We start from the raw sequence: 55,665 nt of genomic DNA, 5'->3' as shown, positions 1-55,665 counted from the left end.
CGCGATGTGCGCGCCCTGCCAGCTCCGGTCGCCGAGCCGGCGGCGCAGCAGCTCGGGGGCGTTCGCCGCCCTGGCCCTCAAGCGCACCTCGACGGGACCGCGATGACCCGCACGGAAGTTGGTCCTTGATGTTGACGACGCCGACCTCACGTCCCTCTCCCAAGAGCCCACGCCTGAGCTGCACTTATCGATATGAGATCTAGATAACGATCGCCCCGTACGGCTACGACGCGGCCACCCTGTACGTGTACGCACTGCTCGTCCCGGAGACGGCCACCCTCGTACGGGTGAAACTGGCCCCCGTCCTGGACAGGCGGGAAGCCCGCACCGGTCTGCTGACGGTGTGCGCCCAAGTCCTTCAGGCGCAGGACCGCACCGACTTCTACGCCGAACTAGCCGGACCCGTACGCGCGTACCTGGCCAGCCTGTAGCCAACACCCCGACGGTCACCCGTGCTGTCGGCGGCACGCGGCGACCGTGGCCGGATCCAGCCCGGCCCCGGAGCCCCACTCGCACACGAAACCCGCGTCGTACTCGTACCGCTTGCGCTTCGCGGGCTTCGGCGCGACGGGCGCCTTCCGAGGTGCGGTCCGGGCGGGTGCCCGCCGGGGAACATGGGCGCGCTCGTGCGGCGCGCGAGGTGCGGGAGCCGCTGTTCGGCGGCGCGGCGCCTGCGACCGGTCCCTGTGCGGGCCGGGTGCCACCCGCTCCGGCTCAACAGGCCTGGTTGCCGGGCGAGTAGAAGCGGGTGGGCGCGGAGGAGTGCCGGCGGGTTGCAGGGTGGTGAGGGCGGACGGCTCAGCCGGAGTCGGCCAGACCGGGACGGTGTAGGCGATCTGTGGGCGTTGGGCGGGAGGAGCGGGCCGTGCGGGGGAGGCAGGCACCGCCACGCATCCCACCGCGCAGACGCACAGGATCGGCAGGGTGACGGCCAGGAGCGCCGGAAGGTATCGCGGGTGCATGTGATCACCGTGCCGTGCACCGCACGGACACGTGGGGCGGACATGGCCGGTGTCGCACGGACGAGGAAGATGATTACTGGCGCCTCGTCCGGTTCTCCCTGCTGCCGGACGACTTCACAACGGTCTGGCATGAGCAATCTCTTCCTGTGAACAGCCTCTGACGGTCACGGCAAAGAGCAGACCCAGCACCCAGGTGAGCGACTGTTTTGGCTGCGGAGGCAACTGTCACGACAGCCCGAGTCGGAGATCGTGCAGGTCCAAAGATGTCTGGATCGCGTACTGGAGCCGACAGCGTTCGTGGCCTTTACCCAGGCCCACGAAGGCACGGCGGGACGCCACTTCACCACCCCGGAACGGCGGTCCCTGCCCGTGCTGGTCCACGCGGCCGTGATCCGGACCGCCGCCCGTACCGTCTTCGCCGAGGACCCCCTGACCGCAGCCGACACGGTGGCGGGCTTTTCCCGTGATCCCTATTCGGCCGCGCTCATCGCACTGGGCAAGGCGTGGAACATGCGTCCTATGCGCGGATCCACCCGTCACATCAGCTCCCGGATCCAGGCCGTCATGGATGTGGCCAACTACTCCGGCCCAGGCTTCGCCCCGCCCCGCCAACACCCCTCGCGGTCCGCGATCCTCACCACGGACCTGGGTGGGCGCGGCGGGCCCTCTGGTGCGTTCCCGTGATGCTCTAAAGATTCGCGGGCAATGAACTGGACGACTGCGCTGCGTTTGCTGTGTTCGGTGCGAGGGGATGTCCTGGAAAATCTGGGGCCAGCAGTAGGCCGGGGCGACTCGCTTGCTCCGGCCTACGCCGCCGTGGAGTGTCTGCTTAGCCCCGCAGTGCGGTCGGTGTGTACGCGGAGATCTGTTCTCGTAGATCGGCGATGTCGATGCCAAGGTGCTCGGCCACCTCGGGAAGCCGGACTCCGGGAACCGTGGCCGCCAGGCGGAGTACGTCCTTGTGCCGTGCGCAGTCCAGCCGAGTGGCGTCGCGCAGGTGTGCCCGTGCCTGGGTTGCAGCGTCATGGACGAGTGCCTGGATCTGCTCCGGTTCTGGTGCGGGCGCGGGAGGGGCCGCTTGCTTTTGGAGGTCTGGTTCGGGGCTGTCGGCCAACTCGACTGTGTACGTGGGCAGCAGAGGTGGTTTGGCGCATTCGCGATACCACGCCCATGCGTGGTGGGCCGGGGTGTGGACCTTTCCGCCTGGCGTCGTGCGGGTGGCGGTGACCGGCTGGTCCGTGCTGGCGTCGGAACTTTGCTGCGGCGGCTGTTCGGGCAGTCCGCGCAATACGGAGAAGTCGGCGGGGCGGGCGGCCAGGCGTGCAGAGACGGCGTGGGAGAGGGTCGCGATGTGGCGGCACGGTGAGGTTCCACAGTCGCAGCTGAACGTGATCTCTTCGGGTGCGGGCTGGGTGGGTACGCCGCCGGTGTGAACCGGGTTGCTCAGGCATTCGGGGAATTTGCCGGTACGGATGGCTTGGCGGTGGCCGCAGGTGGGGGCGGCGGACTGCCAGGTTGTTCTCTGGGCCTCGGTGAACACCGCCATGGCGACGTTCGGGTGTGCTGGTGTGGTGTGGTGGCGGTCGGTGGCGGTGGCGTATGCACGGCCGGGTTCGAGGGTGAGGTGGGTGAGGCCGCCTGCGGACAGGTCATTGTGACCGGCGAGCCAGAGAGCTTCGTCGTTGAGGGCGGCCCGCAGGAGCGTTTCCCAGGTGTGGGTGGCCCACGCGTTCGAGGTCATCTCTGTGCTCCTAGGGCGATCAGGTCGATGATCTGGTCGTCGGTCAGTTCGGTGAGGGCGGAGTAGCCGTCAGCGAGCACCGCGTCGGCGAGGGCTCGCTTGTGGTGGAGGAGTTCGTCGACGCGGTCTTCCAGGGTGTTCTCCGTGATGAGCGGGTGCACGGTGACGGTGCGCTGCTGGCCCAAGCGGTGGGCGCGGTCGATGGCCTGGTTCTCCTTGGCCGGGTTCCAGGGGCGGTCGAAGAGCACGACGTGGCTGGCCTGGGTGAGGGTGAGGCCGGTGCCTCCGGCCTTGACCGTCATCACCATGAGCTGACCGGAGCGGGCCTGGAAGGTGTCGATGATGCGCTGACGTTCACGGACGGAGGGGATGTCGCCGCTGTAGTAGAGCGGGGCGTGGCCGTGGCCGCGCAGGTGCTGTACGAGGAGCTTGGCCATGGCCCGGTACCGGGTGAAGATCAGCGTGGATTCGTCGGGGGCGGTCAGGGTGGGCAGCAGGTCGTCGAGCGCGCTGATCTTGCCGGAGCGGGATGCCGCCTGCTCGGGGTCGTAGCCGTCGTCTTCCAGGGAGTCATTGAGGTACTGGGCGGGTGAGTTGCAGATCTGCTGCAGCTTGTTGAACAACTCGAGCAACAGGCCCTTGCGGTGTACGCCTTGGGCGTCACGGAGCGCCTGGAGGGTGTCGTCGGCGGTCTGTTGGTAGAGCTGGATCTGCTCGTCGCTGAGGCCGACGATGCGTGGCCGGATGTCCTTGGGCGGCAACTCGGTCAGGATGCCCGCATCGCTCTTGCGGCGGCGCAGCATGAACGCGCTCATGAGGCCGCACAGCCGGGTGGTGCGCTCGGTGTCGGCGAGGTTGTCCTCGATGGGGCGGGCGAACTGGTCGCGGAAGATGCGTTCGGTGCCGAACAGGCCGGGGTTGAGCCAGTCCATGAGCGCCCAGGCCTCGGTGAGGTTGTTCTCGACCGGGGTGCCGGTCAGGGCTACCCGGGCGGCGGCCTTGATGCGGCGCAGGGCGCGGGCGGTGGCGGTGCGGTGGTTCTTGACCATCTGGGCTTCGTCGGCGATGACCAAGTCGAAGTGCAGCAGCGCCAGCAGGTCAGCGTCGCGGCGGAGCGTCTCGTAGCTCGTGATGACGATGGTGCGGGAGGTGGCGTCTTCGAGGGTGCGGTCGGCTCCCAGGTAGCGCAGGGTCGGCACGGTCGGGGCGAACCGGTGGACTTCCCGTTCCCAGTTGATGACGACGGAGGCCGGGCAGACGACCAGCGTCGGCCCGATGGCACCGGAGTCAGCTTCCCGGCGGTGCAGGTGCAGCGCCAGCGCCATCAGGGTCTTGCCCAGGCCCATGTCGTCGGCGAGCAGCGCGCCGAAGCCCGCGCCGGTGGTGTTCGCCAGCCAGGCCAGGCCCAGATGCTGGTAGTCGCGCATCGTCGCCTGCAAGGCGTCCGGCGCGGGGACGTGGGTCGTGCGGGAGCCGGTGCGCAGGAAGTCCACGAGGTCGGCGAGCGCGGCCGTCGGCTCGCAGGGCACAACATGTCCGTCGACGTCGAGGTGCCCGGTCAAGGACGCGCGCAGGGCCTGGTCCGAGGAGATCGGTCCGATGCGGCGGTCGGCGGCACGGCGGGCGGTGTCTTCATCGACCATCACCCACTGGCCCTTCACCAGGGCCAGCGGCCGTGGCGTCTGGGCGAGGCCGTCCATCTCCTGGTCCGAAAGGTCGTCGTCGCCGAGCGACATCTGCCACCGGCCGTCCAGGACCTCGTCGAGTGAGAACCGCGGACGGGGAACAGCCGCCGGCGCGTCGGGTCGTGGGCCGACCACAGCGCGAGTGCGCAGCCGGTTGTTCCACTGCTGGTGCCAGGACACGCTCAGGCCCGCCCGCTCCAGTCGGTCGCGGGCGGCGCCCAGCAGCAGGACGGCCTCGTTGGCAAGCAGCGTGAGCCGGTCGGGCACCGGACACTCGAGGAGCCGCCCGGCGGGCGCCCACACCTCGGCGACACGCCGCAGCCGTCGGCGGACGTGCCCCACCAGAGCGTCGTCCCCGGCGGACTGCGTGAGCGGGCGGAACAATTGCTGCTTACGGCTCTCCGCGGTGGGCTGGGCGACCAGGAGTTCGGCCCACAGCAGTTCCGTGTCGTGAGGGCTGCCCTTCGTCGGGGCCTGTACGGACAGCTTCAGGTCCACGGTTGGCGCCTCGGCGCGTTCGTCCTCGGCACGATCGGCCCACTGGTGCAGAGCGGAACTGTTCTGCTGCTGCGGGACGGGGGCAGTGAACGGGGCGTGTCCCAGGACCGCTGAGGTGCCAGGGCCGCGCAGCATCGCCTCGGCGATGGCGTCGAGTCCGGCGCGGATCGCGACACGCGGCGCCCACATGAGGTAGGGCCGGGTGTCGGTGGCGGTCCCGCAGTGCGCGGGAGGCACCAGGGCCTGCCGCAGCTGCCCGGCGCGCTGCCGCTCGCGTGCGTTGAGCGGGCCCAGGCGCCACACATCGGCGCCGTTGCTGTCCAGCGTCGGGTAGACCCGGCCGTCGGCTACCACGGTGAGTCCCAGTCGGATTGTCTGATGCCACAGCTGGACGGATGGGGCGGTTTTGGTGCCGTCGGAGGTACGGGCCAGGGCGTTGGCCAGCAGCCGCACGGGCACCTGCCAGCACTGCACCGGGCGGGGGCCGACCGCGAGGTCCTGGCCGGGCAGGACGAGGTCGGCAGTGCAGCGCCTGATCGGCTTGTGGCAGACGGCCGCCAACGGGAGCCCGTCTGCCCGGTAGAGCAGGAAGCGGCCTGCGCCGTCCTGCAGATCGATGGTGAGTTCTGTGTCCTGCTGCAGCAGCTCGACGAGCGTGTCCTCGGCGGCTGCCGCCTCCTCGCGGCCGGCGAGGGGTCCGGCCGGATTGCGGTGCCCGCCGATGGATCCCGTACTGACTGCCGCGGCCGCCGGGCCCAGCGTGGTGGGCGCACTCTGGGCGCGGTCCTGTCCCGCTTGGGGGGTGGCCAGTTTCTCGACCATTGCCTCAGCGGCTTGACGTTGCGCTTCGCGCTTGTTGGTCCCCTGACCAAGGGTCTCCAGCCATTCCGCGTGCACCATGCAGGAGATACGGGCAACGAATCCGGCGGAATCCTGCTCGGGATCCTCGATCTTCAACTTGCTGATCTTGCCGGTCTGTTTGAGCTCGTTCAGGAGCATCAGCGGGTTCTTGCCGCCGAGTTCAGGCACTGGGATGCGGCCCATACGCGGACCGCGGCCTGCCTTCATGGCGCGCTGGACAGCGACCAGCAGTTCGCGCGCGGCCGACAAGCGGGTACTGGAGCGGCCCAGCCCCCGCTCGGTGACGGAGAGCAGCTCACCTCGGTGCTCACAGGCGGCGACGGACACGAACAGCGGCTCCAGACCCGTGATGCCGGGCGCACCCTTGAAGACGAGCCCGCTGATCGCACCCGACGCGACCAGGACCTCCAGCTGTTCCTGCGGATCCGTCTCCTGCGCGGGGCTACTGTCTGCCGCCGGGCGTGTCCCCACACCGTGGATCGGCGGCGGTGCCTGCACCGGCAGGTCGGCCAGGCGAGCCAGCAGCCGGTGAGCGGCCGCTCCGCGCGCCTGCCGCTTGTTGTTGCGCAATGAACCGAGCTCGCTGATCTCCTCTCCGTCGATCATGCAGGTGGCCCGCGACCGAAAAAGCTGCTGCCCGGGCTCCCTCTTGCGCACCTCTTCCGTATAGGAGGGTGTCGCTGCATGGCGCAGGGACTGGTGCAGAGTCAGTACGGCCACCGCGATGCCGGGATCGCACGCCGCAGCCAGGGCCGCCTCGCGAGCTGGCAGCCATGCTGCAGCGCGGGCGGTGAACAGAACAGCGTGCAGGTCGCGCGGAATCAGTTCACCTGAGTTGATCCGCAACACGATCTCCGCCACTTCAGCGGGCGCGATCTGAGCGCGTTCCAGGGCATGTTGAAGGCGCGCCGGGAAGGACGTGTCCCGGGCCTGGGTGGGCGGCGACGCTGAGGAGAAGCGGCCGGCGGGCGCCCATCCGGTCAGGGTGCTGTCCTGCTCCACCGGTTCGGTTCCGCAGAGGTGACCGAGCAGGCTCACGGCCGCGCACTGGTGGGCAGCCTTGCGGCTGGGGCGCGTCACCACGGCACCGTGCGCACTCACACCCGGCTCCCGCCAGCCGGCCTGAGCGCTGAAAAGCGCTGGATTCGCACCAGGCACCTCGCGGATCACGAAGGCCGACGCGGCGTCAATGTCCTGACAGTGCGCATGGAGCACGGACGTGGCCAGCTCGGGGCGGGCCGAAACGATCGCCCACGCGCCACAGACGGCTGCTTGGGCAGAGGAGAGCGACGCGGCCCGCATCAACAGCAGCCGCAGATCCTTGATGCTCAGGCGGCCGGACCCTCCGCGTGCGGCGGCCTCCGCTGCGACCTCGGGCGGCAAGTGGCGATTCGCCCACGCTGCCTCCAACAGTCGGGAGAAGACATGCGGATCGACCGACTCCAGGGCAACACGGGAACCGGATGCGGGACGTGGCACGCGGACAGCGGAATCCGACGGAACAGTGGCCATCGCAACCTTCAGGGGAAAATAATCAGAAATAGGGTGATTGCCAGCAAACCAGCACTTCCATGCTCAAGGTCCCGTGCGCAAGGCCCGCCAGAGCCGTCGGCGAGAAGCCGCTGACCAGGATCCTTACGCGTGACGGACCGTCAGGAACACTCGGAGGCGGCTGCGGAGACCCACTCGTTCGGGGGAGGGAAGTTCAAGATGGCGCGATTCACCTGTCAGGAGGACGGGCGCACGTCGCGTCGCCATCCATGTCGTTGTTCCGGCAGAGGGGCCGATGCGTGCGGGAGGAGAACGGGCGTCATGGGCCCGCTCACAAGCTCAGCCACTCGATCGTGTCGGACAGCACCTCGAGCTTCGCCAAGTCCTTGCTGGCGCTGACGCGTGGAACGCGACCGCCCGGCCGCTCTTGCTGGTGCAGCTCTGGCCCGAGGTAGCACCGCATTGACCGCAGCCCAGGATCAAGGGCAGTTGTTCGAGCTGGCGCGTGGAGACCGTGAGTTGCGCATCCCGGTGGTCTGGGCACGCGAACACTCTCTGCGGGGTCGTGCAAATGGCGCCGCCCTCCACAGTGTGCCCACACCGTTCATTGTCGCGCGGATCGTGATGAGCGCACCGGTCGCTTCCCGCGCGGCGGTCGAACGGGCATCGCAGCCCGCCGGAGTAGCGCACCCAGCGCGAGTCCTCAAGTTCCGTGTCCAGCGTCACGCACCGGTCCGGGGAGGGACCTGCGGTCCCGGCAGGCAGCGGCCACTGGTGTTCGACGCAGCGCGCCCTCGGCGCGGAAACAAATACCCCGCAGGGCCCCAGGCTGGATAGCTGGAGTACGGCGCCGTGCGGGACGAAGCCCAGTTGCAAACTGGACGCAGAACGGCGGCGAACTTGTCCCGCAACTGGCGGGTCCCGGGGGTCGGCACGTGCTGCAGGAGTCGGAAGGCTTCCTCTACCTCTTGGGCGGAGATCCCGACGCGCAGGGCAGCGCCGTTACGCCTGCGCGCGATCACGCTTGCCGGCCTCGGTGGGGGTAGTCCTCGCCATGGGAGGGAAGTTGTACCGCAGCGCGGCGATGCCGATGTGACGCACACGCCGACACCGCCCACACTGCCAAGAATCAGCGCCAAAGCGCTGCACACGCACCGTAGCCGGAATTCGGCTGAAAGCGGTGTACGCCGGGCGGACGTTCGGTCCCTGACCCCGGCCAGTGCTTCTACCGGGTCCTCCGCGTCCGTCTCCGCACCGGTCCGGGCGGGCAGAGGCGACGGATAGCCAGATGGCGCAGGGAGCGTAACCAGGGCCCGTGCCGAGCGTTGAACGCGCCGTGCCGCAGACTGCATCCAGCCTCAACAAGATCAGCACCTCCCCGGCCAGTGAGCCAACGGCCCTGCCATTCCTCCTGACGCCCGCACAAGGGGAAGCAGCCCGCACGTTGTTGAGCTACGTGGCTTCATTGCCCCTGCCCGGCCCCGACGCTCAACTGATCGCTACGGTGGTAGCCATCCGGGCCGCGCGTAGTGGTGCCGCCAACCTCACCGGGCAGGATCTGTCCGGCCTGAAGCTCAGTGATCCGCGGGGAGCAATTAACGCCTTGCGCAGCCTGGGCTGGCAGTTGAACGACGCGCTCTTCGACGGTGATCCGTCGACGCCGGTCCCGGTCACCGTTCCCGCCCTGGCCCGGGAGAATGACCACCCTCTTCCCTTCGGGAAACAGGCCCGCTCACGGGTGTCCGGATGGACCACACGGTCCGTGTCCGCCAAACTGGTCAAGAAGCTGTCTCCCGCAGCACGGCTAGCCAGCCTGTTCCTCGCCGCCCACAGCACCTCCAAGCTCCTCGGACAGATCCCGCCGGACCTTCCTGCTCCCTGTCGCGCCTCTCTGCCGGAGCTTCTGCAGAAAGGCTTCCTGACCGAGTTCTCCGAGAACCGATACCTCCTGGCCCCTGCGGTTCAGCACCTGTCGGGGCGGCGCCGCCCCACTGCGGAGGAACGGTCCCTCAAGACCGCAACCGTCGAGCCCCAGTTCGATGCTGTCGCGTGGGAACAGTGGAAGAGCACGGCCGCCCCCGCCCTTCGACGCCACGTCGAGGCCGTAGAGCACTGCGCCGTGTGTGCCCGCCCGGTGGAATGCGTCGCAGATGCCTTCACCGGCGTCGTCCACTCCCACTTCTTCTCCCAGGCCGTCAAGAATGCCTACGGCGAGTGGAAGGACGCCCACCCAGATCGCGGTCCGCAGGCCGCCGGATTCACCGTCGCCTTCCGGAACGAACACGGCCACGGCCCCTCGTACGCCCAGTTGTGCGCGGGCCTGGGCTGGGGGCTGAAGGGGCCGCTGCGCGGCTTCGCCGTGAAACGGCTGTTGGCGAATGGGTGGCTGACGGACACCGGCACGGTGCCGTGGACCCTCCGCCCGGGACCGGCAGCTCAGGCCCAGGGGATCGTGCTGCCCAAGGCGCGCAGTGCGGCCTCCGCAGTACCCGCCGGGGCGTAGCCCGGCAATCGATCTGACACGTGCGGTTCCACGCGGGCGATCTATCGGCGCTTCTGCCGGTGCGGTGGCCGACGTGTCCGCCAGTGTCTGCGGCGTCGGCGTCGGGCGTCTCGGGCTTGCCGGGGTGTCCCGGCTCAACTCTGGTTCGAACGAAGGAGATCGAAATGGGACGTCGGAAGATCGGGAGGCCGCGCAGGGGACGGGGTGCTGCGGTGAAATATTCCCTCGATCAGCTGGAGCCGCCCGGCGCCCTGTACGAGGAGTGGTTCCACGTCGAAGAGGGGATGGACACCTCGTTGGCAGCCAGTGACCCTCGGATCGACGCCGATGCGCTCGACTTCATGGAGCGGCTTGCCCGGCTCGCGAAGCCGTACGCCGGCCGGGTGCCGAAGGCCGCAGTGCTGCTGGACATGGCCCTCGACTCCGGCTTCTTGCCGCTGCGGCGGGGTGACGGCGGGATCATGGTGCCGCTGGACGAGGCGGCCTCGATGTTCCCCGCGGCCCGGAGGCTCTCTGCAGGGCCGGTGGGTGCGGATCAGGTGCGCGAGAGCGTCCACTCCCTGCACGCGGTGGGTGCCCTGCTCGTGGAACTGGTCGAGGACACACCGATCGGCCGCCTGGTCGCCCGCAGACCCGAACACCCCGGCGAGCCATGGGTGTTCGTGGACGACGGACCCGAGGATGCGGGACCGAAAACCTGCATGCCGAACGGTGCCGTGACGGAACTGACGGCGGAGGAGTTCGCCGCGTTAGGCTATCTCCGCTCCTGCGAGGCCGCAGACGACGAGGCGACCGTTGAGCATTTCTGTGAACAGATGGGTGGGCATGTGGACGCGAAGCGGGCCCAGGAGCTCTTTGCTGCCGTCCTCGCATCCGGCTGGATGGACGTGAAGGGCTGCCCAGCCTGCCCGTCAGGACATCTGTGCACCAGGGACACGATGGAGGAGTCGCCCGAACCGATTCACCGGTGAAGCCTGCGGCTGTGACACGCCCTCACAAAGGGGGCTACTCCACCGCCGAAGACAGTTGCCTGAAATTCAGCCCCTTCAGCCCCTTTGGGCAGGCGACCTCAGGTTTTCGGGGTGGAACGTTCACCTCGGCTTACTCCCCTCACGCTCCTCACCAGAGCTGTGGTGGCTTCTGATCTTGTCCCAGAGGGCCTGGCCCAGGGCCCGGACCTCCTCGGTGTACTCGATGCCCAATTCCCGGGCCGCCGCCCGGGCCCGGGCCTCCCTCTCCTGGTCGGTAAGCACGTCAGGCTCCCCCAGTTCGTCGAGAAGGTCAGCCACTGTCGGCATGCCCAGCACGGCGCCGTCAGCGGCTTGCCGCATGAGTTCGCGTTTGGCCTGCCCGTCCCGCGACCGCCGTGTAGCGGCCTGGTGAATGTAGGCCGCGACGGGAACGTCGAGTTCGGCCGCATGTTCAACGATGACCGCATGCGCGGCGGCGGAGAACGTCACCACGACGTCGAAGTCCGGGACCTCTGTGTCAGTCATAGCGTCCATGATGACCGGAATGCTCAGCACTTTCCCTTCACCATGGCTGGCAGCCGTTGAAAGTTTCATGGAGCAGTGGCGCTTCGACGAGTGCGTGCGGCAGTTCCACCGGGCCACCACGCAGGAGGCCTTCGACGCGGCAGGCTGGGAGCTGCGCTCCGGCCCGATTCCGTGGGACGAGTAGGCAGTCCGCCGGGATGAGGCCCGCTCCGCCCGACCTTCCCCGTGACAGCGCGGCGGTGTGTGTTCCGGCTCATTAGATCTTGCAGGGGCGAGGCCGTGGACCTGCAGGGTGACAGGTTCAACCGCGACTTACTGGGGGCAGCGACGAGGCGTCGCGAAGACGGGTGGGCGGTGCGATTGGTGTGTCTCATGGATCACGGCGAGGGTGAGATGCCGCCTGAGCAGGACCTTGTCAGGTTGGCGAGGCGCTTGACGGTCGGTTTCGCGTTGAAGATGGCAGATTCCTGGTCGGAACCCGCAGTAGTGGATGTGCTCAGGAAGAGGGCGTCGCTGACGATCCTGAAGTTCACTGCGGGCAGTCGACCAAACGATCTCGAACTCATCGGCCGACAACGCCTGCGGGTCGTGCCCTTCCCACTCGGAGATGGGTGGTTCGGCGGTCAGACCGTAGACGCTCTCGTGTTCAGCTGACCAACCGTCTCTTTGGGCTTCTTGCCACTCGGCCAGCGAGGCAGCGGTCAGAGCCTTGCTTCCGGGCTCCTGCAACTCGACTTGCCGGATCACATAGCCATCGGCGTCCAGCTCGAAGTAGAACTGGACGGCTTCCTCGTCCCAGAAGCAGCGAACCCAGGCCGTCACGGGTTCACCGTGTCGAAGGACTCGTCGTGCCAGCGCCAGCCGGCCGTGCCGTCGTCGTGGATATGCAGCATGAACTCGGCGACCGGGCCGCCGTCGGGAAACGTCAGAGTGAGCGCACTGAAATGCTCACGAAACCGCGGAACCTAGACCTACGCCGGGGGCGCGGGGGCGGCCAGGAGTTCGGTGATGAGGTGTTCAGTCTCGGGGTCCATCGAGACGTCCAGGGTGCGGTTGACCGTCTGCAGGAGGGCGACGGCGGTGTGGAATCCGGCCCGGTTGCCCTGTGCGTGTTCCAGGCGGAGCAGGTCGCGGTAGAGGAGTTCGGCGCTCTCGTCGACTTCGAGGCCGACGTCGAGTGCGCGGCGGGCGTTGGTGGGAGAGCGGTGTTGCGTGTGGTGGTGGGCGCTGGCGTGGGCGACATCGACGATCTTGGTGATCATCTCTTGCTGGAGGGCGTAGGCCCAGGCCGGCGGATGAGTGCCGAGAGGGCGGCCGCGGACCAGGGAGAGTGCCTCGTCGAGCAGCGCCACGGCACCGTCGGTCAGTCCCCGCTCGGCGAGCGCCAGGAATCTGTGCCAGTCGCAGGGGAACTCGGGGTGCAGGGCGTAGGGGTCACCGGCCTTGCGGCGCGGGACGTACGGGGCGCCGTCGGGGGCGGAGCCCAGCTGGCTGCGCAGCCCGGTCAGACGGGTCATCAGAGTGCTGTTGCTCCACGGGGTGAGCGGGTCCATGGCCTCGCAGATGCTGGCGGCGTCGCGGCCGGGCCTGAAGTGCAGCAGGGCGGCGAGCTGGGCCAACTTGGGTCCGTGCCCGCTGGTGCTCAGGCCGGCCACCTCGATGGCCCCCAGCACCCGCAGGCGCACCGTCCCGACCTCGGCGCCGTCTTGGGCGCCGTCGCCCGTGGCCGCCCCGGGGCCTGCGGCGGAGGCTTTCGGGGTGCCCGTCTCGGCGGCGGCCGGCTCGGCCGGACGTGCGGCCGGTTCGGGCACGGCGATGGGGCCGGTGGTGTTGTCCGGCGCCGGTGCCGGGGTCATGGCAGTGGGGACAACGGCGGGATCGTGTACGGCGGCGAGCAGCGAGGGGAATACCCCCGGCCCCGGTGTCGTCTCGATGGCGCCGGAGCCGAGGGTCATCGGCGTGCCGTTCATCACCTCTGTCTTCGGGGCCGGTGTGGGGGCGGAGGAGGTTTCGCCGGGGACGTGCGCCCAGGCCCCGTTGGCGTCCTGTGCGGGCTGTTCGGCGGTGGCGAGCGCGCTCAGGATGTCCTGGTAGGCGGCGGGCTCCATCCGCTGGAGGAGCACCTCCAGCCCCAGGGACGGGAGTTGCTGGGGCTGGGTGTCATCGAGGTCGGCGTTCAGGACGTCGGCGTCGGGGAAGTGCGCGCGGGCACTGGCGGGCAGCACTACACAGGCTGGCACGTTGCGGGCCTTGTCTAGCGCGTCGGCCAGCGCCCATGCGTCGTCGCTGGTCAGCGACCCGGCGATGATCAGTATCCACGGGCGGGCTGGGGCGTCCTCGGCGTCCTGGTGTGTTTCGATCGCCCGCTCGGCGAGATCGCGCACTGCGTGCGCAGCCTGCTCGACGTACCGGATGCGGGTGGTCGGCAGCAGCCTGGGCAGCTCCGCGCCGAACCCGACCACCAGCACTTCAGAGTTGGCGGCCCACGGGCTGGAGCTCAGCTCCAGCGCCAGGGAGGTGCCCACTTCCTCGATGTGCGGGGTGCTGCCCTCCAGCAGCAGATGCCGGGTCGGCGGCAGGTTCAGCAGCAGGAGACTGCCCCCCGGGCGGGAGCCGAGCGTGACCAGCCCCGGGCACGGCGGCACCGTGCCGCGGGCCTCCTCGGGCAGGTCGGCGCGCACGGGCAGCTCCCACCAGCCGCCCGTCCCCGCCTCGAACGGCCAGGCGGGCTCGGCGGACAGGTCGTCGGGCAGCACGGCCACCGTGCGGGAGCCGACGCTTGCCGCCCGCAGCACCGGCACCGGGCTCTTGGTGCTGGCGGCCCGGTGGGCGAGGGCGCGCAGGGCGTGGTCGAGCCGGTCCGGGCTGGCCTGCGCGGCCGCTGCCGCGAGTGCCTGCTCCGAGGTGCTGGTCTCGGTCACGGTGACGCTCTGACCGGGCTTGCGGCGCCGCCGCTGGAGCAGCCGCTTGAGCGCGAGTGCGGTCACCGCCGACCCGGCCAGCAGCGCCCCGGTGCCCGCTACGGTCTGCAAGTCCAGCCCTGGTGAAGCGGGGGAGGCGGCCCCCGATGGAGCGGCCGGAGGCGGGGTCGTGGCGGTCGGGGCGGGAGTCTTCGCGGGCGGCACGGGCACCTCGGCTTCGCGGTCGGGCGTCGCGGACGGAGCAGGGGAGGACGGCGTGCTGGGTACCGCGGACGGTTTCGCGGGCACAGGCTTTGAGGGCTGAGGAACAGCAGCGGACGGCTTCGCGGGCGCGGGATTCGCAGGCGCGGGCGGGGCGGGCGCGGGTGTGCTGTCCTCGCTCGGGGCCGGCCGCGCCCGGTCCGGTCCGGGTCTCTCCGGCTTCGCCTGTTCCTTCTCCTTGGGCTGCTGCGGTGGTTTCGCGGTGCCGGGGCTGGCCGGTGCGGCGGGCAGGGTCAGGTGCTGGCCGACGTCGATCTGGTCGGGGTCGGTGAAGGTGCCCCCGCCGGGCAGGGGCGTGCCCTTGTTCGCGGCGAAGAGTGCGTCGTACTCGTCGGCGTCACCGAGCTGCTCCTCGGCGATACCGGTGAGGGTGTCCCCGGCCACCACCGTGTACGAGGTGCTCGTCCGGGCGGTACCGCCGTGCGGGTCCGGTGCGGGCGCCTGGGGGGATGGGGCCGGTGCGGGCATCCGCAGCTTCCAACCGGGCTGGATCGGCGCGTTCGCGTTGAAGGTCTGCCCGTCGCTCATCGTCCGGCCCTGGTTCAGGTCGGCGATCTCCGTGTACCGGGCGCCGTTACCCAACTGGGTTTCGGCAATCGACCACAAGCTTTCCGCGGGCCGGCTCTCGCGCACCGTGTACGTCGGCGCCTGCTCGGCCGTGGCCGCCGCCTTCGCCCCCTGGGCGGCATCGGCGGGTGCGGCCTGGGGCGACTGCGGTGCGGTGACCGTGAGGGGAGCAGCCTGTGCCGGGGCGGCGAACGCGGTCCCGGCGGGCAGCAGGAGCAAGATCCCGCCGACCAGGGTGGCCGCGGCCCGCTGCCCGGCACCGAGCCCCACAAGGCGCGGGGCGCGCAGCCCCCGCAGCTGTGCGGGCACCTCGACGGCCAGCGACAGAACGAACGCGGCCCACCCGGCCCAGCCGAACAGGGTCAGGGCCAGGAGGAAGACCGCGGTGGTGTCCTGACGGGTCAGCAGATGGGTCAGCGCCTCGATGCCGGGGGCCCAGACGGCGGTACTCGCGTGCCACAGCAGTACCGGCAGCCCGCCCACCAGGAGCAGCACGGCCAGCAGGCAGAGCAGGGCGCGCACCACGGCCAGGGGCCCCCGCCGGGTGCGAGGGCGGGCGGGAGCGGTGGAGGTCATGGCTGGTTGCCTTCCTGGGGAGTGAGCACGCCGTGGAGCAGGGTGGCCTGGCCGTGCCCGCTGACTGCCAGGGAAGCGACTCCGGCCATGCTCATGAACTTCGTCGCGTAGGTGTCGGCGACGGTCACCTCGATACGGGTCCCGCCGCCCCCGATGCTGACCGTCCCGGTGACTCCGGCCCGTGCGAGGTAGGCGTGCGCGGCCGCGGTGGCGGTCTGCGGGTCGGCGGCCACCCTCCCCTCGCCGAGGGCGGCGGCCCCGTCGATGGCCTGCGCTGCGGCGCGGGCGGCCTCGATCGCGACGGCGTCGGCCCGTTCGGCAGCGCGGAGCTTCCCGGCGGCGTCGACCACCAGCAGCCCGCCGAGCAGCAGCAGTGGCACGGTCACGATCGCCACGAAGATCGCGATGCTGCCCCGGTCGGCGCCCGCTCCCGCGTACCGGCACACCAGCCGGGCGCGCAGGCGCGATGCGGTGACCTTGAGAAGGTTGATCATTTCTGTCCCTCCCGCTGCCGGTAGGCGTCCACCACGGACGTGAATTTGCTGTTCAGGGTGCGTACTCCGGGGCCACCACCGAAGAAGAAGAGGTCACCGAGGGGGACGGTGCAGGACACGGTGACGGTGACGGTGGCGGCTTCACCGACGGCCGCCGCGAGGCCCTGGGTGTCGGCCTGCACGGTGGTGGCCGTGCACGGTTGGCCCTCGGCGGTCAGTGACTGGGCGGCCGCCCGCTGTGCCTCGCTCTGCGCTGTGCCGACGGTGCGGGCCAGCGAGGCGGCGCGGGCGGCGTGTTCGGACGCCGCGTCGACGGCCTGCCCGGCCATCGCCAGGCGGGCGGCGGCCACGAAAAGCAGCCCGAACGCGAGCAGTACGGGGACCACCACCACGGCCTCGACCGCCGCACTGCCGCGGTCGGCGCCCGCAGCGCCGGTGCGGGCGGCCCGCCAACGGCTCCACCAGCCCCTGTATGCCCGTGTGTTCATGCCCTGCCTTCTCGTCATGCTAGTTGGGGAGCGTCCAGCGCTCGGCTTCTCCGGAGGCTTCGGCGGTGACCGGCAAGTCGGGAATGCCGGGGATCAGTGACTGGGCGCGCCCGGTGACCGTGATGCGGATCAGATCGGGGCCGCTGCCCGCCGTGGACACCGCCCGGCCGGTGAGGTTGTTCCCGGCGTTGCGGTCCAGGTGGCTGCGGGCCTGTGCCGCCCCCGCCCCGGGTCCCGCCCCGTACAGCCGGCCCGCGCTGACGCCCTCGCGGGCGGCGGACTGCGCGAGGTTGCGGGCGTACCCCCACAGGGCGGCTTGCAGGGCGGCGACGAACACCGTCAGCACGATCGGCATGATGATCGCGGTCTGGATCGCGGAGATGCCTCGGTCATCTCGGGGCGGGCGCAGGCGTACGGTCACTCCGCTCCCACGCCCAGCTTGCCGCCCCACTTCGCGTACACGGCCGCGAGGACGCCACCGATGAGCAAGGCTCCGGCGATGGAGGCGAGGACGATGATGACGGTCGGGATCGGGGCTTCCCCGCGGTCACCGTCCTCGGTGGCGCGCTGGTGTACCTCTTCCAGGTGGGTGCGGAACTGCAGTGTGGCGGCCTGCGCGCGGACGGTGGTCTTCAGCAGGATCCTTCTCATGGTTTCTCTCCCTTGAACGTGGTGGTTCACAGCAGTGGTGAACGGGGTGATCGGGCCGGGACGCGCCTACAGGGCGAAGATGCTCATCACCCCGGGGAACGCGAGGGCGAACATCACGACCGTGGCGAGCAGAGCGCCGGGGGCGGACATCTTTTCGCTGTTGGCGTTGGCGTTGGCAGCCTCGTCGGTGAGGAGTTCGGTGCGCAGGCTGGCCGCACGGGCGCGGAGCGTGGCGTACACGGCGGCGCCGTCGTCGCTGGAGCGGCGCATGATGTCGGCGGTGTCCGCCAGCACCGGCAGCCGCAGTTGGGTGCCGAGGTCCTCGACGGCCTGCCAGGGGGAGACCTTCTCGGACTTGGCCCGTGCCAGGGCCTCCTGGATGCGCAGGTACGCCCAGCCGCGGCCGACGGCGGCGGCTTCGTCCAGGGCGGTGGCGGCGCCGACGTGCGAGCGCATTCTCAGCGCGACGAGTTCCAGGAACGCGGCGGTGGCGTGGGCGAATTCGGTCCGCGCCTTTTCGGCCTGGTCGTGGACGTGCCAGTCGGGCACGAACCACAGGGCTCCCGCGGCCACCAGGCCCAGCGCTCCGGGGATGAAGAACGGCACGCCCAGGCCCATCAGGGACCATGCCCCCACGATGACCAGTGGCAGCAGCAGCCCGGCGAGCGCGAATGCGATCTTCTGGACGAAGAACGTCTCCGTGGACTGCTGGAGCAGGTCCAGGTCCGCGCGCGGGAACGGCCCCGGGGCGCGCTCGGCGAACCGTTCCCACCGGCTTTCCGACACGGACTGCTGCGCGGACTGGCCCGGCCGGACGGGCGGCGGATTCAGCCGCCGCAGCGCAGGGCCCAACTTCGGGGGCGCGGGGACGAGTTCATGGGCCAGCAGGGCGGCCCCCAGCCCGGCGGTGCCCCCGCACAGCACCAGGATTCCGGTCACGCTCATCGCACCCTCACCGCTTCCGCCGTCGTCTCCTGCTGGGCCTGTTTGACCCGGCTGCGCGGGTCGGCGATCAAGAAGCGGGCGACGGGCCGGTGGGTGGCCAGCGACCGCATCCACAGCAGCACCCCGACGAACGCCATCCCCAGCAGCGCCATGACCAGCTGCCCGACGAACGTGGCGTAGGGAGCGGTGTAGTCGGGTACCAGGAATCCGCACGGCACGAGGGCGACCGTGATGAGGGTCATCCACCGCACCGCGGTACGGGCCTTCTCCCGGTCCGCCTCGATCTTCCGCCGGGAGGCGATCTCCTCGCGGACGGACGCAGCCAGGTCCTCCAGCGCCTGCGCCAGGCCTGGGCCCGAGTCCCTGGCCGACAGTGCCAGCGAGGCACAGACCTTGTCCGCAGTGATGTCGTCCAGCTCGTCCGCGAAGTCCCGCAGCGCTTCCTCGGCGGTCCATCCGGCCTGGAGCTTGTCCGCCAAGTCCGTGACCTCCCGCACCAGCGCCGGGGGAGGGTTCTTCCGCCCGGTAACCAGCGCCTGCTCCATCCCGAACCCGAGATGCAGGACATCGGCCAGTCGCTGCGCCCAGTCCGCCAGTCCCTCCAGCTTGGAGATCCGGGCCTTCGTGGATGCGGTCGGGGTGAGCAGCCATGGCACCCCGACCACGGCCCCGCCCAGCAGCAGGGCGGCCATGAACACCCCGGACAGCAGCCACACCGCGACGAATACCGTCCCGGCCGCCGGGAGCAGCACCCGGTAGCGCACCGCCCCCCGGCTGCCGGCGGAAGCACGTACCCGCACCCGCCACCGGGCCGCGATGCCGAGGTGCTTCGGCTGCGTCGTACCGACCGCCCCCAGCACCACGGCCAGCAGCCCACCGGCCAGCAGGGCGCCGCACAACGCCCACCACAGCATTCCGCTCATACGGCGGCCCCCTGGGGCCACGGGGCCACGGCGTGCTGGTGCAGCAGCTGGGTGTCGAATCCGGCGGCTTCGAGCTTGCGCAGGGTGGTGGGGGTGGGCGGGGTGCGCGGCACGGCACGCGCCTCGGGCATCTCCCAGCCCTCCCCGGTGACCGGGGGCCCGAAGACGGTGTTGAACGCGGGGCGCCCGCCTTCGCCGATGCCGGTGATCTCCAGTACGTGCGAGACGTACCGGCGCTTCCTGGTACGGGTGGTGTCGACTTCGACGAACACAATGAAGTGCAGGCCGTTGGCGATCTGCCGATAGGCCAGGGTCTCGGAGAAGTTGCCCTGGGCCAGCAGGTACAGCTCCGCGATGCGGTCGAACACCACGTACGGCGACGAGGCGTGCATGGTGCACAGGTTCCCGGGGCGCCCGTTGGTCAGAGCCTGCATCATCGCGGTGATCTCCGGGCCGCGGACCTCACCGACCACGATCCGCGTCAGGGACATCCGCATCGCCTTGTGCATGAGATCCATCAGCGTGATCTCACCGGCCGCCCGGCCGTCGACCCGCTCGCCGTTGGACTCCCGCGCCTCCATCGGCACCACCTGCGTGTGGTGCCCATTGCGGTGCGCCCACAGCTCGAACTCGGTCTCCAACGTCCCGAACCGCTCGTGAGCAGGGATTTCCCGCAGCAGCGCGCGCAGCAGGGACGTCTTGCCGGACCCCTGCTCCCCGACGATCATCATGTTGCGCTGCCCGCGCACACACGCGGCCAGGAAGGCGGCCAGGGTGTCATCGAGGGTGCCGTACCCGATCAGGTCCTTCAACACGGCGTTCTGCACCCGGTGACGGCGGATCGTCACGAAGGTCCGCTCGCCGGTGATCTCGTCGGACAGGGCCTGGAGCCGGGAGCCGTCGGCCAGCCGCAGCGCCAGCATCGGATTCGCCGTCGACAGGGTGCGCTCGCTCTGCCCGCTGGTACGGGCCAGGTCCCGCAGCAGCTCCTTGAGCTCGTCCTCGGAGTCGGCCACCGGCTCCACCGGCACCGGGCGGCCGTCGCCGTAGTCCAGGGTCACGTTGTCGTGTCCGTTGATGTAGATGTTGTCGACCCGCGCATCGTCCAGGTAGCGCTGGAGGCGCCCGGCCCGGAACAGCATGTCGAACACCATGCTGGCCAGGGCCTGTTCCTCGGCCGGCTGGATGCCGCCCGCCCGGTGCGCGGCGGCATCCGCCCACACCGTGACCTGCTCGTTGATCAGCGCCCGGCCGCGCTGCTCGCGCACCCCGCCGACCAGGGCAGGATTGTGCTTGTGCTCGGCGAGCAGCTGCTCGGACACCCGGCGCTTGAGTTCCAGGGCGGCCTGGTAGTCGATCCGCGCCTGCGGCACACCGCCTCCGACACCGCCGGGCGCGCCAGCACTGCCCGCAGCGGCAGGGCGGGCCTCGGGAATGCGGAACGGCTCGGGGTAGAGGGGTTCAGCGTCCACCGGTCACCTCGCGCAGCTTCTGGTGAAGCGGGGAGGTGATCCGCGGCCGCCGCGAGGCACCCTGACCCCGCACTGCGGCCGCCCCGGAGCGGGCCGCGCGCATCAACTCTCCGCGCCCGAACTTCGCCCCCTCCGGAGCCCCGTCGGACAGCACCGCCGCGTCCTTCGGTGCGTACGGCAGCGTCATCACCACCGGTGCCTCCAGCTCCTGTTCGACCTCGCGAGCCGAGTAGGCGCCTTCGGTGATCAGGAGGATGCCGAGCCCGGACGTCCCGCGCCCGCCCTCGCCCTCCATCCGCCGGCGCAGCGCGGCCACCCGTGAAGATGCGGAGTGCAGCCCGCGCAGCGTGCCGCGCACCACCACCAGCACCGTGTCCGCCTTCAAGGCCAGCATTCCGGACGGGCCGAACGCGCCCGAGCGGCCCAAGTCCACAAGCACATCGTGCTGGTGGGCCTCGATCGCCGCGAACAAGTCGGCGAGCTGCGCCCACACCGCGGTCAGGCTCGCGGCCTGCGCCGGGTCGGTCAGCCCCGGCAGCAGTAGGCGCCGCCGTGCCCCCGCCGGGTCGCCCGGCTCGGACAGGGCGATCAGCTGGGTCCAGAACGCGGCGACCAGATCCTGGCCCTGGAGCCGGGAAGACACCGCCAGGTGCCGCAGCCCCCGGTCGGCGGGCAGCCGTCCCTGGAGCGTGCCGGGCAGGATCGCCCCGCCGTCGGGGTCGCACTCCGCCAGCAGCACCCGCCAGTTCTCCTCCAGCGGCCAGGTCCGCAGCAGTGCGAGCGCACTGCTGGTGACCCCCGGGGCGCCCGGGGCGCCGACCAGTGCAGTGACCGCCATCAGGACGCACCCCCCGCGTCCAGCGTCAGCGCGACACGCCCGGTCGCGGCCTGCGCCGCCAGGGACGGGCCGTCCGCGGCGGGCACCGCCACATCGATCACCACGTCCCCGGTGTGCACCGCCCTGTCCCCGACCCGCACCACCCGCGCCTGCACCGTCTTCGGCGTCCGGGGAGCCGGTCCCTTCGCCCCCGGCGCCGCCGCCTGCTCCGCATCGGACGGGGTGGAGACCACGTAGACCGTGTCGCCGGGGGACAGCCGGCTCGCCGGGAGCTGCGCACTCTTCAGCCCGATCCCGACCAGCTGCTCGCCGGGCCGCACCAGGGCCCGGTCGGTGACCTGGCCCTGCGCGAGCAGCGCGCCGGGCAGCAGCGCGGCCGCCGCCCGCTTGCCCACGATCTTTGAGCGCTCGGAGGCCAGCACCGGCTTGAGCGCCGGGTCCAGGGCCACCGACGCGACCACCAGGTCGGATTCCTTGATGGTGTCCCCGGCCTGGACCTCGCGGGCGGCCGCCAGGACTGGGGTGCGGTGGCCGGTCTCCTGGTAGGCGAGGAACCCGCCGAGCCCGCCCGCCGCGATCAGCGCCACCCCCAGGGCGGCCATTGCCGGGCGGCGTCTGCGGGCCTTGAAGCCCACTGCCACCGCGGGCGGCGGGGTCTGCTGTGCGGGCACCGCCACCGGTGGCGTCGTTGCTGTCTTGCTCACGTCCGTACTGCCTCTCTGATCTGGCGGGACAGCGTCAGCTGCCGAGCGCCTGGGCTTCGCCGATGGCGACCTGCTGCGGTACCGCCGTGCGTGTCTCGGTCAGCTGGCCGCCCAGCGCGGTGCCCTGGACCTGCCAGTCGATGACCCATGTGGACGTCGCAACCAGCGTGTACGTGGCGCCGGGCTGCTTGCCCGAGGTGCGGGTGTAGGTGTGCCCGCACGTCGGCGACGGTTTCTTGCCGTATGCCGCGCTGTACGGGGTGCCGGGCCCGGCGCAGACGGCACTCCCGCCGTCGCCGGTGCTCCAGGTGATGGAGGTGACCTTCGCGGTCGCGGTCACTGTGACCGCCCCGGCGGTCGCCGATGCGGTGTTGGGGCCGGTCGTGGTGGGGGAGACCGTGGTCCACAGCCACACCGGCATGCCCACCAGACCGGTCGCGCCCTTCTTCGGCGCGGTCTGGATCTTGGGCCCTTCCAGCAGCATCTGGTCGACCGCCTGGTGTGCCAGGACGACCGGGTCGACCGCAGGGGCGGGAGCACCGCCGCCGTTTCCGCCGCCGACGAAGTTGATCGTGGTGGCGGCGTTGTCGATCGGGTCGGCGCACTCCAGTTGATAGACCGTTCCGGTCACCCCGCCCCGCTCGGCGCTTCCGGCGGGCGGCTGCGGGTCCATCGCCACCGAGGTGCACACCGGCGCCTTCGGGTCGGCCTTGCCCGCCTTCACCGGGGCCTTCTTCTGCGGGCGGGCGGGCTTGCCCGGCAGCGACGACGTGTCGTCCGAGCGGATGCAGACGTGCCCCGCGCGCCCGGCACACACGCCGCCGCCAAGCGGGAACGGGGCGGCCCAGGCCGCGGCGGGCGGCACGGCCAGCGTGAGGCAGACGGCGGCTGCCGCCCACCCGTGACGGCGGTTCACGCGTCGGGTGTGCATGCGCGCGCCTCCGCCTTCTCGCTGAGCACCATCCACCCGGTGGGCCACTTCTCGAACGTCGAGACGGTGACGTACCGCTTCAGCTGGCCGGGAATCGGGGGCAGGGCCTTCCCGGCCTTGTCGACCGTGTCCCAGTGCGAGACATCCAGGCACGAGGTCAGGGTGGCGGTGGGCAGCGCCCCGCCCATGCTGATCTTCGACACCTTGGAACTGCTGGTCGGCGCACCGGTCATGTGGTTGCCCGCACCCTTGAGGGACTGCACGTCGTGGTGGACCTGCTTGAGGGCGTTGCCGCTGGCGTACTTGCGGAGGTCGGTGGCCTTGTAGTCGACGCCCTCGTAGGACCGGGCGAGCTCCGTCAGGTACTTGCCGTACGTCGTGACGACGTGGGCCTTCTCGGCGGCGAGCGGGTCCGCACTGCTGGGCGCGGCCGAGGGAGCCGCCGGGGGGGACGGCTCCGTGCTGCCGGCCGCGGTGGGCTTGGCGTCCGGTGTGTGGGAGGTGGAGGCGCAGCCGGTGAGGGCGAGCGCGAGCGCAACGCCTGTCGCGCAAAGGGCCGTTCGGTTTCGCGTGCGAAGTGCAACGGTGTGCGTGGCTCGGCTCATGGGGACCCCCGGAACGGTGGCGGTGGAGGGCCGCAGTGCGTGCGGCGACCTGGGTCGGGCAGGTGAGGCAAGGGAATTGATCGTTCTGTGTAGTCGGCACGTTACGCATTCGGCGGACAACTGCCCACCTCCATCAACGACTTGAATGGCGCATACGGTACGAACGGGGACGCTGTGACCGTTGAATATCGATATGTAGTCGTGTGCAGACGCGACCGCACTGCATATGCCCTTCACAATTCGGCCCACCCGCACGGGCCCGGGCGCTCCCCGAGCCGGGTCCACACCGGCGCCCCGGGGCCCTGCTCCTCGATGTCCTCCAGTACCGCCGCACCGAGCGGCACCTGCCGGGCCATCGCCGCGACCAAGGGATGCTCGGCCGCCATCGCCTGAAGATCCGAGATCCGGTTCGCGAGCGCCCGCCGCCCGACCCCGGTGAGGATGAACAGCACCCTCGGGAACCGCGGATACCAGCGCTGCCAGGCCGGACCGGTCACCGCCTGCGCGGCCTGGGCGGTGCGCCTGCTGCCCGGCTGCACCGGCTCGTAGGCCCGGAACCGGGCGTACTCGATCAGCTTGCTCGCCAGGCGCTCCGCGCTCATCGTGCCCCGGTCGACCTCGACGAACGCCCGCAGCTTGGCACGGACATCGCCGGTGGTGACGGTGTAGCGCAGCAGGGCGTCGGCAATCAGCCGCTCGCCGTCGGGCAGCTGATGGGCGACCTCCGGCGTCCAGTCCAGGAAGCCGTGCTCGTCGCCGCGCACCCGGGCGTCCCGGGCAAACGCGAGGTGAGTGCGGACGACGGTCAGGGTGTGCGGGGTGCGCAGGGACGCCGCGGTGGCGCTGGTGACCGGGTAATGGGGGCGGCCGCGCAGCTCGGGCCAGTCCCGGGTGATCCGTACACCTTCGCTGTCCAGGAACCAGGCACGGGTGCGCGTGGAGGGGAGCTGGACGAACCCGATGAGGTCCGCCTTGCACAGCTGGTTCACGGCGTCCACGACGGACTGCCGGTGGGTGGCGCCCAGCAGTTCACGAAGCTGGTCGGTTGTGGCCATGCGGTGCTGCCCGAGGGCAGCCAGCACCTGGTGCGCGAGTGTTTCCCGGGTGTCGGGGACGTAGCTGGCCAGCGGACGGGGGACGGTGGCGGTCATGAGTACTCCTTGCGGGGGCCGGGGGCAGGCGTGGCGCCCGCCTTCTGCGGGGTGTGGTCGATGAGGAAGGCCTGCACGGCCCGGGTGTGGTCGAGCGCGGCCTGGGCGAGCTCGTCGAGGGGGCGGGCTCCGGCCAGGGCGTCGGCGGCCTGCGTGAGCGCCGCGACGTCGGCGGCGCTGGCGCCCTTGCCGAAGACGTCTTCGAGGCGGGGGCCCTCCAGCAGCAGCGGGCCCACCCGCTCGCCCTTGACGGTGAAGGTGGCGTAGTGCTGGTAGCGGCCGAGCCGGGCCACGGCCTCCGGGCTGACGCGCTCGCCCCACTCGCCGGTGATGTGCCGGATCGCGGCCATCGACCCGGCCGTGGTCGTCAGGGTCGAGGAGTTCTGGAGCAGGGAGGCGCGCACCGGGTCGGAGAGGCGTTGCAGGAGCTGGGTCATGCCGTGCAGCCGCACCCCGAACTTCCGCAGCTGCTCCAGCATCTGCGCGAGGGATTCCGACGCCGCCCCGTCCAGGGTGATCAGTTCGTCCAGGTAGCCCTTGAACGGCAGCCGGCGGTCCGCGGGGAGGTCACGGCGCGACAGCCCGGCGCGCAGGAGATCGCGCATGAGCAGGGAGACCAGCAGCCGGTCGGTGGGCCCATCCCCGGCCGGGCAGATCCACACCACCATGCGCCGGTCCATGGCCGCCCGAATGTTGTACGCCCCCACGGGGTTGCCGAGGAAAGCACGGGCGGTGGGGTCGGCGGCGAGCCGGTCCAGCGGGTTGAGGACCACCGGCAGTGCGTCGGCGGGCAGCGTCGGAAAGGTGGTCCGCCACCAGGCGGCGGCCTCCGACGTCTCGCCGAGTGCCCCGATGACCGACTCCCGGAAGCCGGGGTCCGAGAGCAGCGCCCGGATCTGGAACACCGTGACCTGCGCCTCGGGCTGCTGCCGGCGGCAGGCGAGCCGGTTGACCGCGACCAGGGCCTCGCTGGCCTTGGTGAAGATGGTCAGCGCGCGGGGTGCGCTGACCGCGTTCCAGCCCAGCGCGCTCGCGAACGCGTCGACAGTCTGGGCGACGACCTGGTGGTCCTGCTGCCCCTGGTCCATGCCCAGCGGGTTCCAGCAGCCCAGCTGGGCCCGGCCGTGGGTGGTGGCGAGGTCGATGCGGGCGATCCGCCCGTCGAGCGCGGCGTGGGCCAGGTAGGGGGCCGCCCGGTGCCACGAGTCGCCGTGCGGGTCGGCGAACAGCAGACCGCCGCCGGCGCGGGCGTGCCCCACCGCCTGGCATAGGGCCCGCTCGGTCTTGCCCCACCCGGCCTTCCCGACGGCGACCTCGAAGAGGGTTTCCGCCTCGTAGGTGGCGAGCATCCGCCGCTGCCCGTCCCCGGTGCGGTGCCAGCCCTGCAGCACCAGACGCGGGTCCCCCTCGCGCCAGGTGGGCACAGCGGTGGCCAGCAGCGGCAGACGGCAGTGCATCGTCGGCGGCTTCAACATCCCGGCCACCTCGTGCAGAGCGACCCAGTTGGTGCGCGGCGCGCGGATCTGCCCGGTCGCCCACCGGTGGTCGAAGGCCCGGCGGGCGGGTCGCCTGTCGCTGGAGTAGTGCCAGGGCCCCAAGTGCCAGCCCCGCATCTGCCACCTGGCCTCCCCGCCGAAGACGTCCAGGGCCGCTTCGAGCTGGCGCAGCCGGGCGCGGGCCCGGCCCTCGAAGTCGGAGGTACACCGCACCAGTACCTGGACCCGCACCAGATGAGTGCTGGTGAGCTTGCCGAGCGCCTTGTCCCGGTCCACCCTGCGCGGGGACGGCGGCATCACCCACCGCCGCCCCTCGCCCTGACGGCCGCTCAGCATCTGGCGCAGCACGTTCAGCAGGCTGTCCTCGGCGCGTTCGGCGTCCTGGCGCACCCACGAGGAGGCGCGGCGGGCCTCACGGTGCTCGCCCGCGCGGGCCTCCTCGACGGCCTGCCAGCGGCGGGCCCGCAGGTACCAGGCGGGGGCCCGCTGGAGGTCCAGGCAGATCTCCGCGACGTCCCCGAGCTCCGCGCGCAGATCGGAAACCGCGTCGGCGAGCGGCTGCAACGGGTCCGGCTCCATCGGCACGTCCCGCAGCGCCCCCACGGTGAGACCGCGAAGCACGAACTCGGCGCGCACTGTGTGCTTTGCCTTCGGCGCCTTGACGGGGGGTGCCTTGCGGCAGGTGACCGCGGGGGAGTAGGGGGTGGTGCGCAGCAGGAGGGCGGCACCGGCCGGGCCCTCGATGCGGTAGCCAAGCGGAGTGCGGCCGTCCGCCCGCATCCGGACCCGAACCCCCTTTGCCCGGCGCGGTATCCACCAGGGGCCGCTGCCGGAGGCCCGCACCAGCTGCACGCCGTAGCGGAAGACCTGTTCCGGGCTGGGGTCGAATCCGTCGTGCGGCACGAGCTCGACGGCCATCCGCGACTGGCTCGCCCGGTCCGCGAGGCGGCGGGCCACGCCCTCATGGCCGATCGCGGTCAGCAGCGCCAGGGGCAGCAGCCACCAGAGGTGGGCGGCCGTCCAGTCCAGCAGGCTGTATGCCGTGCGGCCCAGGGCGCCACCCCAGTCCAGCAGGGTGGCACTCTCGGCGAGGGTCACGGGGTGGGGGTCCATGAGGTCCACAGGTCTCCTTGGGCAGGGGCGGATGTCAGGTGGGCGGAGTGAATGTGCTGGAAGCGGAGGGTGGCGGGGCGGCCGTCGCGGTAGGTGCCCGCGGGATCCGCGCCCGCCCACACCAGGTGCACCGCCGCCCGGCCGGGGCCGTCGGCGCGGGCCGCCGCGGCCTGGATCCGTACACGGGTGAAGGCCTTGACTGGCTGTCCGGGCGGGAAGCGGGCGGGCCACAGGTGGCGTCCCCGGCCGGTGGTCTCGGCGACCAGCACGGCACGCCCGAGTCCGGCCAGCAGGCGGGCGGTGCGCGGCGGGAGGTCGTCGGCCACCGCGGCCCGCAAGACCCGCTGCACGGCCCAGTCCCCTTGCGGCCCCTCCCCAGGAGCGGGCAGTACCCCCGGGCCCGCGCCCGGGGCGGAGGGCTCCGTCGCCGCTGTCCGGCCGGTCGCACCCGCACCCGCAGGTGCTGGGATGCCGACGCCGCGCGGGGCGCCGGAGGGGGTGACGGCCTGCGGCCGGGGTGCGGGGGGCGCCTGCGGTGCGGGCTCGCGCAGCAGGATCACACCGAGCATGGCCAGCACCACACCGGCGGCCAGCAGCACCAGCGGGGAGCGTGGGACAGATCCAGCGGGCCGGCGGGGGGTCACAGGAGCCTCGCCCCGCCCGCGTAGTCCGGCATCGAGGACAGGGCGTCGATCCGTACGACCGTGCCCGGCCGGGCCGCGTTGACCATGCGGCCGCCGCCGAGATAGATCCCGACGTGATGGATCGTGGAGTCCTGGGTCGGGATGTAGCCGTAGAACACCAGGTCACCCGGGCGCAGTGCCTGCGTTCCGGCCGACGCCGGAATCCGCTTGCCCCTGCCCGCCTGCGCGGCGGCCGACCTCGGCAGGGTGATCCTGGCCTGCGCGAAGGCGTACGTGGTCAGCCCGGAGCAGTCGAATCCGCGTATGGTCACTCCAGACTTGCCGCTGGGTGAGCAACAAGTGCCGGTACTCGGCCCCTTGGCGTTGCCGCCGCCCCACGAGTAGGGGGTGTCGCGCATTGCCAGGGCCGCGTCGATGACCTTCTTGGCCCGCCCGGTGGCCGACCCGGACGCCGTCGAGGAGGAAGCCGCCGACGTGTAGGTGTCGATCCAGCCGAGGACGTCGTTCACGTACGTCTGGCTGTTGTTGTACTGGTACAGCGCCTTGCGCAACTGGTCGCGCTCGCCCAGGTTGCGGCCCTTCCCGCACAGGTACACGGCGGCGCCGAGGGCGGCGTCGTCGCCGTTGTGCGGGTTGCGCTGACCGTCGCCGTTGCCGTCACGGCCGCTGCCGTTCCAAGTGGCGGGCAGGAACTGGAAGGGGCCGACCGCCCGTTCGCCGGAGGCGGTGCCGTCCCACCGGCCGCCGTCGGTGTCGCCGAACTCGGTGGTGTTGTCGCCCACTCCGGAGCCGTTGAGGAGCGGGCCCAGGATGTGCGGGCTGATGTCCCCGCCGGCGGTCACGGTCTTGCCCTGGGCGTGGTGGGACTCGATGCGGGCAATTCCGGCCAGGATCGGCCAGCGCATCCCCCGGCACGCCGCCGCCTCCCTGCCGATGAGGCGCACCGCGTTCTTGTACGCGGCGAGCATCCGGGCGGGGATGTCCGCCGACGACCCTTCCCCGCCGCCCGCCCCGTCGTCGGTGACCGTGTCCTGCTGCGAGCTCAGGGCCGCGAGCGCGTTCACCGCGCTGGACAGCGGCACCGCACAGCACACCGCCCCCAGCAGCAGCACCACGGTCAGGCAGCCGAGTTTCCCCTTCAGCTTCATGCCCGGTCACCGCCGTCACCGGGGCCGGTGCCCTCTTCGCCCCACGTGTGCTGCTCTTCCCACCCGTCTTCCCAGGAGGTCGGCGGGGCCGGCCTGAGCGGTGCCTGCGCGGCTTGGCGGCCGCGGCCGGTGTCCTCGCCGCCCCAGCCGTTGCGCTCGTCGCCCCAGCCGTCGGCCCAGCTGGTGCGCGGCGGGTCGAGCGGAGCCTCCGTCGCCCGCTGCTCGCCCTCGCTCCAACTGCTTGCCGAGCCGGCCAGCGGACTGTCCGTGGCCCGGTGGCTGCCCTCGCTGTCGTCCGCGCCCCAGCTCGGGGGGTTCTCCCAGGTGGCGCGCTGTGCCTGGAGCAGGGAGTCCATCACCTGCTGGCGGGCGTAGGACGTTCCCCCGGCAGGCCGGGACACCGACGTAGGCGCACCTTCCGCTCCGGCGGAGGCACCACGGTCCGGGCCGCCGGACATCATGACTCCGGTCGCCGCAGCGTTGCGGGCAGCGGTGGCCGTACGCCGGGAGACATCGCCGGCCCGCTCTCCCGCCTCCCGGCCCGCAGCCTTCAGGGTCCGGCCGACCGGTTCCCACTGACGGCCGTCCTCACGGAGTTGGCCGCCGGTGACCCGCAGTTGCTGCCGGGCGTCCTCGGACAGCTCCGAGCGCCTCGTCCGCGCCCTGTTGACCGTGGCAGGCAGCCCGTACGTCGCCCCGTACGCGAGGATTCCGGTCCGGCGGGCGATGCGGTAGCCCCGGAACCGGACCAGCCGGTTGTGCGCCCGGGTCCCGAGCAGCGGCCGGTCGGTGGACGGGTCGTGGAGGATCTCCCCGGTCTGGGTGTCCACCCGCATCGGCGCACCCCCTCCACCCGGTCCCGCGCCCGGCCCGCCGCGGCGGTTGCCGGGCGTTCCGCCGGGGTTTTCGCCGTCGGGTGAGGTGGGCTTGCGCCACTTCTCCAGCTGCTCCTCGTCGGGGCGGCGGCCGATGGCCAGTCCGTAGGCGCCGCGTGCGGCGAGTCCGGCGCCGGTGGCTACGAGCATGGCGGGGGCCAGTCCGCGGCGGGCCTCGGCGCCGGCGTCCTGCAGGATGCTCCCGGCGTTCACCGGCATGCCGGTGCCGTCGGTCAGCGCGGCGAGGCGGCTCATCAGGCGTTGCCGGGTGCCCAGCAGTCCGGCCCGGAAGCCCCCGCCGCTCAGCAGCCGACCGCTGGACACTCTGTGCCCGCCATCCCCGGAGCCCGCGTAGGTGGCCAGGGCGGCACCGATCTCGCTGGAGTCGCCGGGCAGATGGGAGCCGCCGACCGGCGAGAACCGCATCCGCGTCTTGAGCCGGTCGGCGAACCCGGTCGCCGACGCGAGGAGGCGGCGGTGGAAGGCGAGCCCGACCACGGCGACCGCGTCGACCAGCAGCAGCCGCTCCAAGACGAGGTCGGGCCCGTCGGTCAGCACCACGTCGACGGCGATCCCGAACGCGGGGATGAACGCGGCGACGGCGAACATGAGCAGGGTGGAGGCCATGAAGATCATGAGCCACTTCCAGACCGCCGCCCGGCTCGGGCCGGGCAGCATGCCCCACACCAGGGACACCCCGCCCACCGCACTGGCCCCGACCTCGGCGCCCTGCGTACCGAGCATCACGAGCGCCATCGCGCCGATCATCGCGGCGACCAGGACGACAGCGACGAGCACGAGCGCCACGGCCCCGACCCGCTCCCACGAGGAGTCCTTCGCGTACTCGGCGGCCGCCTTGCCCGTCTCACCGGCCTTGGACAGTTCCTCGGTGAACTGCTGGAACTCCACCGACTCCGGGGACAGATAGTTCATCACCGCGCCGGGGGAGAGCTCCTGGCTGTCCTTGCCGGGGAAGTCGAAGGGCACGTCCTCCGGGGCGACCTCGGTCCCGTTCTTCTCCGCCTCCTCCTTCGCTACGGCGTACCGGCAGTAGTCGCCCCCGGGCCCCTTCACCTGGTCGCAGACTTCCTGCTTCTTCTTCGTCTCTTCCGACCCTCCAACGGGCTGGGGCTTGTACTTGCCGGTGACCCACTTGAGGTGGAGGGCGTAGGCCTTGGCGTCCTTCTGCGGGTCGAGGAGCCGCCCGTACTGCACGAGCATGTAGGGCTTGACGATCAGGGCGTTGGTCAGGACGTCCTGGATCGGCTTGGCGATGTCCTTGGCCGTCACGTCCACGTCGAGCTTGGTGTACTCCCGCTGCTCGCAGGCCATAGCAGCTGCCGCGGGCAGGCCGGCACAGGGTCGGTCGGAGCCGTGGGTGTTGAAGTTGTAGGTGTTCACGGTGGTTACGGCGACTTCGGCGGCGGCCTGGTGGACCTGGTTGAGTGGGCCGTCCTTGCCGAGCAGGTAGTCGGGGCGGATCAGCGCGGACGCGGCGAACGCGGCGATCAGCAGCGTCAGCAGGATCTCGCCCAGCCCCCGGGCGGCCTTGCCGCGCATAAACAAGATCAGCCCGAAAACGAACGCCCACCCGAGCAGCAAGCCTTTGAGGCCGAGCGTGTCGACGACGATCCGGTTGTAGGTGTCGGAGAGCTTCTGGGCCGGTCCCAGCAGCAGCTGGAGGAGCGGGAAGGTGAAGACGAACTCGACCAGCCAGCCTGCCAGCCCGACCAGGAGACGCACCACGGCGAACAGGCCGCTGAGGAGGAACGCCCGTACGTTGTCGGCGACGTTCAGAATCGACCCGGGACTGGAGCCCAGCCTGTACCCCTCCAGCGGGGCACCCTCGGACGTGGTGAGGTTCAGCGGGGACAGCAGACCACCCCCGGCTCCGTCCGCGGCGGCGGCGACCTGGGTGTCGACCACGACGAACACGAACGTCAGCAGGCAGATCCACGCAACGTTGCGCAGGGTGCCCACATCACAGCGGACGGGCATCCGCAGGCGGCCCCTCATGCGCCCGCTCCGACCGCGGACTTGACCAGGGTGGGGCGGGCGGTACCGGGGGTGGTGGAGATGCGTTCGCGGATCCGGGCCACGGCCGGAATGACGACCTTGATGCGGCAGGTGTTCTGCCGTGGCGCGCACAGCAGCATCTCGCCCTCCCGCCCCCGCTGCCCGACGGGGGAGAGGTCGGTGGTGACGGTACGCAGGAGAGCCTCGTTGGCGGGGTCCTGGCCGACGAACTTCAGCCCCCTGGCAGCACGTTCGCGGTTGGTGGTGCGGGCGAGCGCCCGGTAGGCGAGCAGCCCCCGGTCCTCGCCGAGCTCCCGTTCGTCGTGCCCGGCCATGAAGATCCCGGCCGCGTGCTTGCGGCCGTCGTGGAGGATCTCGCGCACCAGGGCGGAGCCTTCGGCCGAACCGGTCAGCCAGTAACACTCATCGGTGACGACTGCGCAGAACTGCGAGGTGTCGGCGAATGCGGCCTGCCGGGCGATGGCGGCGATCAGGTAGAGGACGGCCCGCCCGATCAAGGCCTCCAGCGGCTGCTGGCGCAGCACCTCGGGCTGGGCGAACGCCTCCCTCGGCGGCAGAGTGAGCCCGGCTGTGGTGACCACCACCAGGTCCGAACCGGCGGTGTCTGTCAGCGTGAGGGGCGGCAGCGTGGGGTCGAACACCATGCCGGCCAGCGAGTTGCGAGCCACGATCTGCAACAGGTCCGCGAGGGTGGCGGCCGCGTCCCGCCTCGCACTGCCCCCGCTCTCGGCGGTGGCCATTGCCTCCAGGGCGGCCAGCACCCCGGCCATCGACGGCTGCGCGGAAGCGGCGGCCTCCTCGACCGCCCGGTGCAGCACCGACCCGGACGTCGACATCGCTCCGATGCCCAGCTGGAGCGTGAGGTAGGACAGTGCGTAGTGGGCGCCGGTGGCGCCCCCGAAGATCCGCAGCGGGTCGATCGACACAGCCGCGGCGGCCGCGTCCACGATCTGGTGCCGGCCTTCGGCGGCGCCCTGGGCGTAGGCGGCCCACTCGCGGACGGGGGTGCGGTCGATGACGATGGCCCGCCCGCCCCGGTCCACCACCCCGGACTTCAGCAGCTTGAGCAGCACCGACTTCCCCGACCCCAGATCCCCCACCACTCCCAGGGAGGCGGAGGCGTGCTGCGCAGGCGCGTCGGCCGGGTCGATCAACACCGGGCGGGTAGTGCCACAGTCCTGATCGAATCCGACGAGGATCCCGGTCGGGTCGCCGGACTCCCCGCCGGTGAGCGCACCCATCAGCGCCCAGTCCTCCGAGAGGTGGAGCTGCACGAACTCCCGCAGCGTGGCCGGGCGGGCGGTGCCGGGCAGCCCGAGGGTGAAGAGCGTCTCCTGCCGCCCGGTGGGGCGCACCGCCCGGTAGTCGGCCTGCGAAAGCACCGCGGTCAGCGCGCGGGCCCGGGTGTCGCATTGGGCTGGGGTGGCCCCCCACACGGTCAGCACGGTCACCGACTGGACCTCGACCTCCACCGAGGTGCGCGACATCCGCGCGTCCATCTCGCTCAGGTCCCCGACCGCGTCGGGCACTGAGGTCGGCATCCCGGTGACCTGTGCCCCGTACTGGTCGGCCTGCTCGACCAGGTCCTTCTTCTTCTGCTGGATCTTCTTCCGGGCCTGCGCGGCCGAAAGGATCTCCATGTCGACGGTGAAGTCCACCGGGAACGGCAGTGTTTCGAGCTGGGCCAGCAGATCGGCGCTGTCCGCGGTCACGGCCGGGGGCAGCTGGGACAGGACCAGGTGGGCCTGGTAGCCGGTGCCGTCCTCGGTCTCCACCGCCAGCCACCGCCGCGCCAGCGGCGAGCCCGTCCCAGCCGGCCGCCGGGCGAACAGGCCCGCCAGCCCCCGGCGCCCCGGCACGTCGTCCTCGGGGTCGTCGTGTGCGGCGCTGCTGCCGCCCTCCTGTCCGCCCTCGGCGAGCCGCACCTGCCCCAGATCCGCGTATGACGGGGAACGCAGCACCCCGCCGCGCACCCGCCCCCCGTACAGACCGCAGGTCGCAGCCTCGGCGAGGAGCGGCTCGGACTGCCCGCGGTGCAGGGCGTGCTGGACGATCCACACGATTTCCGCCGGGGTTGCCGGACGCAGCTCCAGCGCGGAGCCGATCGCGGCGGCGATCCGGTCGGCCTGCCTCTGGCGCGCCGTCACCTCACTGCGCCGTACCGGGGCGGCCTGCAGCCCGAGTTCGGCGGACACTTCCGCCCACAGGGAGGCGAGGGCGGCCCCAGCCTCGTGCCCGCGGGAGGAGGCATCGAGCGGCACGGCCAGCCAGAGCGTCCGCCGGTGCATCTCCTGCCCGTCCAGCAGATCGAGCGCGGCCTCGGTGGTCTGCGCCCACGGGTGCTGTTGCCCGCCGGGGCCCGGCGGCATGGCCACCCCGTCGATCATCTGGAAGGCGACCTCACCGGGGTCGGTCTGCGCGCACAGCCCGAAGAACCGGGGGGCTCCGGTCAGCGAGCGCACCAGCGAGGTCACCTTGGCCAGAGTTTCCTCACGGACCTGCCCGCTCTGGTAGCGGCCGCCCTCGGAGCTGATGCGCCACAGCGCCCAGGTGGTGCCCTGCACGGACCACAGCAAGTGACCGGCGATGTGCCGGATGGGGACCCTCATGACGAACTCCTGGACGTAAGTGCGGAAGCGGAGGCGGCCAGCCGCTGGTGCAGCGGGGACAGCGGGACGGCCACCGGTGCTGGCTGCGGGGCGGGGGCCCGGCCGCCCGAACGGGGGCGGGGACGGCGGCGCACGGCGGGACGCGGGTGCGGGGGATTCGTGGTCGGGGACGGCCGTCGTCGCGGTACCGGGCGCGGCCGGCCTGCCGGGCGGCGGGAAGCGGCGGGCGGTAGCGCCGCCACGAGCCCCCCGCGGGGGGCGGCCTCGATGACGAAGCCGCCGCGGAGCGTCCGGGGGGCCCGGTCGCGGGCAGCACGCCCGTTGATCCGCCCGGCGCGCGGGCGGGCAAGCAGGCTGGTCCAGCCGAGCAGCGCGGACACCGGCTCGCGGCCCGCTATCCGCGCGCCCCGTACCGCCCAGACCGCGACGACCCAGCCGATGACCGGGATCGGACCCAGCGCGGGGGCCCACCAGTCGATGGTCTTGATCAGGGTGAAGGCACCGAGGAAGGCGACCGTGAGCTGGATCGGCGTGTAAGGGCCGAACGGCAGCTTCCACTCGCCGACCTTGCCGAGCACCCAGGGATGGCGGCGGGCGGCGGTGTAGTTCCGGCCGACCCGCGCCGGTGCCCCGCTCACAGCACCGGCCCCGTGGCCGGGACCGGCCGTACCGCGGCGGCTTTGGTGTTGGTCGGGTTGTTGACCTCGTCCTCGAACTTGTCGGAGAGGGCATTGCGGGAGTCGTAGAGCGCGAGGGCGATCACCATCAGGAGCAGCGCCCCGATGCCGGCCTTCAGCGAGGCACGGCGGATCACGGTGATGACCACGATCACGATCAGTGCGGCCTTGAGGCCCTTGTCGCCCCAGCCGGACAGGGTCGCGATCCACGAGTCGCCGAGCACACCGATCTGCCCTGCCAGAATCAGCTTGGTCACCGGGTGCCCCCGACCGGGGTGAGGCTGCTGGCGGTGACGGCGGAGATCTCCCACCGTCCGGCCCGCGCGGTCAGGGCGAGCCCGTAGTCCAGCGGCCAGGCCCCGCCCGCCGCGTCCTGGGCCCGCACCCGCGCCCGCACCCGCACCTGCGTGCCGTCGGCCGCGACACTCTCCGCGGCCGCGGCCTGCTGGTCGGCGCCGAGCTGCTCCACCTCGACCTTGTGGTAGGCGGCCTGAGGGGCACTCAGCCGCACCCCGGGCACGGCGTAGCGGTCGATCTGCCCGCCGGAGAGATACGCGGTGAGGAACTCACCGACGGTGGTGGCCAGCGACCGCCCGGTGGGGACCGTGACCGGATAGCCGGACTCGGCGGATTCGGCGGCGGGGGCGGGGGCGGCCACCTGGGCGGGCCCGGCGGGCACACCGAAGCGGTCGCCGTCGGCCATCAGGGGCAGGGCGAAGTAGCGCACCGCCCCGGCCTTGTCGGTGGCCGCGACGGTGACCTGCCAGCGGCCCGGCGCGGTCGGGGCGGTATTGATCGCGCTGACTAGCGTGGCCGGAGCGGGTGTGTCCGGCAGGGCGGTGCCCGGGGCCATCGCCTGCACCCGGCGGGAGGCCTCGGACACGGACTTCGTGCTGCTGGCCAGCCAGGAGGACACGAGCAGTTCGGCGTACCCAGACGGGTCGGCCACTGGGGGAGTGGCCACCACGGTGGCCGTCTTCTTCGGGGCGGCTGCCACCGTACGCGGGGCGGGCAGCATGGCCAGGACCAGGGCGGCCGGTCCGGCGGCCAGCGCCACCCAGACGGCCATCCGGCCGGCGGACACCCGGCGCCGGGCGGCACCGAGCGCGGCCGAACCCGCAACGGGCGGGGCCTTCTCGTCGGGTGCAGCGGTACGAGCGGAACGTGGAGACACGGACACTCCCAGGGAGTTGGCAGCGGGGGATGACACCCGCAGACAACCCACCGGGCCTTACCGGTTCGCTGACCGAATCCGCCTGACCACGATCACAGGACGGTTACGTTTTCCCTGGTCAGTGCCATGGTGAGGTCAGCGGCCGACTGACCATGGCACTCACCACGCCCCATTTCGGGGGCGTCACCGAACTGACCACGGAGGCCGGGCGGGGCGGTCACTGACCATGGAACTGACCACGCCGTTCCCCGCACTGACCACGGGACTGACCACGCCGGTGGCCGCACTGACCCACGGGGTGGAGGCTGCGGCGTAGGTGGCCGGTGGCCACCGCGGTCAGGGTGGCCACGGAGTGTTGGCCGGTGGCCGCAGACCGGTGGCCAGTGGCCGGTGACCGCTTCTCTGGCCGGTGGCCACGAGGTCGTGCGGTGGCCACCGGCCGGCCTCACCGCACCGTCGGAGGCGAGTGCCTGCCGCGAGAGGTGGGGGCTTGCGTCGCAGGGAGGGGATGCCGATGCAGCTGCCCTGACCTGAGGGGGCTGCTGTCCGCCGTGCGCGGATGTGCACTGAGGAGGGGGCTGAGTCAGCGACTGCTGGTGTGCTTTTCGCGCTGTGCGCGGGCGGCGCGTACCGCCCGGACCCACTGGGGGAGGGAGCCGCCTTCGCGCTGGGCGAGTTCGCCGGCGGTGCCGCGCCGCCAGCCGCCGATCTCGTCCAGGTAGGCGGCGGCGACGGCAATCCGCCGCTCGGTTTCGTCGTTGGCGCCCCGTGGCGGGTTGGCCGTCTTGCGGGCGCCAGTGGCGATGTTGTTCCCGGTGCGCCGCTTGTCGAAGTCCTGAAGGTCGCCGCGGCGGAAGACGCGCGCCTCCTTGCCGCTGTCGAGGACCTCGGTGCCTGCGGGCTCGGGGAAGTACCCGGGGTTGTCCCGGAGGTACTTGCGGATCACGGCCGGCTCGGCGAAGTGGAAGATTTTGGCGGCCTCGCCGATCGGGATGAGGTCCTCAGGGTGGCCCCGGTAGAGCGCGGGGTCGGTGGGCAGGACCTTCTTCTGCTTCTTCTTCTGGTGTGCGGCGAAGAAGCGCTCGAACTGCTCCTGGTCGAAGTACTCGACCCGGTGGACCGTGGGGCCCTTCTCCGGGAAGCGGGTGGCAGGGTCGGGGTTGTCCAGGCGGTGCTTGTGCCAGTAGCCGACGGTCACCTTGCTGGCGCCGGAGCACTCGGCCATCCAGTCGCGGCTGACCAGGGTGCGGCCGTCGACGACGATTTCGGCGGGGTGGGCGGTCTCTGGCATGGCGGGGGCCTCCGGGGTTCGGGCTGGCGGGCGGTCGCGGTGTGCGAGAGGGGTGTCCGCCGTGTCTAGAATGGCGGCGTTCCTTTCCTTAGGTGGGTTGGAACGCCGATGGCCGGCAGGCGTTCGGCCGGGTTGCCGCCTGGGTCGACACCCCTCGGGGTGCCTCTGCCGGCCATCACCACGACGTACCGCCACTATGGACACTTTTAAGTTTCCACCCATTGGGTGAGGGGTGTCAACCGCCGGCGGCGAAATCGCCGGGCTGGCACCCGGCAGAGCCCCGGGCCTCTGACTCGCTGTACCCCGCCCCTGAGGGCAGGGGCCTCGCCGCTAGAACAGCGTCTCCGGCACCCACCCGGGCGCGTCATCCTGGCGGGTGTCCCGGGCCACGGCCGCCGCCGTCCGTCCGCCCTCCGGAGGGGTCGCCGTCGGCGTATTCGCCGTGCGCTTCGGACGCGGCGGGCGGGTCCGGCCGGGGGAGGGTTCTTTCGGGCAGGGGCAGCGGCACCACCAGACACACGGTGCACCGTCGGCGCGCAGGAGGAGCGGAGCGACGGCCTGCCCTCGCTGGTTGTGCACCCAGTCAATGTTCCCGTCCACGTGCGGGCCGCCCTCCTGGCGGTGCACGCACCACTCGCAGCGGCCGGCGAAGCAGTTCCAGCAGGTTCCCCGTTCGCAGGTGCTCCACCGCCAGAACCCGAACGGATACCTTCGGTCGATCTCCACGAGGTGCTCGGGCCAGACCCGCCTGCGTACCCATTCCCCTTCCGGCTCGGTCATCGGGGACGGGTTGGGCACCGGGTCGGTGATGCCCATGATCAGTGCACCGTGCAGGTTCAGCACGGTGCCGGCACGCCGGGGCAGTACCCGCCCTCGTCCTCCCACTGCTCCCGTGCGTCACGCCGGGCCCGTTCTTCCTGCTCGGCCAGGGTCACCGGCCGCTGGTACAGGCGTAGCGCGATGGAGTCGAGCGGGGGCAAGCGGCGGGCCGCCGCCTTCTTCTCCTCGCCGTTCATCCAGCGTTTCGCCGAACGGGCGTAGCGGGCCTCGTACGCCGACCGGTCGTTCTCGTACAGGCCTGCGGGGTGCAGTCGGACCAGCGCCAGGGCGCGTTCGCCCATCGGGCTGAGTGTCAGCTGGCGGACCCCGTCGCGGCCGACGGCGACCAGGAACCGGGCGGCGTGCAGAGCGAGGGTCCGATCCCGGCTGACCGGGCGCCCGCCGGCCCAGACGCCGGGCCGGGGGGCCTGCCGGGCCCGGCCGTCGTACCAGTACAGGCGGCCGGTCGCGGCTGCTTCCAGTACCCGCAGGTGGCCGCCCGTCCAGCCGAGCGCGCACACGTATTCCTCGGCCAGGTAGCGGTTGTGGGCGTCCTTGTCGCGGTTGTCGATGTCCATGCCGGTGGCCGCGCGTGCCTGCGCCTCTTCCCGGACCTCCTCCGCGCGCGCGGCGCTTTCCCGTCGCGCGTGCCTGCGCCTCTTCCCGGACCTCCTCCGCGCGCGCGGCGCTTTCCCGTTGGGCGTGCCAGGCTTGCTCCTCGGCGGTGGCGGGGCGCTCCAGGCAGGTGCGCAGCACCTTCGCCGTCGTCCCGGTGCCTGCTGCGGCCTGGGCACGGACCGCGGCTTCGACGGCGAGCTCGGCGTACCTGGTGAGCTGCCGTTCGGTCGCGTCGCCGGATTCGTCCTGGGCCCACCGTGCGTACCGCTCGGCCTGGCACGCTTCCGTGTGGGCGACGTGCATGGCTTCTTCCAGCCGGGCGGCCTGCCCGGAGCCGGCACCGCATACCGCGTGCATGGCGGACTCGGCGGCGGCGACGGCGAGCACGGCGGCCTGCCGGGCCGCCTCGACGGCGACCGCCTGGGGCGTGCTGTCGGGGTGAACACGGTGGTCGGGATGGTTGTCGGGCATGGGGATTCCCCTGAGGGCTGAGGGCTGAGGGCTGAGGGCTGAGGTGTGCGGGGTGAGGGGGCGGCCGGTGGGGGCGGGGCGGTATCCGCCTCGCCCCCCCGGCTGCTCAGGGCTTCATGCGTGCAGCGGGCGGCGGGCCCGACGGCCCACCGGGCTGTACGAGGGGGCTGGCCTGGAGGGTTCAGAACCAGCCGCGTTCGGCGTTGTACTGGGCGATGCCGCGCCGCCCGAACGCGACGTGCACGGCCGAGGTTTCGTCCAGCGCAGCCACGGTCACGCTGACCATGCCCGTCCAGTCCCGGCGCGCGGACGTGTGGAAGCCTTCCGTGTTCTCGCGCGGCACCACGCCGCACCAGTGGTGGCGCAGGTTGCTGGTGTCCAGGACGACCAGAAAGGGCTGGAAGTCGGTGATGCTGTGCGGGCGGGTGGGCCGAAGCGTGGTGTCGGTGAGCTGAGCGCGGGCGTCAGCGAGGAACTTCGTCACGAACTCGCGGGCCTGCCAGGAGCTGCTGCTGGCGTTTCCGGAGCGGTTCCAGGCGGCTTCCATCTCCTGGTCCGTGCCGAACTCCATGGGGCCGTACAGGCTGATGATCTTGCGGGCCCAGGCATCCTTCCGTTCCGCGCGCATGTCAGCGTGGCAAGCGGCCAGGGCGACGGCAGCGACGGGCCGGTGCAGGACGGCGGCCGCGCACCTCGGACCGAAGTGCACCGCCGGGCCGCTCGCGTCCCCGAGCAGGTCCAGGGGTGCCAGGGCGACGGTGTGTTCCAGGTTTTCGTGTCCGCAACACGCGCACGTGGTGCGGTGGTGGGCGGTGCCCTTCACCGTCCACCGAGGGAAGTGGGCGGTCAGGGCGGGGTGTGAGCCGGTCATGGTGGTGCTCCTGGTGGGTCGGACCCCGGTTGCCGCCGGGGGAAGAGGGCAAGAACTGCGTGCTCGGCCGCTGGGCCGGTCGGCCGGGGCGGTGGGCCCCGGGACGACCCGGGGGGGGGGGGGCGGTCAGGCGGGTGGTGCGTGCGGGCGCGGCGCCGTCACTGGTCGTCGTCGGCCGTGGTGTGCAGGTCGATGACCAGGGTCGTGCCGTGCGGGCCGTGGACCTCCAGCACCGGCGGCCACGCGTCCGTGCCGTACGTGGTGAGCTGTTCGTATGCGAGCTGTGCCGCTTCCTGCGGGCTGACCGTCTCGAAGTCGCAGCGCCACGTCACCCAGTAGGTGGCCGGGGGACCGGTAGGGGGCGTTTCGGGATCGTGCATGGGATGCCTCCTGTTCAAGGGGGACGGGCACGGAGTGTGCCCGGCCGGGGCGGGTCAGCGGGAGCGGTTGCCGGGCAGCTTGCCGACGGCGGTGGCGACGCCCAGGCGCCACCACTGGGCGCGCTCGGAGGCCCAGTCGGCGCGGACGAACTCCGGTACGGCAAAGCCCAGATGAGTGCGCGGCGAGCGAGGGTGGGGGTCCGCCGGGGCGGGCTCGGGCTCGGGGGCGGGGGCGGTAATGATGCGGGCGGCCTCGGCGGTGTCGACGGCAACACCGTGCTCGTGTCCGCAAGGGCCCATCAGGCCCCACACGGGCTGTCCGCTGTGCCGCGCGAGGTAAGTGATCTGCCATTGGGTGCCGTCGGGGCCGGTAGCGGTGTGGGTGGCGCGGGGGCCGGGCTTCAGCCGGCCGACTCCGGCGTCGCCGAGCGCGGCGGCGAGTTCCTGGAGGAAAACGGGCGGGGTGGTGCGGGGCAGGACGCCCATGGGTTTCTCCTCTCCGGTGCCCCGGCCGGGGCACCGGTTCCAAGGGGGCGTGCCCGGCCAGCGGCGCGGGCCGCCCCCGGCCCAGCGGGTCAGTGGCGGATCTTGGTGCGGACGGCGGCGGCGCGGGCCATCACGAGGTCGGCGCGGGAGGCCTGGGTGAGCTTGCGCATCCAGGTCACGGTGGCCTCGGCCAGATCCCGCAGTTCCCGGACGCCGCCCGTCCGGCACTCCCGCGCGCGGCTGGCGAGCCGCTGGTGCTCGGCGGTGATCTCGTTCTCGGTGTGCACGAGCGCGGCGTGGCAGCCACGGAAGGTCTCGGTGCGGGTGAATCCGCACCGGCCGGGCTCCATCTGGTGCACGACCAGGGAGACGCCGGGCCAGCCCATCGAGGTGGCCGGGGTGAGGGCGATGTCGATCAGGCACGTGACGCTGCTGTCGTGCAGCGGGGCGTGGAGGTAGGGGCGGGCGGGGCTCGGCACGGCGGTGCGGCTGCGTGATTCCAGGTGCGCGGTGAAGTCCTCGGGGCGGGGGTTGTCGCCGGTGCGGTGCAGGCGGTTGAGGTACGCCGCGATGCCGGGGAGCTGCCAGGCGGGCACCCCGAAGGGGGCTGCGGGCATGGCGTGCGACGTGATGGTGGTCCCGGTGCGGTCGGCGGGCACGATGGTCGCCTGGACCACGCACAGGAACGGCTTCTGGGGGTTGAGCACGGGAGGTTCCTTTCACGGCACCAAAGGGGTGCGCGTGCTGGTGGGTTGGGGAGAGGTTGCCGCCTCTCCTTGCTACAGTTGTAAGTCTACACTCATTGGGGGGGGAGGCAACTCCGTCCCCTCCCTCCCGGGCCGCCAGGAGCGGCCCCGGGGTCAGCCCGCGATCCGCAGATCCGGGCGTACAGCGGGCGCCGGCGTGGGCTCGCCGCCGTCCGGGTCGGGATCGAACCCGGTCCCGGTGCGCGGGTCGCTGCGCCGGGGCGGCCGGATGTCCCCCGAGGGGAAGTTCAGCGGCCAGATGAATGTCGAGGGGTCCTCGATGTGGTGGACCATGTGGGCGAGCGACTCGTACCCGGCGAACAGCGGGTGGATCAGCACCCGGCCGCGCCGGGTGCGGGCCTCGATCAGTCCCGTGTCCCGCAACTCGCTCATCGCCCGGGAGACCGCGCTCTGCGTGGTGTCCAGCCGCGCAGCCAGATCGGTCTGCCACACCCGCACCTCCCCGCCCGGCACCTGGCGTGCGGTGAGCACGTCGAAGATGTCCCGCGCGGTGGGGGTGAGCGCCGCGTTCGGCAGCTGCTCGAATGCGGCGGGGTTGTGGAAGCCGGGAATCGGCCCGCTCATCTCAAGACCTCTTCTCGGGCAGGGGGATGACGATCTGGTGCCTGGTCAGTGTCGCGCTTCCCAGCCTCGCCAGCAGCAACGCGTGCTTGCGGCTGCTGAACCGGTAGGCGTAGGCGGGGTTGAGCTGGTAGCGGCCGTTGCGCACCTTCCACAGAAAGTGATGACACGACAGCTGGGCCAGGGCCCGCTGGATCTTGGTCTGGCTGCATCCGAAGTACCGGGCCAGGGACGTCTGGGTGACCGCGACGATGCCGTGCTCGTCGTGGGTGACCGCCATGTGGTCCAGGAGGTCGCGCGCCATCACCGACAGGCCAAAGCGCCACAGGTTCAGCTGGAGCTCCTGCGAGACGTTCAGGTGCAGCCCGCCCTGGAACCCGTAGGGCTTCGGCGGTGGCGAGAACTGCACCGAACCGCCGTGGCGGCTGATCCGTTCCAGGGTCTCGACCAGGCTGCGCTCGGCAGGCTCGTCCCACCCGGCGGACACCGGTGCCAACGGACGCTCAACGGAGCGCGGTCGTGCTGGCTGTACCACGGTGACCTGCTCTTTCTCTGAAAAGCAAACGCGTAATATAGCGTCCAAGCTATTTTTTGCGGGCTTTTATGCGCGTGATGACGCCGTATTTGACGGGCGAGATTTATTCGGGCAGAGCGCATAAATCTCTGACGGTCGCAGCACCGGTCTGTGCGTGCAGGTGAATAAAACGGCCGCAAACATGCAGGTCAGAGGGCTGCCGCTATCTCTTAAAGTGGCCGGGGTAGCGGGCCGGGCCGGGGCGGGGTTCCCCCTGGCCGTCCGCGCTTTTCCGGCGGGCCATGGGGGCCCGGGAGGCGAAAAGGCTGGCAGCGGGGCCGGGGACGGTGGTGGGTGCGGGTGGTCCCCGTCCACGCCCGACCGCGTGCCGCGCCGTGCCCCCCGTCCCTTCGTTGGGCGCGGGCAGCGAAGGCGGTGGGAAGGTTCGCCCGTCCGTCACGCGCGGGCCGTCGGCTGGGGCGCTGCCCCGCCAGCAGCACGCGGAGTGCTGCCGTGCGCGGGCAGGACGGGGGAAGCGGGGACATGGCGGACTCCTCGGTGGTCGGCGGCCGGTGACGGGTGCTCAGTGAACGCACCCGGGTTGACCGGTTCGCTGACCACGCAGGGGTGACCACGATTACGAGACGGACACGACTGCGTGGTCAGTCACGTGGTCAGTGCCCGGGGGCGGGTCAGGCCTGGCGGCGTACTACCGACCGCCCCCGGAATCCGCGGGGGCCGTAGCGGTGGTTGGCCCCGGTGTAGTGGCGGGCGGCGGGTCGGTGCCCACTCACGGCTTCCTCTCCCCGGCCGGTGCCAGGGCGCGGCAGACCGCTTCGGCCTGATCGGGGGTCAGGTAGTCCAGCTCCATGCGGACGCTCTCGCCGTCGTGGCGCACCGTGGCGCTGATCTGCGGCCGGCCCCGGCCGTACGAGTAGCTCGTGACGGTGACGTGGTCGCGCTCCCGGTAGGCCTCCGAGACGTAGGCGCCGGGCAGGATGTCCCGCAGGCGTTCGGCCACGGCATCGCGGGCGTCCATCTCGCGGGCGTAGCGGGCCCGGTCGTCGGCCAGTGCGGTCAGGGCGGACTCGTAGAGGGGGAGCATCCGCCGCCGCAGGTGGGATGCGAGGTGGTACGGCACCCGGCGGGCGGGCAGATCGGCGGCGATGGTGATCTTCGGGGCGTCGGCGCTGTAGAGCAGCCGCCGGTCCGCGCTGGTGTCCAGGTGCCCGTACGCCAGGATGCGCGCCCCCTCGCCGGTCAGCCGGATGCGGTAGGAGTCACCTCCCTTGCGGGGGGCGGTCAGCAGGACGGCACCGGGCCGCGCCGCCGGTTCCTCGGGGGCGGCCTTCCAGCCGCGTCCCAGCAGAGCGGCGGTGCGCCGCGCGGTGGTGAGCAGAGGGGGTTTCATCGGGGGCCTTCCAGGTCCTCGGGGCACCTCGGCCGGGGGCAGTCTGTGCGCCCCCGGCCCAGGTGCGGTGCGCCGGTGGTTACTGCGTGCGGTACGCGGAAATCAGCGCGCGGACCCGGTCTTTGCCGATGCAGCCGCCCGCGTGCCGGTGGGGGGAGGGCGGGTTGCCGTTGCGGCCCCGGTGGTGGGACCAGTACCGGATGCCGGACCACCCGCAGAGCATGCACCGCAGGCACCACCCGTTGTCACTGCCGGGGAAGCCGGTGCACACCGGGCGCCAGAAGTGCTCGGCCAGACCGGCGAACGCCGTGCGGGCGTTGGCCCGGTTGGTCGGGGTGTCCGGCATCCGGGGGTGCAGCAGGGGGAGTTCACCGAGGATCTCCCTCGGTGCGCCGGTGCTCAGCAGTTCCTTCAGCGGGACCGGGGTGATCTGTCCGGCGCGGTACTGCGTCAGGAGGTGGGTGGCGGCCATGGCGATCCCCTTGGTGCCCGTGGGCGGGCGGCGGAGATTGGTCTCCTGTCCGCCGGAGAGGACGAGCCAGTCACGATGCCACCGGAACGCCTGCCCGAGCACAAGGTCCTTTCCGTCTTCGGTGATGATCACGGGCTGGCGGCACTCGAAATCGGGTTTCCCGATGCGGTAGGGGAGGGGAGTGCTCAGGGTGGTGCTGGTGTTCATGGACATGCTCCCGGTGGGTTGGTGTCAGAGGGGTTGCCGCCCCTCAGTAGATACAGTTGTAAGTCTACTCCCATGCGTGGGGTTGTCAACTCCCGCACTGGTCAGCGAACCGGACCAGCCGCTGCCCGGCGGCGTCGGCCGCGGTGAGAACCGCGTCCAGGTACAGGCCCTTCATCACTCGGGCGGGCAGGCCCTGGCTGCGGTGCCTCCAGTAGGCCATGGCCATCCGGCCCGCAGGCGAGATCCACACCTCGCCGGTGTGCGGAAGCTGCGACAACCAGCCCCGGGCCAGGAAAATCGCGGTTTGCGTGCGCGGGATCCGGAAGAAGCCCGCGCCGATCCCGCACGGGGGGCCGGTGCTGTCCCGCAGGAGCCGGGCGGCCTTCTCGCCTCGACCAGCCGCAGGTCGTCCAACTGCCGCCGCGTGAGCCCCTTCGGGTGGACCACGGGGCGAGCTCCACGCCCGCCGGCTCCCGCGCGGGGAGATCCGGACGGCGCCGTACTGCGCCACGTGGAAGCCGCGGCGCCTGGCGGCCGACCGCCGGACAAGACAGTCGGCCTCCATACCGGTCACGTAACCCGCGGACCACGTGCGGTCCGACGACACCGTCTCCTTGAACGCGGCCGGGGCCATGCCGCCGGGCAGATGGGGGCGGGGAGTCAGGATCCCGCCCGGGGGTCAGCTGTTCCGGTCCTGCCGGGCGTAGTTGTGGCAGTCGTCGCTGGCGGGGAACTCGGTCGGCCCGGCAACCGGCGCGCACACCCACGATTCCACCGGGCCGGGCGTGGCCTGCTGGCCACTCAGCCACCGATAGACGTCCGGCTGCACCTCGAAGAACGTGCCTTCCTCATCCTCGGCGTAGAACTCGGAGTCGCCGCCCGCCCCGTCCTCGTCCCAGTAGTTCCACACGCAGACCAGGCAGGGGCCGCCCGCGTCGTGGATCCGGCCGAACACGGCCCGGATGTCCTCGGCGGTGTAGCCGTCCGCGAACCGGCTGTGCAGATCGGTGAGTTCGGCCAGCACCTCGCGGGGACCTTCCGGATCCGGGGTGCCCGGGGAGCCGACCGCTTCCAGGGCCTCGGGGCTGCTGTCCGGGTGCAGTGTGAGCGTGCTGCCGACCTCTTTGCTGAACTCGCCGAGCAACTCGTCCAGGGCGGCGCGGGCGTTGGCGGCGAACACGGGGTGGACCGCGCCGAAAGCACCCTCGGCCGTGTCCCACAGCTTGTTGTAGAGCGCGCCCTCCTCCTCGGGGTCGGTGGGCGCGGCACGGACTCCCCACAACGTGAACGCGCGAGTGCCGATCCGGCCGCTGAGGAAGAACAGGCGGCGCTCGGTGACAGGGGGGTTGCTGATCACGGGATTCTCCTGGGCTGAACGAGGGGGGCGGTGATCCGGCGCGCTCCCGGTGCGGGCCGTGCCGGATCCCGCCCCCTCCGGGCGGGCTGGGGGGGACTATGCGAGGTAGGTCCGGCATTCATCGACCGTGAACGGGGTACGGGTGGTGAGCGGGAAGACGATGCAGGCGCGGGGGTCCGGCTGTGCGTTCCGGGCGTCCTCGGCGTCGGCGTACAGCTGTCCGTCGCTGCGGCCGTCCGCGATCCGCACCGCCACCCACCCCAGCACCGAGCCGCCGCGCCATTGGCGCGGAGCGCTCTTCAGGTGGCGGCTGACAGCCTCGGCCATCCGTTCCGCTGCCTGGGTCCGCGCGTGGTCCTGCCGGGCCATGGCGGCGGCCTGGCCACGGCTGGCGGCCGTGTAGCAGTGCATCCTCAGCGGCTGGTACGTGAGGTAGAAGTTCGCCAGCTTGGACAGTTGGGCTGCGCGGGCGGCCTCGGTGCCGTGGTCCGTCTCGCGCTCGACGTGCACCACACGGAACCCCTCCTGGAAGAGGTCCGCCTCGACGGGGCGCCGGTCGTCGGTCACGACGAGATACCTCGCGCGGCGCTTGAGGAGATCCGGACGGTACTCCCGGAGCCTCTCCAGGGCCACGGGGTTGCTCTCCGGGTGCAGTGTGACCGGGGTCCCGGACTCGTTGCTGAGCGTGGTCAGGTAGTGGTTCACGGCCTCGCAGGCGGTGGCGGCGTGCTCGGTGACCAGCATGCTGCACTGCTCGGTGGCGTAGTGGGCCAGGTCATCGAAGAGTGTGCCGCTCTCCTGGGCGTCCTCGGGGGCTGCGCAGACGTACCAGAGGGTGAACGTGTTGACGTTTGCCTGCCCGAGAATGAAGAACTCCCGGACGGCGGGCGTGTTCTGCATGGGTTGCTCCTGTGCTGGGGGGGCGACGGTTAGGCGGTGCGCTGCGGCGGGATGTGGGGGCCGTCGACGGGGCGGCGGGGGCCGGGGACGGGGCGGCGGGGGATGACCGGCTCGTTGTCGGGGTGGTGCGGCATGGTGGTGCTCCTTGTGGTGGGTCGGGTGCGGATTGCCGTCCGCGCGGTCAGGGGGACCGGTGGGGGCCGGGGGTTTACACCCTCACCGGGCGTCTCTGCTGCGGGCCTAGTACCAGTGGCTGGAGTTGTTGCGGCGACGGACCAGCGTCCTTCCGGACTTGCCGGGGACGGCGTAGGGGTACTCGACCCACGCCCCGGCCCGGTAGGTCGCCAGCACGGTGCCGGGGCCGACGCTGGTGACGTGCTGGACGGTGAGGGTGTCTCCCGTGCGCAGACCAAGGAAGTCAGGGGTGGCCACCCGGGCGCCGGTGCTCCACCACCAGCGGAACGCCTTGGGCTCGCGGGGCGCGGCCGGCATCGGTTCGAAAAGGTCGCCGGGCCGGTAGTCGTAGACGTAGCGGTCGTCCAGGGCATAGGCGGTCTCGGCGAGCGTGGGGCTGTAGAGGTGTCCGCGGTCGAATGCCGCCGGGACGCTCGAAAGGGGGTACTCGGACATGGTTCTCCTGAAAGGGGGCTGGGGCTGGGGGTGGGGCCGCCGGGGCCGGTGGGGCCGGTGGGGCCCGCCCCGTCTGGCGGCGGGGCGGGAAGCGGGTCAGGCGGGGAGCTGGTCCGGGGTGATCTGCCGCTGGGAGATCACCACTCGGACGTCCCGCACCCGAAGCGTGGCCGGGTCGGGGTACCGGCTGGCGCCGATGAGGCGGGGCCCGGCGGGGTGGCGTTCGCGCACGTCCGCGACCCAGGCAAGGAAGCTCCGTACGCGGTCGCCGGTGGGCAGGACCGGGGGCCCGTAGTCCGCGCACCGGAAGTAGCGGCGGACCTCGTGGGCCGTGGCGGGGAGCGGGGGCAGGGGGGTCGGCTCGCCGGGTCCGGGGAGGTCCGTGACCGTGATCGGGCTTTCCGTCCTGGTCATGAGGTGCTCGGTGAGGGTGACGTCGGCCCGTCCCTGCGCGGTCATGGCCGCGTGGTGGCGGCGGACCACCGCCGGGGTGGTCAGGGGCTTGCCGGTGTGTGTTCCGGGGCGGGTGCGGTAGGAAACCGTCCAGTACCGCAGCTGTCGCTTCTGCATGGGGTTCCGATCTGTGGTGGGTTGGTGCCGGGGGGAAGGGTTGCCGCCCCTCCCGACCCGACAGTTGTAAGTTTACTCTTATGATGTGGGGTGTCAACCCCACCGATCCTCCGGCGTGTTGCCCACGGCCGGTCGGCCGTCCGGCCGTGGGCTCAGAACCAGTCTTTGAACCTGACCGGAGCGCGCCGTCAGCGGAGGTCGTGGCTGCGGCGCACGCGGGACACCCGCACCCCGCGCACCCGTGAGACGCGGAACGGCTGGCCGCACGCCATGCAATTCGCCGCGTCGTGGGCGTTGTTGGTGTTGCATGCCGAACAGCGTCGAATCTTGGTTGACATGGTGGTTTCTCCAAAAGAAGCGTGGTTCAAAGGCGGGTTCTCAGAAGGCGTAGGACGCGCGCTCTGCCTGGTACTGGGTGAGCCGATAGCGCAAGTGGGCCACGTCCTTGGCCGATTCCTCGTCCAGCGCGTACACGGTGACGATGTACCGCGACCGCCACCGGGGATCCCGGCGCACCGACTGGTGGAACTCCTCTGCTCCCTCGCCCGGCACGGCGCACGACATGTACATGCGCGATGCATCTCGCTCCGTGACGACGACAAAGGGGCGGAAGTCGGCGACGGTGTGGGGCCGGACGGGCCCGAGCGTCGTGTCCGTGAGCTGCGCCCTGGCCTCTGTTAGGAACGTCTCCAGCTCCTCACGTGGGCTCCGCCCGGTGAAATTGGGGTTGCGGCTGTACCAGGCAGCTGCCATTTCACGGGGCGTGGCGAACTCGTACGGCCCGTACACGCTGATGATCACTTGCGCCCACCGGTCGCGCGACAGCGACTCGTACCGGGCGGCGCTGGCGGCGTTGGCGACGAACGTGGTCGTGCGCTTCATGGCGGCGGCGGCGCACGCGGTGCCGTAGTAAACGGCGTCGCCGTCCTCGTTCCCGTCCTCGTCCAGGGGGATCAGGGCAACGGTGCGCTTGAGGTTCTGGCGGCTGCAACAGTCGCACGTGGTGCAGTCGTCCGTCACTCCTTTGATGACCCAACGGGGCAGGGACGGGCGGGGCTGGGTGGTGTTCACGTCGTACTCCTTGAGGCGGGCTGGTGGCACCGGGCCGGTGCGCGGCGGGGCGGCCGGCCCACCCGCGAGGGTGGGCCGACTGCGCGGGCCGGGGGCGCTGCGCGCGGGCAGCGCCCCCGAGGGGCCGCTACTCCTCCGGCGGGCTGTCCTCCTGAGCCTCGGTCGGCGGCTCGTCCGTGAGGGGAGCGCCGTCCGGGGCGGCCGCCTCCGGCTCCTCGGTCCCCTCGGCCTCGCCGTCGTCGGGCTCGGTCACCCTCTTCTCCCCGTCGGGGTCGAAGGGGACGTTGTCGACGATGGCCTTCTCTACGGGCGCCAGGGTGTAGCCGATGGTGGAGAGGTAGGAGAGGTAGACCCGTGCGCCGTCCCTGATCTCCTCGGTGTCCCAAGAGGGCTTGTCCATCCGCCACGTCTGGACCTGGTCGAGGCGCTTCTCGTAGCTGGCGGCCAGCACGGCGAAGTTCATCAGCGCGAGCTTGCCTTGCGTGGCCCCTGCCGGGACCCATTTGGCGCGCTCCTTGGACTTCACGCTCTTGTTCTCCCCCAGGAACTCGGCCAGCAACGCCACCCGGGGGATGTCCCCGGCCCACTTCTCCACCTCGGGCGGGCAGATGAACAGCTGTTCCGTGACCCAACCGGGCAGCGACTTGGGGGCGAGCTTGCGTTGCAAGAACTCCTTGACCCATGCGCGCCGCGTCTTCAGCGCTGCCCGGTAGGCCTTGTTGCCCGCGAGCTTCACCGAGTGGGCCATGCCGTCCGGCTTCGGCTTGACGGGCACCGGTGCCGGGGCAGGGGCGGCCGTGCCGTGTCCGTCGTCCTGGTCCTCCTCCCGGTCCTCGTCATCCTCCTGGACCTGGGGCGCCCGGGGCGCGAACTCCTCCTCGACGTCGTCGGTGGCCTCCTCGGTCTCCTCGCCGTGGGGGTGGTCAAGGTGGCCGTTGCCCTCGGGGTCGGTACACCCGGCGTACAGCTCATCGGGGGTGTCACTTGCCTCGTCCCAGGAAACGGCGTGCCCGGGGCATGTGGCGTGGCAGTCCTCGGTGAGCTGGTTGCCTTCCTTGTCCCAGAGGAATTCCAGCGGTTCCAGCTCCACCCCCGGCCCCTCCAGCTCTTCCGGCTCAATCAGCCGGATACCGACCGTGGCCAGTTCGCTGCGCACCACGTTGCGGGCGTCGCGCTCCTCGCGGGCGCTGCGCTCGGTCGTCACCTGGTGCTGAAAAAGTCCCTTGCCGTGCGCGTCCAGCAACCGCGCCACGGCGTCGGGGTCGTCGTCGAACTCTCCGAGCACGGACAGGACGGCAAGATCCAGTTCGTAGGCGTCGGACTCCGCCAGCGCCTCACGGGTGCGGTCGCCGACCGTGCGGGCGGTCGCGAGGGACTGCGCGACCTGTTCGGCGCTGCGGCCGGAGCGGCGGGCTACGACTGCTTCGGTCATGCCCGCCTCGGCGGCCAGGAAGAGCGCGTCTGCCTCCTCCAGTGCACTCAGCGGCCTGCGGCCCTCCTCGGCGTTCTCGACGATCATTTCGATGTACTGCATGCCCGCCGTACGCTGCGCGGGATCGACGACGTACACGGGTACTTCGGTGAGTTCGGCGGCGCAGGCGGCGGCGAGTCGGCGCTTGCCCTGGATGACGTCGTAGACGTCGGGGGCGTCTGCGGCGGGCTCCACCACGAGAGGGGCGATCACCCCGATCTCGCGGACGCTGTTGACCAACCATCCGTCGTCGATCTGCAAGTGGTGCCGGATGTTGTGCTCAGTGCGCAGTGCCGTGAGCGGAAGGGTCATGCGGGCCACCGGCGCGGCCGGTGCGGTCTTCTTCGGCATGTGGTTCCTGTTTCTGGTGGGTTGGTGCCGGAGGGGTTGCCGCCCCTCCATTCTTGCAGTTGTAAGTTTACTCTCAACCGGGTTGGTGTCAACTCCTCCCTACCGGGGATCGACCACGGTCACCGTGGCGTTGTCCCGCGTCGGCCCCTTCGCCTGCGCCGCCCGGAGCAACGCACGCGCCGCAGACTGCGGCCCCGGACAGTTCATCCCCAACCACAGATCCCCCGACGTCACTGCCTGGTACAGCCCATCCGTGCACAAGACGAGCCGATCGACCGGCCCCAGCACCCGCACGGAAGCGGCCAGCTGGGATCCCAGAACGGTGCGCGTCACGATGTGGTCGTACCCCGCAGCCAACTCCCGCGAGAACTCGTCAGCCGAACCGCGCATCCGCTGACCCTCGGTGTGGTCCTCGGTCACCTGCTCCACCCGGCCCCCGCGCAGCACATAGGCCCGGCAGTCCCCCACCCACCCGATGTCCCAACCCCCGCCCGACCGCTCACTCATCGGAACAGCCACCACCAACACGCAGTCCCCCGGCCGGTACCGGCCCTCAGCCTCCGCCCGGAGCGTCGCACGGGCGGCGTGCACACCACACACAGACCCACCCCGCACAGCAGCACGCACGGCGCTCCGGGCGGCGAACTCGGCTGCCTCCGCAGCATCGACGTCATCGCCGATCCCATCGGCAACCGCCCAAGCACGCGTACCCGTCACCGGGTTGCGCTGCCAATCGGCGGCATCCGCCATTTCATACCGGCGCCCTCGGGCGGCCACCGTGGAACCTGTCCAGCGCATCACAGAACTTCTCCTCACGAAACGGGGGGCGGTGTGGGCGCAGCACGGCGCGCGCCCCTCTTTTTGTTCTTGCGCGCGCTCTGCTCCGCAGAGACGACGCGCCGCCACTACGTGGCGGGATAGCGCAACACTCCGTGCTGCGGGCCCCGGGGGCAGTTGGCGTACCTTGCGCGCCGATCGCTCCGCGATCGTCCCGCAGACGGGCGCTCCGCAACCGGGCCGGTTGCGCCCTGCTCCGCAGGCCCCGGGGGCCGGTCCAAGACTGTCTGCGTCCCGGACCGGCCTTCCATACCGGGCGGCTTTACCAATCGCCGTCGAACACCGGCTCTTCGTCCTCGACGAGACACGCCATGGCCTGTTCATCCGTTCCCCCGGGCGGGATGAACGTACAACCGGGGCTGCCGTCATCCTTCGGGCACGTGAACTTGCCGTTCTCGCACGTGTGGAAATTATGCATGGTGCGTGGCTCCAATCCGGGTGCTAGGACAACGGGCCCGGCAGCGCGGGGAAAATGGATTCGGCGTGGTCGGGCTCAAGGGCGTGCCACTTCCTCGCGTTGAACGGGGCGGAAAGTGGGGTGTCACTGCCCCACACACCCTGGGCGTGATTCCACCAGTAACCCCAGAAGGTAAGCCCCGGGAAGATACCGCTTGCCGGTTCCCTGGATTCACGGACAAAGAAGAACCTGCTACCGATGGCAAGCACCTGCCCGCCGGAAACCTCGTACGTCTCAAGCTCCATGCCAATTCCCTTCCCAATGTGGTGGGTTGAGGCTCTGTGGCCTTGCCGGACCGCAGAACCCTGAAATGAGGAGGGAGGAAGAGAGACCCCCTCCTCAAACCAGAGTTCTACCGCCCATGGATTTCGGCGATAAGAAGAGTGCGCCGCATGGCGCGGTTAGTGGTTTTCAGCAACCACCCTCCGGCCCCTCCTGCGGCCTCAGCCTCAGGATCTCCGCGATCAATGCGGCTGAGAAATTCCAGCTGTAGCGCGTCCAGGGCCGATTCCCGCGTGAAACTGGCCATGAAGAATTCGACGGGAAAACCGGTCTTCGCTGCACAGGCCTTTGCGCACGTCGCGATGACCAATCCGAGCAAATGACCCATGCGCTCGCCGTCCTCGGGGGTAAGCGGGGTGCTGTAGCAGTAAGGCTCGACCATGGAAGGGACCTCGTTCCTGGTGGGTTGGGCGCCCTTCCCGCCTTGCCGGACGGGAAGGGCACCGATAGCGATGGACGGACCGGTAGGGGATATCCGGCCCCAAGTGCGCCTAGTAGCCGTGGGAGGGAATGCGGTCGATTTCCTCCGCCGGGGCGGGCTCGAAGGAAAGGTCCCGCTCGGCCACAAACAACCCGTGAACCCTGACCTCCTCTACCTCCGGGAGGGAGAACATGCCCCACTCACCATCGGTGATGTGGACCCACCCGAAAGCCAATCCGCTTTCCGGGTCCAACTCGGCCACGTACCAATCACAACCGCCAACGAAGTAGTGCGCATGGAGAACCTTTTCCGCCAGCGACACATCCTCACTCGCGTACAGTGCGGGAATGCTCGCCAGGACACTTTCCGGGGGGTAGAAGTCGTGGCCCCGACGCGCGCGGTTCTTTTCTGCAGGAAGTACCATTCTCGTGTTCCTTTTCAGGCCGGATACCCGGACTTTGGTGGGTTGGCCCTGCCGGGAGGGTGGTTGCCGCCACCCTCCCGGCAGTGAACGAGTTACGCCTCAGGCGGGGAGAGTGAAAATCCTGCCGCGTAGGTAACACCGTCCTCCGGCGGGACGAACTCCCCTGTCACTGCGTCCGTGGTGTAAGCCGAATAGGTTACAGACTCGCTCACCGGATCAACTCCGGAAGGGGTGACGTTCCATCCACGCACTGTCTCCTTGCCTTCAACGTGGGTGCGCACTACCAAGCCGCCTTGACCGCTAGCGATTACGCAGGCGAGATTCGAGGCGAATTCCATGGTGCAGTCCGGGCAGACGGAGGCCAGCCCGACCAACGTGCTGAACTCCATCGAGGACACGAACTCGGCCCCGCCGTCAGCGCATACGACAGCGTGTTGGCCGTCGGGCAGCCGGCTGATGAGAGCCGCTGTTGCAGTGGCTGACAGGTCGAGAATTTCCTTGGCCCTCAGGTTCATGCGCACACTCCAGGTGGGTTGGAGGGGGTTGCCGCCCCCCTTGTCCTTACAGTTGTAACTCTACACCCATAGGGCGACTGGATCAACCACCCATCGGATTCGGGCCAAGTCCCCTACGCAGTCACCTACGTAGTCCCCTATGCAGTCCCCTACGTAGTCCCCTTCAGTACCCCTGACCCTCGCAGCACCATTCCACCTGGTCGAGCCCCCTGGTAAGCCTCCTGAGAAACCCAGACAACCCCCTCACAGCCTCCTGTCCCGCCACCCCTGGGAAAAGGGCGGGGCAGCAGTACAGGACGCTGCTCGGGGGTTCTCGACGCTTCATGGGTTCGGGTGCGGCGCGACCACACCCGCGCCCACTGTGTGTGCCTGACGGGCATTGTGACGGCCTGTGGTGGGTCGCCGGGCCGAAGGTGTGGTGGCGGCGTCCTGAGTGGCGTCGTGAGGCTTTCTCGGCGGAGGGAGGGAGCGCGGGGCGGTCGGTCTCGCGCACCATTCCCCCCGGGGCCCACCGAACCACTCCTCTCTCCCGTCAGCATTCCGGCGGCGCGGCCCCGATCCCTCTGTGACTTCCTCCGAATTGACAGCCCAACTCGCTTACACCACAGGCGAGTTGAGGGAAGCTAGCTCTGGAGGATCAAACCATAGGCCAGGGCCTCATGACGCACCGAGGGTAGGCTCTGACTCCAGAGGCTACCCGGAGCGGAACTTTGACTCACACCGGGTCGCCTCCCCCGAAGCGGGGGAGCCCCCTCGAAACCCCGTTCAGTTTCCCGTGCGCCCGAAGCACCCCCACATCCGCAGCCAGCTGCCCGCGAAGCGGTCTCAACTCGCCTACGGAGTAGGGGAGTTGCCAGCGCGGAGCGCTGGACAGCAACCGGCATAGCCGGTTGCGCCGGAGGACGCGGAGCGGACTCCGGCACCGCAGGGCCACGGAGTGGACCAGCGGCCCGAGGAGCGGAGCGACTCGGGGA

Annotated in this window: 54 protein-coding genes; 6 read left to right on the top strand and 48 right to left on the bottom strand. The window is 71.1% G+C overall.

Features of this window, described 5'->3' with window-relative positions; all coding sequences use genetic code 11:
• Positions 1-245 precede the first annotated feature (245 nt).
• On the top strand, positions 246-431 hold the full coding sequence (locus AB0D18_RS38570; RefSeq protein ID WP_362430011.1) for a hypothetical protein: 186 nt from the start codon (positions 246-248) through the stop codon (positions 429-431).
• A gap of 828 nt (positions 432-1,259) precedes the next feature.
• Positions 1,260-1,646 carry a hypothetical protein gene (locus AB0D18_RS38565; protein WP_362430008.1) on the top strand — a complete coding sequence of 129 codons (387 nt, stop codon included), beginning with the start codon at positions 1,260-1,262 and terminating at the stop codon, positions 1,644-1,646.
• Positions 1,647-1,791: 145 nt separating this feature from the next.
• Here AB0D18_RS38565 and AB0D18_RS38560 read toward each other — a convergent pair whose 3' ends face one another.
• Positions 1,792-2,703 carry a hypothetical protein gene (locus AB0D18_RS38560; RefSeq protein ID WP_362430005.1) on the bottom strand — a complete coding sequence of 304 codons (912 nt, stop codon included), beginning with the start codon at positions 2,701-2,703 and terminating at the stop codon, positions 1,792-1,794.
• The gene (locus AB0D18_RS38555) at positions 2,700-7,226 is read right to left on the bottom strand and encodes an SNF2-related protein (protein WP_362430002.1); all 4,527 of its coding nucleotides are present in this window, start codon (positions 7,224-7,226) and stop codon (positions 2,700-2,702) included. The genes AB0D18_RS38560 and AB0D18_RS38555 overlap by 4 nt, the downstream gene beginning before the upstream one ends.
• A 1,468-nt stretch (positions 7,227-8,694) precedes the next feature.
• Here AB0D18_RS38555 and AB0D18_RS38550 point away from each other — a divergent pair.
• Together AB0D18_RS38550 and AB0D18_RS38545 are read left to right on the top strand one after the other, a co-directional pair.
• Positions 8,695-9,741 (top strand): hypothetical protein, encoded by a 1,047-nt coding sequence (locus tag AB0D18_RS38550; protein WP_362429999.1) that lies wholly within the window; start codon positions 8,695-8,697, stop codon positions 9,739-9,741.
• A gap of 212 nt (positions 9,742-9,953) precedes the next feature.
• Positions 9,954-10,712, top strand: coding sequence for a hypothetical protein (locus AB0D18_RS38545; protein ID WP_362429996.1), 759 nt, complete (start codon positions 9,954-9,956; stop codon positions 10,710-10,712).
• Between the two features lie 120 nt (positions 10,713-10,832).
• On the opposite strand, the gene AB0D18_RS38540 is transcribed toward AB0D18_RS38545, so the two are convergent.
• Positions 10,833-11,237: a hypothetical protein gene (locus AB0D18_RS38540; protein ID WP_362429993.1), complete on the bottom strand. Its 405-nt coding sequence runs from the start codon at positions 11,235-11,237 to the stop codon at positions 10,833-10,835.
• Positions 11,238-11,256: 19 nt separating this feature from the next.
• On the opposite strand from AB0D18_RS38540, the gene AB0D18_RS38535 reads away from it, so the two are divergent.
• Positions 11,257-11,421: a hypothetical protein gene (locus AB0D18_RS38535; RefSeq protein ID WP_362429990.1), complete on the top strand. Its 165-nt coding sequence runs from the start codon at positions 11,257-11,259 to the stop codon at positions 11,419-11,421.
• 128 nt (positions 11,422-11,549) lie between these two features.
• Here AB0D18_RS38535 and AB0D18_RS38530 read toward each other — a convergent pair whose 3' ends face one another.
• The 25 genes from AB0D18_RS38530 to AB0D18_RS38410 form a co-directional block, all read right to left on the bottom strand.
• Positions 11,550-12,059, bottom strand: a complete 510-nt coding sequence (locus AB0D18_RS38530) for a hypothetical protein (RefSeq protein ID WP_362429987.1) — start codon at positions 12,057-12,059, stop codon at positions 11,550-11,552.
• A 149-nt stretch (positions 12,060-12,208) separates the two neighbouring features.
• Positions 12,209-15,562: a LysM peptidoglycan-binding domain-containing protein gene (locus tag AB0D18_RS38525; RefSeq protein ID WP_362429984.1), complete on the bottom strand. Its 3,354-nt coding sequence runs from the start codon at positions 15,560-15,562 to the stop codon at positions 12,209-12,211.
• Positions 15,559-16,056, bottom strand: a complete 498-nt coding sequence (locus AB0D18_RS38520) for a hypothetical protein (RefSeq protein WP_362429982.1) — start codon at positions 16,054-16,056, stop codon at positions 15,559-15,561. The genes AB0D18_RS38525 and AB0D18_RS38520 overlap by 4 nt, the downstream gene beginning before the upstream one ends.
• Entirely contained in the window at positions 16,053-16,544 is a 492-nt protein-coding gene (locus tag AB0D18_RS38515; RefSeq protein ID WP_362429979.1) for a TadE/TadG family type IV pilus assembly protein, read from the bottom strand. Before AB0D18_RS38515 ends, AB0D18_RS38520 begins: the two co-directional genes overlap by 4 nt.
• 19 nt (positions 16,545-16,563) lie before the next feature.
• On the bottom strand, positions 16,564-16,965 hold the full coding sequence (locus AB0D18_RS38510; protein ID WP_362429976.1) for a TadE family protein: 402 nt from the start codon (positions 16,963-16,965) through the stop codon (positions 16,564-16,566).
• Complete coding sequence (locus AB0D18_RS38505; protein ID WP_362429973.1) at positions 16,962-17,195, bottom strand: hypothetical protein; 234 nt, start codon at positions 17,193-17,195, stop codon at positions 16,962-16,964. The genes AB0D18_RS38510 and AB0D18_RS38505 overlap by 4 nt, the downstream gene beginning before the upstream one ends.
• A gap of 66 nt (positions 17,196-17,261) precedes the next feature.
• Complete coding sequence (locus tag AB0D18_RS38500; protein WP_362429970.1) at positions 17,262-18,140, bottom strand: type II secretion system F family protein; 879 nt, start codon at positions 18,138-18,140, stop codon at positions 17,262-17,264.
• Positions 18,137-19,063, bottom strand: coding sequence for a type II secretion system F family protein (locus AB0D18_RS38495; protein ID WP_362429969.1), 927 nt, complete (start codon positions 19,061-19,063; stop codon positions 18,137-18,139). The genes AB0D18_RS38500 and AB0D18_RS38495 overlap by 4 nt, the downstream gene beginning before the upstream one ends.
• Positions 19,060-20,535, bottom strand: a complete 1,476-nt coding sequence (locus AB0D18_RS38490; RefSeq protein ID WP_362429966.1) for an ATPase, T2SS/T4P/T4SS family — start codon at positions 20,533-20,535, stop codon at positions 19,060-19,062. Before AB0D18_RS38490 ends, AB0D18_RS38495 begins: the two co-directional genes overlap by 4 nt.
• The gene (locus tag AB0D18_RS38485; protein WP_362429963.1) at positions 20,525-21,373 is read right to left on the bottom strand and encodes a hypothetical protein; all 849 of its coding nucleotides are present in this window, start codon (positions 21,371-21,373) and stop codon (positions 20,525-20,527) included. The genes AB0D18_RS38490 and AB0D18_RS38485 overlap by 11 nt, the downstream gene beginning before the upstream one ends.
• A complete protein-coding gene (locus AB0D18_RS38480) occupies positions 21,373-22,077 on the bottom strand; it encodes an SAF domain-containing protein (protein ID WP_362429960.1) in 705 nt (234 codons plus the stop codon). The genes AB0D18_RS38485 and AB0D18_RS38480 overlap by 1 nt, the downstream gene beginning before the upstream one ends.
• Positions 22,078-22,111: 34 nt before the next feature.
• Positions 22,112-23,008: an ATP/GTP-binding protein gene (locus AB0D18_RS38475; protein ID WP_362429957.1), complete on the bottom strand. Its 897-nt coding sequence runs from the start codon at positions 23,006-23,008 to the stop codon at positions 22,112-22,114.
• On the bottom strand, positions 22,990-23,613 hold the full coding sequence (locus AB0D18_RS38470; protein WP_362429954.1) for a hypothetical protein: 624 nt from the start codon (positions 23,611-23,613) through the stop codon (positions 22,990-22,992). The genes AB0D18_RS38475 and AB0D18_RS38470 overlap by 19 nt, the downstream gene beginning before the upstream one ends.
• A gap of 233 nt (positions 23,614-23,846) precedes the next feature.
• Complete coding sequence (locus AB0D18_RS38465; RefSeq protein WP_362429951.1) at positions 23,847-24,764, bottom strand: replication-relaxation family protein; 918 nt, start codon at positions 24,762-24,764, stop codon at positions 23,847-23,849.
• Positions 24,761-27,373 carry an ATP/GTP-binding protein gene (locus tag AB0D18_RS38460; RefSeq protein ID WP_362429948.1) on the bottom strand — a complete coding sequence of 871 codons (2,613 nt, stop codon included), beginning with the start codon at positions 27,371-27,373 and terminating at the stop codon, positions 24,761-24,763. Before AB0D18_RS38460 ends, AB0D18_RS38465 begins: the two co-directional genes overlap by 4 nt.
• Positions 27,355-27,972, bottom strand: a complete 618-nt coding sequence (locus tag AB0D18_RS38455) for a hypothetical protein (RefSeq protein ID WP_362429945.1) — start codon at positions 27,970-27,972, stop codon at positions 27,355-27,357. Before AB0D18_RS38455 ends, AB0D18_RS38460 begins: the two co-directional genes overlap by 19 nt.
• Before the next feature lie 41 nt (positions 27,973-28,013).
• Positions 28,014-29,165, bottom strand: coding sequence for a bifunctional lytic transglycosylase/C40 family peptidase (locus AB0D18_RS38450; RefSeq protein ID WP_362429942.1), 1,152 nt, complete (start codon positions 29,163-29,165; stop codon positions 28,014-28,016).
• Entirely contained in the window at positions 29,162-32,056 is a 2,895-nt protein-coding gene (locus AB0D18_RS38445; protein ID WP_362429939.1) for a hypothetical protein, read from the bottom strand. The genes AB0D18_RS38450 and AB0D18_RS38445 overlap by 4 nt, the downstream gene beginning before the upstream one ends.
• A complete protein-coding gene (locus AB0D18_RS38440; RefSeq protein WP_362429937.1) occupies positions 32,053-34,686 on the bottom strand; it encodes an ATP-binding protein in 2,634 nt (877 codons plus the stop codon). The genes AB0D18_RS38445 and AB0D18_RS38440 overlap by 4 nt, the downstream gene beginning before the upstream one ends.
• Positions 34,683-35,324: a hypothetical protein gene (locus tag AB0D18_RS38435; protein ID WP_362429934.1), complete on the bottom strand. Its 642-nt coding sequence runs from the start codon at positions 35,322-35,324 to the stop codon at positions 34,683-34,685. The genes AB0D18_RS38440 and AB0D18_RS38435 overlap by 4 nt, the downstream gene beginning before the upstream one ends.
• Positions 35,321-35,620, bottom strand: a complete 300-nt coding sequence (locus AB0D18_RS38430; protein WP_362429932.1) for a hypothetical protein — start codon at positions 35,618-35,620, stop codon at positions 35,321-35,323. Before AB0D18_RS38430 ends, AB0D18_RS38435 begins: the two co-directional genes overlap by 4 nt.
• On the bottom strand, positions 35,617-36,537 hold the full coding sequence (locus tag AB0D18_RS38425) for a conjugal transfer protein (RefSeq protein WP_362429929.1): 921 nt from the start codon (positions 36,535-36,537) through the stop codon (positions 35,617-35,619). The genes AB0D18_RS38430 and AB0D18_RS38425 overlap by 4 nt, the downstream gene beginning before the upstream one ends.
• 583 nt (positions 36,538-37,120) lie before the next feature.
• The gene (locus tag AB0D18_RS38420; RefSeq protein WP_362429926.1) at positions 37,121-37,828 is read right to left on the bottom strand and encodes a hypothetical protein; all 708 of its coding nucleotides are present in this window, start codon (positions 37,826-37,828) and stop codon (positions 37,121-37,123) included.
• A gap of 330 nt (positions 37,829-38,158) precedes the next feature.
• Positions 38,159-38,644, bottom strand: a complete 486-nt coding sequence (locus AB0D18_RS38415; RefSeq protein ID WP_362429923.1) for a DUF6248 family natural product biosynthesis protein — start codon at positions 38,642-38,644, stop codon at positions 38,159-38,161.
• A gap of 20 nt (positions 38,645-38,664) precedes the next feature.
• Complete coding sequence (locus AB0D18_RS38410; RefSeq protein ID WP_362429921.1) at positions 38,665-39,225, bottom strand: hypothetical protein; 561 nt, start codon at positions 39,223-39,225, stop codon at positions 38,665-38,667.
• Between the two features lie 124 nt (positions 39,226-39,349).
• Here AB0D18_RS38410 and AB0D18_RS38405 point away from each other — a divergent pair, with 124 nt between their 5' ends.
• A complete protein-coding gene (locus AB0D18_RS38405) occupies positions 39,350-39,757 on the top strand; it encodes a hypothetical protein (protein ID WP_362429918.1) in 408 nt (135 codons plus the stop codon).
• A gap of 160 nt (positions 39,758-39,917) precedes the next feature.
• On the opposite strand, the gene AB0D18_RS38400 is transcribed toward AB0D18_RS38405, so the two are convergent.
• The 20 genes from AB0D18_RS38400 to AB0D18_RS38305 form a co-directional block, all read right to left on the bottom strand.
• A complete protein-coding gene (locus AB0D18_RS38400) occupies positions 39,918-40,607 on the bottom strand; it encodes a hypothetical protein (RefSeq protein ID WP_362429915.1) in 690 nt (229 codons plus the stop codon).
• Between the two features lie 158 nt (positions 40,608-40,765).
• Entirely contained in the window at positions 40,766-40,987 is a 222-nt protein-coding gene (locus AB0D18_RS38395; RefSeq protein WP_362429912.1) for a hypothetical protein, read from the bottom strand.
• A 54-nt stretch (positions 40,988-41,041) separates the two neighbouring features.
• Positions 41,042-41,473 carry a hypothetical protein gene (locus AB0D18_RS38390; RefSeq protein WP_362429910.1) on the bottom strand — a complete coding sequence of 144 codons (432 nt, stop codon included), beginning with the start codon at positions 41,471-41,473 and terminating at the stop codon, positions 41,042-41,044.
• Positions 41,474-41,562: 89 nt separating this feature from the next.
• Complete coding sequence (locus tag AB0D18_RS38385; RefSeq protein WP_362429907.1) at positions 41,563-42,180, bottom strand: hypothetical protein; 618 nt, start codon at positions 42,178-42,180, stop codon at positions 41,563-41,565.
• A gap of 153 nt (positions 42,181-42,333) precedes the next feature.
• Positions 42,334-42,804, bottom strand: coding sequence for a helix-turn-helix domain-containing protein (locus AB0D18_RS38380; RefSeq protein ID WP_362429904.1), 471 nt, complete (start codon positions 42,802-42,804; stop codon positions 42,334-42,336).
• Between the two features lies 1 nt (position 42,805).
• Positions 42,806-43,288: a hypothetical protein gene (locus AB0D18_RS38375; protein ID WP_362429901.1), complete on the bottom strand. Its 483-nt coding sequence runs from the start codon at positions 43,286-43,288 to the stop codon at positions 42,806-42,808.
• Between the two features lie 817 nt (positions 43,289-44,105).
• Positions 44,106-44,726 (bottom strand): hypothetical protein, encoded by a 621-nt coding sequence (locus tag AB0D18_RS38370; protein ID WP_362429898.1) that lies wholly within the window; start codon positions 44,724-44,726, stop codon positions 44,106-44,108.
• Between the two features lie 79 nt (positions 44,727-44,805).
• On the bottom strand, positions 44,806-45,405 hold the full coding sequence (locus tag AB0D18_RS38365; RefSeq protein ID WP_362429896.1) for a hypothetical protein: 600 nt from the start codon (positions 45,403-45,405) through the stop codon (positions 44,806-44,808).
• 85 nt (positions 45,406-45,490) lie between these two features.
• Positions 45,491-45,682, bottom strand: a complete 192-nt coding sequence (locus tag AB0D18_RS38360; protein ID WP_362429893.1) for a hypothetical protein — start codon at positions 45,680-45,682, stop codon at positions 45,491-45,493.
• A gap of 402 nt (positions 45,683-46,084) precedes the next feature.
• Complete coding sequence (locus AB0D18_RS38355) at positions 46,085-46,762, bottom strand: hypothetical protein (RefSeq protein ID WP_362429891.1); 678 nt, start codon at positions 46,760-46,762, stop codon at positions 46,085-46,087.
• A 96-nt stretch (positions 46,763-46,858) separates the two neighbouring features.
• Entirely contained in the window at positions 46,859-47,662 is an 804-nt protein-coding gene (locus AB0D18_RS38350) for a hypothetical protein (protein WP_362429888.1), read from the bottom strand.
• Positions 47,663-47,902: 240 nt separating this feature from the next.
• A complete protein-coding gene (locus AB0D18_RS38345) occupies positions 47,903-48,292 on the bottom strand; it encodes a hypothetical protein (RefSeq protein WP_362429885.1) in 390 nt (129 codons plus the stop codon).
• A 96-nt stretch (positions 48,293-48,388) separates the two neighbouring features.
• Positions 48,389-48,862 (bottom strand): hypothetical protein, encoded by a 474-nt coding sequence (locus AB0D18_RS38340; protein WP_362429882.1) that lies wholly within the window; start codon positions 48,860-48,862, stop codon positions 48,389-48,391.
• 378 nt (positions 48,863-49,240) lie between these two features.
• Positions 49,241-49,933: a hypothetical protein gene (locus tag AB0D18_RS38335; RefSeq protein ID WP_362429879.1), complete on the bottom strand. Its 693-nt coding sequence runs from the start codon at positions 49,931-49,933 to the stop codon at positions 49,241-49,243.
• A 127-nt stretch (positions 49,934-50,060) separates the two neighbouring features.
• Entirely contained in the window at positions 50,061-51,755 is a 1,695-nt protein-coding gene (locus AB0D18_RS38330) for a ParB N-terminal domain-containing protein (protein ID WP_362429876.1), read from the bottom strand.
• Positions 51,756-51,854: 99 nt separating this feature from the next.
• On the bottom strand, positions 51,855-52,505 hold the full coding sequence (locus AB0D18_RS38325) for a protein phosphatase 2C domain-containing protein (protein ID WP_362430014.1): 651 nt from the start codon (positions 52,503-52,505) through the stop codon (positions 51,855-51,857).
• A 528-nt stretch (positions 52,506-53,033) separates the two neighbouring features.
• Positions 53,034-53,294 carry a hypothetical protein gene (locus AB0D18_RS38320; RefSeq protein ID WP_362429873.1) on the bottom strand — a complete coding sequence of 87 codons (261 nt, stop codon included), beginning with the start codon at positions 53,292-53,294 and terminating at the stop codon, positions 53,034-53,036.
• Positions 53,295-53,401: 107 nt separating this feature from the next.
• Positions 53,402-53,713: a hypothetical protein gene (locus AB0D18_RS38315; protein WP_362429870.1), complete on the bottom strand. Its 312-nt coding sequence runs from the start codon at positions 53,711-53,713 to the stop codon at positions 53,402-53,404.
• 109 nt (positions 53,714-53,822) lie between these two features.
• On the bottom strand, positions 53,823-54,176 hold the full coding sequence (locus AB0D18_RS38310; RefSeq protein ID WP_362429868.1) for a DUF2958 domain-containing protein: 354 nt from the start codon (positions 54,174-54,176) through the stop codon (positions 53,823-53,825).
• Positions 54,177-54,268: 92 nt separating this feature from the next.
• Complete coding sequence (locus AB0D18_RS38305; protein WP_362429865.1) at positions 54,269-54,691, bottom strand: hypothetical protein; 423 nt, start codon at positions 54,689-54,691, stop codon at positions 54,269-54,271.
• Positions 54,692-55,665: the final 974 nt, after the last annotated feature.

This window comes from Streptomyces sp. NPDC048442, assembly GCF_040651475.1.
Taxonomy (GTDB): Bacteria; Actinomycetota; Actinomycetes; order Streptomycetales; family Streptomycetaceae; genus Streptomyces.
The sequence above is the reverse complement of the archived record's forward strand: the minus strand, read 5'-3'. Positions and strand labels throughout refer to the sequence as shown.

What these genes read in the sequence shown, in the direction of transcription:
- AB0D18_RS38560 (WP_362430005.1), bottom strand. Translation starts at nt 2,703, where the DNA reads ATGACCTCGAACGCGTGGGCCACCCACACCTGGGAAACGCTCCTGCGG.
- AB0D18_RS38540 (WP_362429993.1), bottom strand. Translation starts at nt 11,237, where the DNA reads ATGACTGACACAGAGGTCCCGGACTTCGACGTCGTGGTGACGTTCTCC.
- AB0D18_RS38535 (WP_362429990.1), top strand. Translation starts at nt 11,257, where the DNA reads ATGCTCAGCACTTTCCCTTCACCATGGCTGGCAGCCGTTGAAAGTTTC.
- AB0D18_RS38525 (WP_362429984.1), bottom strand. Translation starts at nt 15,562, where the DNA reads ATGACCTCCACCGCTCCCGCCCGCCCTCGCACCCGGCGGGGGCCCCTG.
- AB0D18_RS38520 (WP_362429982.1), bottom strand. Translation starts at nt 16,056, where the DNA reads ATGATCAACCTTCTCAAGGTCACCGCATCGCGCCTGCGCGCCCGGCTG.
- AB0D18_RS38515 (WP_362429979.1), bottom strand. Translation starts at nt 16,544, where the DNA reads ATGAACACACGGGCATACAGGGGCTGGTGGAGCCGTTGGCGGGCCGCC.
- AB0D18_RS38505 (WP_362429973.1), bottom strand. Translation starts at nt 17,195, where the DNA reads ATGAGAAGGATCCTGCTGAAGACCACCGTCCGCGCGCAGGCCGCCACA.
- AB0D18_RS38500 (WP_362429970.1), bottom strand. Translation starts at nt 18,140, where the DNA reads ATGAGCGTGACCGGAATCCTGGTGCTGTGCGGGGGCACCGCCGGGCTG.
- AB0D18_RS38495 (WP_362429969.1), bottom strand. Translation starts at nt 19,063, where the DNA reads ATGAGCGGAATGCTGTGGTGGGCGTTGTGCGGCGCCCTGCTGGCCGGT.
- AB0D18_RS38485 (WP_362429963.1), bottom strand. Translation starts at nt 21,373, where the DNA reads ATGGCGGTCACTGCACTGGTCGGCGCCCCGGGCGCCCCGGGGGTCACC.
- AB0D18_RS38475 (WP_362429957.1), bottom strand. Translation starts at nt 23,008, where the DNA reads ATGCACACCCGACGCGTGAACCGCCGTCACGGGTGGGCGGCAGCCGCC.
- AB0D18_RS38470 (WP_362429954.1), bottom strand. Translation starts at nt 23,613, where the DNA reads ATGAGCCGAGCCACGCACACCGTTGCACTTCGCACGCGAAACCGAACG.
- AB0D18_RS38465 (WP_362429951.1), bottom strand. Translation starts at nt 24,764, where the DNA reads ATGACCGCCACCGTCCCCCGTCCGCTGGCCAGCTACGTCCCCGACACC.
- AB0D18_RS38460 (WP_362429948.1), bottom strand. Translation starts at nt 27,373, where the DNA reads ATGGACCCCCACCCCGTGACCCTCGCCGAGAGTGCCACCCTGCTGGAC.
- AB0D18_RS38450 (WP_362429942.1), bottom strand. Translation starts at nt 29,165, where the DNA reads ATGAAGCTGAAGGGGAAACTCGGCTGCCTGACCGTGGTGCTGCTGCTG.
- AB0D18_RS38445 (WP_362429939.1), bottom strand. Translation starts at nt 32,056, where the DNA reads ATGAGGGGCCGCCTGCGGATGCCCGTCCGCTGTGATGTGGGCACCCTG.
- AB0D18_RS38440 (WP_362429937.1), bottom strand. Translation starts at nt 34,686, where the DNA reads ATGAGGGTCCCCATCCGGCACATCGCCGGTCACTTGCTGTGGTCCGTG.
- AB0D18_RS38420 (WP_362429926.1), bottom strand. Translation starts at nt 37,828, where the DNA reads ATGCCAGAGACCGCCCACCCCGCCGAAATCGTCGTCGACGGCCGCACC.
- AB0D18_RS38415 (WP_362429923.1), bottom strand. Translation starts at nt 38,644, where the DNA reads ATGGGCATCACCGACCCGGTGCCCAACCCGTCCCCGATGACCGAGCCG.
- AB0D18_RS38410 (WP_362429921.1), bottom strand. Translation starts at nt 39,225, where the DNA reads ATGGACATCGACAACCGCGACAAGGACGCCCACAACCGCTACCTGGCC.
- AB0D18_RS38400 (WP_362429915.1), bottom strand. Translation starts at nt 40,607, where the DNA reads ATGACCGGCTCACACCCCGCCCTGACCGCCCACTTCCCTCGGTGGACG.
- AB0D18_RS38395 (WP_362429912.1), bottom strand. Translation starts at nt 40,987, where the DNA reads ATGCACGATCCCGAAACGCCCCCTACCGGTCCCCCGGCCACCTACTGG.
- AB0D18_RS38390 (WP_362429910.1), bottom strand. Translation starts at nt 41,473, where the DNA reads ATGGGCGTCCTGCCCCGCACCACCCCGCCCGTTTTCCTCCAGGAACTC.
- AB0D18_RS38380 (WP_362429904.1), bottom strand. Translation starts at nt 42,804, where the DNA reads ATGAGCGGGCCGATTCCCGGCTTCCACAACCCCGCCGCATTCGAGCAG.
- AB0D18_RS38370 (WP_362429898.1), bottom strand. Translation starts at nt 44,726, where the DNA reads ATGAAACCCCCTCTGCTCACCACCGCGCGGCGCACCGCCGCTCTGCTG.
- AB0D18_RS38365 (WP_362429896.1), bottom strand. Translation starts at nt 45,405, where the DNA reads ATGAACACCAGCACCACCCTGAGCACTCCCCTCCCCTACCGCATCGGG.
- AB0D18_RS38350 (WP_362429888.1), bottom strand. Translation starts at nt 47,662, where the DNA reads ATGCAGAACACGCCCGCCGTCCGGGAGTTCTTCATTCTCGGGCAGGCA.
- AB0D18_RS38345 (WP_362429885.1), bottom strand. Translation starts at nt 48,292, where the DNA reads ATGTCCGAGTACCCCCTTTCGAGCGTCCCGGCGGCATTCGACCGCGGA.
- AB0D18_RS38340 (WP_362429882.1), bottom strand. Translation starts at nt 48,862, where the DNA reads ATGCAGAAGCGACAGCTGCGGTACTGGACGGTTTCCTACCGCACCCGC.
- AB0D18_RS38330 (WP_362429876.1), bottom strand. Translation starts at nt 51,755, where the DNA reads ATGCCGAAGAAGACCGCACCGGCCGCGCCGGTGGCCCGCATGACCCTT.
- AB0D18_RS38325 (WP_362430014.1), bottom strand. Translation starts at nt 52,505, where the DNA reads ATGGCGGATGCCGCCGATTGGCAGCGCAACCCGGTGACGGGTACGCGT.
- AB0D18_RS38320 (WP_362429873.1), bottom strand. Translation starts at nt 53,294, where the DNA reads ATGGAGCTTGAGACGTACGAGGTTTCCGGCGGGCAGGTGCTTGCCATC.
- AB0D18_RS38315 (WP_362429870.1), bottom strand. Translation starts at nt 53,713, where the DNA reads ATGGTCGAGCCTTACTGCTACAGCACCCCGCTTACCCCCGAGGACGGC.
- AB0D18_RS38310 (WP_362429868.1), bottom strand. Translation starts at nt 54,176, where the DNA reads ATGGTACTTCCTGCAGAAAAGAACCGCGCGCGTCGGGGCCACGACTTC.
- AB0D18_RS38305 (WP_362429865.1), bottom strand. Translation starts at nt 54,691, where the DNA reads ATGAACCTGAGGGCCAAGGAAATTCTCGACCTGTCAGCCACTGCAACA.